Annotated in this window: 53 protein-coding genes, 1 tRNA gene, 1 other RNA gene and 5 pseudogenes (2 of these 60 only partly in view); 16 read left to right on the top strand and 44 right to left on the bottom strand. The window is 49.8% G+C overall.

The genetic code is table 11. The annotated features are described in order from the left end of the window. A protein-coding gene (locus OK023_RS04615; RefSeq protein WP_317695291.1) for an IS1182 family transposase crosses the window boundary here: on the bottom strand, positions 1 to 779 show its 5' portion. Its footprint begins 664 nt before the window's first position; the window shows 779 of its 1,443 coding nt (coding positions 1–779); its start codon is at positions 777 to 779; its stop codon lies off the left edge, out of view. Between the two features lie 314 nt (positions 780 to 1,093). Beyond that, the gene (locus OK023_RS04610; RefSeq protein WP_317695288.1) at positions 1,094 to 1,723 is read right to left on the bottom strand and encodes a hypothetical protein; all 630 of its coding nucleotides are present in this window, start codon (positions 1,721 to 1,723) and stop codon (positions 1,094 to 1,096) included. 242 nt (positions 1,724 to 1,965) lie between these two features. On the opposite strand from OK023_RS04610, the pseudogene OK023_RS04605 reads away from it, so the two are divergent. The 4 genes and pseudogenes from OK023_RS04605 (at position 1,966) to OK023_RS04590 (ending at position 4,811) form a co-directional block, all read left to right on the top strand. Continuing rightward, positions 1,966 to 3,407 (top strand): annotated as a pseudogene (locus tag OK023_RS04605) (IS1182 family transposase). Positions 3,408 to 4,082: 675 nt separating this feature from the next. After that, complete coding sequence (gene nadS, locus OK023_RS04600; RefSeq protein ID WP_317695285.1) at positions 4,083 to 4,328, top strand: NadS family protein; 246 nt, start codon at positions 4,083 to 4,085, stop codon at positions 4,326 to 4,328. A 59-nt stretch (positions 4,329 to 4,387) separates the two neighbouring features. Then, the gene (locus tag OK023_RS04595; protein WP_317695282.1) at positions 4,388 to 4,567 is read left to right on the top strand and encodes a hypothetical protein; all 180 of its coding nucleotides are present in this window, start codon (positions 4,388 to 4,390) and stop codon (positions 4,565 to 4,567) included. Between the two features lie 37 nt (positions 4,568 to 4,604). Continuing rightward, a complete protein-coding gene (locus OK023_RS04590) occupies positions 4,605 to 4,811 on the top strand; it encodes a type II toxin-antitoxin system Phd/YefM family antitoxin (protein ID WP_317695279.1) in 207 nt (68 codons plus the stop codon). Positions 4,812 to 5,066: 255 nt separating this feature from the next. Here the strand turns inward: OK023_RS04590 and OK023_RS04585 are convergent, their stop codons facing one another. Beyond that, a complete protein-coding gene (locus OK023_RS04585) occupies positions 5,067 to 5,387 on the bottom strand; it encodes a TA system toxin CbtA family protein (protein WP_317695277.1) in 321 nt (106 codons plus the stop codon). 20 nt (positions 5,388 to 5,407) lie between these two features. Further along, entirely contained in the window at positions 5,408 to 5,764 is a 357-nt protein-coding gene (locus OK023_RS04580; protein WP_045333559.1) for a type IV toxin-antitoxin system YeeU family antitoxin, read from the bottom strand. Positions 5,765 to 5,913: 149 nt separating this feature from the next. Here OK023_RS04580 and OK023_RS04575 point away from each other — a divergent pair. Next, a protein-coding gene (locus OK023_RS04575; protein WP_317692555.1) for an IS3 family transposase occupies positions 5,914 to 7,079 on the top strand; the annotation gives its coding sequence in 2 pieces (ribosomal slippage) (positions 5,914 to 6,178 and positions 6,178 to 7,079; 1,167 coding nt in all). 19 nt (positions 7,080 to 7,098) lie between these two features. On the opposite strand, the pseudogene OK023_RS04570 reads toward OK023_RS04575, so the two are convergent. The 7 genes and pseudogenes from OK023_RS04570 to xerD form a co-directional block, all read right to left on the bottom strand. Beyond that, positions 7,099 to 7,518, bottom strand: a pseudogene (locus OK023_RS04570) (tyrosine-type recombinase/integrase); the annotation flags it as partial. 164 nt (positions 7,519 to 7,682) lie between these two features. Then, a tRNA-Gly gene (locus tag OK023_RS04565) sits at positions 7,683 to 7,756 on the bottom strand. A gap of 176 nt (positions 7,757 to 7,932) precedes the next feature. Then, positions 7,933 to 9,450, bottom strand: a complete 1,518-nt coding sequence (gene lysS, locus OK023_RS04560) for a lysine--tRNA ligase (protein ID WP_317695259.1) — start codon at positions 9,448 to 9,450, stop codon at positions 7,933 to 7,935. A 9-nt stretch (positions 9,451 to 9,459) separates the two neighbouring features. Then, positions 9,460 to 10,558, bottom strand: a protein-coding gene (gene prfB / locus OK023_RS04555) for a peptide chain release factor 2 (protein WP_317695256.1) whose coding sequence is annotated in 2 segments (ribosomal slippage) — positions 9,460 to 10,482 and positions 10,484 to 10,558 — 1,098 coding nt in all. Because the reading frame shifts where the segments join, the coding sequence is not laid out codon by codon here. Positions 10,559 to 10,706: 148 nt separating this feature from the next. After that, the gene (recJ, locus tag OK023_RS04550; RefSeq protein WP_317695253.1) at positions 10,707 to 12,440 is read right to left on the bottom strand and encodes a single-stranded-DNA-specific exonuclease RecJ; all 1,734 of its coding nucleotides are present in this window, start codon (positions 12,438 to 12,440) and stop codon (positions 10,707 to 10,709) included. Positions 12,441 to 12,446: 6 nt separating this feature from the next. Beyond that, positions 12,447 to 13,160 (bottom strand): bifunctional protein-disulfide isomerase/oxidoreductase DsbC, encoded by a 714-nt coding sequence (dsbC, locus tag OK023_RS04545; protein WP_317695250.1) that lies wholly within the window; start codon positions 13,158 to 13,160, stop codon positions 12,447 to 12,449. Between the two features lie 27 nt (positions 13,161 to 13,187). After that, entirely contained in the window at positions 13,188 to 14,087 is a 900-nt protein-coding gene (xerD, locus tag OK023_RS04540; protein WP_317695248.1) for a site-specific tyrosine recombinase XerD, read from the bottom strand. Positions 14,088 to 14,194: 107 nt separating this feature from the next. Between xerD and fldB the strand changes: the two genes are divergently transcribed. Beyond that, positions 14,195 to 14,713, top strand: a complete 519-nt coding sequence (gene fldB / locus OK023_RS04535) for a flavodoxin FldB (RefSeq protein ID WP_317695246.1) — start codon at positions 14,195 to 14,197, stop codon at positions 14,711 to 14,713. Positions 14,714 to 15,021: 308 nt separating this feature from the next. Here the strand turns inward: fldB and OK023_RS04530 are convergent. The 3 genes and pseudogenes from OK023_RS04530 to sdhE form a co-directional block, all read right to left on the bottom strand. After that, positions 15,022 to 15,099: pseudogene (locus tag OK023_RS04530) on the bottom strand (two-component system response regulator CreB); the annotation flags it as partial. A 12-nt stretch (positions 15,100 to 15,111) separates the two neighbouring features. Continuing rightward, the gene (locus OK023_RS04525) at positions 15,112 to 15,534 is read right to left on the bottom strand and encodes a protein YgfX (RefSeq protein WP_317695244.1); all 423 of its coding nucleotides are present in this window, start codon (positions 15,532 to 15,534) and stop codon (positions 15,112 to 15,114) included. Beyond that, positions 15,515 to 15,781 carry an FAD assembly factor SdhE gene (sdhE, locus tag OK023_RS04520; RefSeq protein WP_317695241.1) on the bottom strand — a complete coding sequence of 89 codons (267 nt, stop codon included), beginning with the start codon at positions 15,779 to 15,781 and terminating at the stop codon, positions 15,515 to 15,517. Before sdhE ends, OK023_RS04525 begins: the two co-directional genes overlap by 20 nt. Before the next feature lie 333 nt (positions 15,782 to 16,114). On the opposite strand from sdhE, the gene ygfZ reads away from it, so the two are divergent. Beyond that, positions 16,115 to 17,107 carry a tRNA-modifying protein YgfZ gene (gene ygfZ, locus OK023_RS04515; RefSeq protein ID WP_317697491.1) on the top strand — a complete coding sequence of 331 codons (993 nt, stop codon included), beginning with the start codon at positions 16,115 to 16,117 and terminating at the stop codon, positions 17,105 to 17,107. Positions 17,108 to 17,418: 311 nt separating this feature from the next. Here ygfZ and trhA read toward each other — a convergent pair whose 3' ends face one another. After that, a complete protein-coding gene (trhA, locus tag OK023_RS04510; protein WP_317695238.1) occupies positions 17,419 to 18,093 on the bottom strand; it encodes a PAQR family membrane homeostasis protein TrhA in 675 nt (224 codons plus the stop codon). 171 nt (positions 18,094 to 18,264) lie between these two features. Here trhA and OK023_RS04505 point away from each other — a divergent pair, with 171 nt between their 5' ends. Beyond that, positions 18,265 to 18,873, top strand: coding sequence for an HD domain-containing protein (locus OK023_RS04505; RefSeq protein WP_317695235.1), 609 nt, complete (start codon positions 18,265 to 18,267; stop codon positions 18,871 to 18,873). Positions 18,874 to 18,879: 6 nt separating this feature from the next. On the opposite strand, the gene OK023_RS04500 is transcribed toward OK023_RS04505, so the two are convergent. The 7 genes and pseudogenes from OK023_RS04500 to pepP form a co-directional block, all read right to left on the bottom strand. Continuing rightward, positions 18,880 to 19,626 (bottom strand): SDR family oxidoreductase, encoded by a 747-nt coding sequence (locus OK023_RS04500; RefSeq protein WP_317695232.1) that lies wholly within the window; start codon positions 19,624 to 19,626, stop codon positions 18,880 to 18,882. A gap of 225 nt (positions 19,627 to 19,851) precedes the next feature. Next, positions 19,852 to 22,730 (bottom strand): annotated as a pseudogene (gene gcvP, locus OK023_RS04495) (aminomethyl-transferring glycine dehydrogenase). A gap of 155 nt (positions 22,731 to 22,885) precedes the next feature. Continuing rightward, the gene (gene gcvH / locus OK023_RS04490; protein WP_317695229.1) at positions 22,886 to 23,272 is read right to left on the bottom strand and encodes a glycine cleavage system protein GcvH; all 387 of its coding nucleotides are present in this window, start codon (positions 23,270 to 23,272) and stop codon (positions 22,886 to 22,888) included. Positions 23,273 to 23,302: 30 nt separating this feature from the next. Then, entirely contained in the window at positions 23,303 to 24,400 is a 1,098-nt protein-coding gene (gcvT, locus tag OK023_RS04485; protein ID WP_317695225.1) for a glycine cleavage system aminomethyltransferase GcvT, read from the bottom strand. Positions 24,401 to 24,913: 513 nt separating this feature from the next. Next, a complete protein-coding gene (gene ubiI, locus OK023_RS04480) occupies positions 24,914 to 26,116 on the bottom strand; it encodes an FAD-dependent 2-octaprenylphenol hydroxylase (RefSeq protein ID WP_317695223.1) in 1,203 nt (400 codons plus the stop codon). Between the two features lie 150 nt (positions 26,117 to 26,266). Further along, positions 26,267 to 27,445, bottom strand: a complete 1,179-nt coding sequence (gene ubiH, locus OK023_RS04475; protein ID WP_317695221.1) for a 2-octaprenyl-6-methoxyphenyl hydroxylase — start codon at positions 27,443 to 27,445, stop codon at positions 26,267 to 26,269. A gap of 1 nt (position 27,446) precedes the next feature. After that, positions 27,447 to 28,760, bottom strand: coding sequence for a Xaa-Pro aminopeptidase (gene pepP / locus OK023_RS04470; RefSeq protein ID WP_317695219.1), 1,314 nt, complete (start codon positions 28,758 to 28,760; stop codon positions 27,447 to 27,449). A 411-nt stretch (positions 28,761 to 29,171) separates the two neighbouring features. On the opposite strand from pepP, the pseudogene OK023_RS04465 reads away from it, so the two are divergent. Beyond that, positions 29,172 to 29,271, top strand: a pseudogene (locus OK023_RS04465) (IS5 family transposase); the annotation flags it as partial. A 477-nt stretch (positions 29,272 to 29,748) separates the two neighbouring features. Here OK023_RS04465 and OK023_RS04460 read toward each other — a convergent pair. The 3 genes from OK023_RS04460 to OK023_RS04450 all read right to left on the bottom strand — a co-directional run bounded on the left by OK023_RS04460 (position 29,749) and on the right by OK023_RS04450 (position 32,625). Beyond that, positions 29,749 to 30,090, bottom strand: coding sequence for a hypothetical protein (locus tag OK023_RS04460; RefSeq protein ID WP_317695216.1), 342 nt, complete (start codon positions 30,088 to 30,090; stop codon positions 29,749 to 29,751). Then, positions 30,087 to 31,430 carry a DNA/RNA non-specific endonuclease gene (locus OK023_RS04455; protein ID WP_317695213.1) on the bottom strand — a complete coding sequence of 448 codons (1,344 nt, stop codon included), beginning with the start codon at positions 31,428 to 31,430 and terminating at the stop codon, positions 30,087 to 30,089. The genes OK023_RS04460 and OK023_RS04455 overlap by 4 nt, the downstream gene beginning before the upstream one ends. A 616-nt stretch (positions 31,431 to 32,046) precedes the next feature. Further along, positions 32,047 to 32,625, bottom strand: a complete 579-nt coding sequence (locus OK023_RS04450; protein WP_317695211.1) for a YecA family protein — start codon at positions 32,623 to 32,625, stop codon at positions 32,047 to 32,049. 308 nt (positions 32,626 to 32,933) lie between these two features. Here OK023_RS04450 and zapA point away from each other — a divergent pair, with 308 nt between their 5' ends. From zapA to OK023_RS04435, 3 genes are all read left to right on the top strand, one after another. Then, positions 32,934 to 33,263, top strand: coding sequence for a cell division protein ZapA (zapA, locus tag OK023_RS04445; RefSeq protein ID WP_317695210.1), 330 nt, complete (start codon positions 32,934 to 32,936; stop codon positions 33,261 to 33,263). Between the two features lie 41 nt (positions 33,264 to 33,304). After that, positions 33,305 to 33,488, top strand: a non-coding RNA gene (ssrS, locus tag OK023_RS04440) — 6S RNA. A 54-nt stretch (positions 33,489 to 33,542) separates the two neighbouring features. Beyond that, positions 33,543 to 34,139 carry a 5-formyltetrahydrofolate cyclo-ligase gene (locus OK023_RS04435; protein WP_317695207.1) on the top strand — a complete coding sequence of 199 codons (597 nt, stop codon included), beginning with the start codon at positions 33,543 to 33,545 and terminating at the stop codon, positions 34,137 to 34,139. A gap of 35 nt (positions 34,140 to 34,174) precedes the next feature. On the opposite strand, the gene OK023_RS04430 is transcribed toward OK023_RS04435, so the two are convergent. The 4 genes from OK023_RS04430 to rpiA all read right to left on the bottom strand — a co-directional run bounded on the left by OK023_RS04430 (position 34,175) and on the right by rpiA (position 37,734). After that, positions 34,175 to 34,633: an RES family NAD+ phosphorylase gene (locus tag OK023_RS04430; RefSeq protein WP_317695205.1), complete on the bottom strand. Its 459-nt coding sequence runs from the start codon at positions 34,631 to 34,633 to the stop codon at positions 34,175 to 34,177. After that, on the bottom strand, positions 34,630 to 35,076 hold the full coding sequence (locus OK023_RS04425) for an antitoxin Xre/MbcA/ParS toxin-binding domain-containing protein (protein ID WP_317695203.1): 447 nt from the start codon (positions 35,074 to 35,076) through the stop codon (positions 34,630 to 34,632). Before OK023_RS04425 ends, OK023_RS04430 begins: the two co-directional genes overlap by 4 nt. Before the next feature lie 229 nt (positions 35,077 to 35,305). Next, positions 35,306 to 36,544 (bottom strand): phosphoglycerate dehydrogenase, encoded by a 1,239-nt coding sequence (gene serA / locus OK023_RS04420; protein ID WP_317695200.1) that lies wholly within the window; start codon positions 36,542 to 36,544, stop codon positions 35,306 to 35,308. 530 nt (positions 36,545 to 37,074) lie between these two features. Then, on the bottom strand, positions 37,075 to 37,734 hold the full coding sequence (rpiA, locus tag OK023_RS04415; protein WP_317695198.1) for a ribose-5-phosphate isomerase RpiA: 660 nt from the start codon (positions 37,732 to 37,734) through the stop codon (positions 37,075 to 37,077). A 309-nt stretch (positions 37,735 to 38,043) separates the two neighbouring features. On the opposite strand from rpiA, the gene OK023_RS04410 reads away from it, so the two are divergent. Then, positions 38,044 to 38,937, top strand: coding sequence for a LysR family transcriptional regulator ArgP (locus OK023_RS04410; RefSeq protein ID WP_317695196.1), 894 nt, complete (start codon positions 38,044 to 38,046; stop codon positions 38,935 to 38,937). 42 nt (positions 38,938 to 38,979) lie between these two features. Here the strand turns inward: OK023_RS04410 and OK023_RS04405 are convergent, their stop codons facing one another. Continuing rightward, entirely contained in the window at positions 38,980 to 39,711 is a 732-nt protein-coding gene (locus OK023_RS04405; protein ID WP_317695194.1) for an oxidative stress defense protein, read from the bottom strand. Positions 39,712 to 39,794: 83 nt separating this feature from the next. Continuing rightward, positions 39,795 to 40,412 (bottom strand): arginine exporter ArgO, encoded by a 618-nt coding sequence (argO, locus tag OK023_RS04400; RefSeq protein WP_317695192.1) that lies wholly within the window; start codon positions 40,410 to 40,412, stop codon positions 39,795 to 39,797. 164 nt (positions 40,413 to 40,576) lie between these two features. Between argO and OK023_RS04395 the strand changes: the two genes are divergently transcribed. Then, entirely contained in the window at positions 40,577 to 40,705 is a 129-nt protein-coding gene (locus OK023_RS04395) for a hypothetical protein (RefSeq protein ID WP_411569389.1), read from the top strand. A gap of 399 nt (positions 40,706 to 41,104) precedes the next feature. Here the strand turns inward: OK023_RS04395 and mscS are convergent, their stop codons facing one another. From mscS to epd, 4 genes are all read right to left on the bottom strand, one after another. Continuing rightward, positions 41,105 to 41,971, bottom strand: coding sequence for a small-conductance mechanosensitive channel MscS (mscS, locus tag OK023_RS04390; protein WP_317695190.1), 867 nt, complete (start codon positions 41,969 to 41,971; stop codon positions 41,105 to 41,107). A gap of 430 nt (positions 41,972 to 42,401) precedes the next feature. Continuing rightward, entirely contained in the window at positions 42,402 to 43,481 is a 1,080-nt protein-coding gene (gene fbaA / locus OK023_RS04385) for a class II fructose-bisphosphate aldolase (RefSeq protein ID WP_317695188.1), read from the bottom strand. Between the two features lie 162 nt (positions 43,482 to 43,643). Beyond that, positions 43,644 to 44,807, bottom strand: a complete 1,164-nt coding sequence (gene pgk / locus OK023_RS04380; RefSeq protein ID WP_317695187.1) for a phosphoglycerate kinase — start codon at positions 44,805 to 44,807, stop codon at positions 43,644 to 43,646. A gap of 68 nt (positions 44,808 to 44,875) precedes the next feature. Then, positions 44,876 to 45,892: an erythrose-4-phosphate dehydrogenase gene (gene epd, locus OK023_RS04375; RefSeq protein ID WP_317695184.1), complete on the bottom strand. Its 1,017-nt coding sequence runs from the start codon at positions 45,890 to 45,892 to the stop codon at positions 44,876 to 44,878. A 482-nt stretch (positions 45,893 to 46,374) separates the two neighbouring features. On the opposite strand from epd, the gene OK023_RS04370 reads away from it, so the two are divergent. After that, positions 46,375 to 46,662: a putative quinol monooxygenase gene (locus OK023_RS04370; RefSeq protein ID WP_317695182.1), complete on the top strand. Its 288-nt coding sequence runs from the start codon at positions 46,375 to 46,377 to the stop codon at positions 46,660 to 46,662. Between the two features lie 100 nt (positions 46,663 to 46,762). Here OK023_RS04370 and tkt read toward each other — a convergent pair whose 3' ends face one another. After that, positions 46,763 to 48,757 carry a transketolase gene (gene tkt, locus OK023_RS04365; RefSeq protein WP_317695180.1) on the bottom strand — a complete coding sequence of 665 codons (1,995 nt, stop codon included), beginning with the start codon at positions 48,755 to 48,757 and terminating at the stop codon, positions 46,763 to 46,765. A gap of 238 nt (positions 48,758 to 48,995) precedes the next feature. Between tkt and OK023_RS04360 the strand changes: the two genes are divergently transcribed. Beyond that, complete coding sequence (locus tag OK023_RS04360; RefSeq protein WP_317695178.1) at positions 48,996 to 49,748, top strand: M48 family metallopeptidase; 753 nt, start codon at positions 48,996 to 48,998, stop codon at positions 49,746 to 49,748. Between the two features lie 51 nt (positions 49,749 to 49,799). Here the strand turns inward: OK023_RS04360 and OK023_RS04355 are convergent, their stop codons facing one another. From OK023_RS04355 to OK023_RS04320, 8 genes are all read right to left on the bottom strand, one after another. After that, the gene (locus OK023_RS04355) at positions 49,800 to 51,437 is read right to left on the bottom strand and encodes a thiamine pyrophosphate-binding protein (RefSeq protein ID WP_317695174.1); all 1,638 of its coding nucleotides are present in this window, start codon (positions 51,435 to 51,437) and stop codon (positions 49,800 to 49,802) included. A 113-nt stretch (positions 51,438 to 51,550) separates the two neighbouring features. Continuing rightward, entirely contained in the window at positions 51,551 to 53,020 is a 1,470-nt protein-coding gene (locus OK023_RS04350) for an aldehyde dehydrogenase (protein WP_317695172.1), read from the bottom strand. 16 nt (positions 53,021 to 53,036) lie between these two features. Further along, positions 53,037 to 53,831, bottom strand: a complete 795-nt coding sequence (locus OK023_RS04345) for an aspartate dehydrogenase (protein ID WP_317695170.1) — start codon at positions 53,829 to 53,831, stop codon at positions 53,037 to 53,039. Positions 53,832 to 53,843: 12 nt separating this feature from the next. Continuing rightward, positions 53,844 to 54,638 (bottom strand): SDR family oxidoreductase, encoded by a 795-nt coding sequence (locus tag OK023_RS04340; RefSeq protein ID WP_317695168.1) that lies wholly within the window; start codon positions 54,636 to 54,638, stop codon positions 53,844 to 53,846. After that, a complete protein-coding gene (locus tag OK023_RS04335; RefSeq protein WP_317695166.1) occupies positions 54,635 to 55,453 on the bottom strand; it encodes an alpha/beta hydrolase in 819 nt (272 codons plus the stop codon). Before OK023_RS04335 ends, OK023_RS04340 begins: the two co-directional genes overlap by 4 nt. Then, positions 55,453 to 55,977: a cupin domain-containing protein gene (locus OK023_RS04330; protein ID WP_317695164.1), complete on the bottom strand. Its 525-nt coding sequence runs from the start codon at positions 55,975 to 55,977 to the stop codon at positions 55,453 to 55,455. Before OK023_RS04330 ends, OK023_RS04335 begins: the two co-directional genes overlap by 1 nt. 20 nt (positions 55,978 to 55,997) lie before the next feature. Next, entirely contained in the window at positions 55,998 to 57,260 is a 1,263-nt protein-coding gene (locus OK023_RS04325) for an MFS transporter (protein WP_411569388.1), read from the bottom strand. Between the two features lie 23 nt (positions 57,261 to 57,283). After that, positions 57,284 to 57,671, bottom strand: partial view of an NAD(P)/FAD-dependent oxidoreductase gene (locus OK023_RS04320; protein WP_317695161.1) — the final stretch only. Its footprint extends 824 nt past the window's final position; the window shows 388 of its 1,212 coding nt (coding positions 825–1,212); its start codon lies beyond the right edge, outside the window; the stop codon is at positions 57,284 to 57,286.

The raw sequence follows: 57,671 nt of genomic DNA, 5'->3' as shown, positions 1-57,671 counted from the left end.
ACAATCAGATGGTTCTTCGTATCCACAGCTGTTTGCACGTTGTAGCAAACTTGCCGATTCATGTTGTTTGTCTTCATCAACCGGGAATCAGGGTCAGTTAAAGACAGTTGCTTGTCTGGTTGTTGCCCGACAGCTTGTTGAATTTTCTGAAGCTCCCGTAAGCGCTTTTGCAGCCATGCCAGTTTAGTCGCTGTTAACTTTGTGCTGGCATCAGGCTCCGTATTCTTGTCGGCTTCATCCAGCTTATTTAAATAATGAGTGATGCTTTGCTCAACCCGCTCAATATGATCTTTGGCTTTCTGAGGTGTGAAGTTGTTCGGTTTACTGTTGACCGCCTTGAACTTGCTGCCGTCGATGGCAACAATCACATCGGTGAACATTTGCATCTGCTGACACAGCTCAATAAAGGCCCGGCAAGCATTCCTGATACCTTTACCGTTATTTTTTCTGAAATCGGCAATGGTTTTAAAGTCAGGCGTTAATCGCTCAAGTAACCACATCAGTTCAACGTTCCGATGGGCCTCTTTTTCTAACCTGCGGGAGGACTGAATGCGGTTCAGGTATCCATAAATGTACAGCTTCAGCATGGTTGCGGGGTGATATCCGGGCCGCCCAGTCTGCTTTGCATTAACTCTCTCGAAGCCAAGAGAATCCAGCTGTAATCCATCTACAAATATATCAACCACTCTGACAGGGTTATCTTCAGTGACAAAATCATCCAGCGCTTCAGGGAGCAAAGTCACTTGATGTCTGCCTTGACCTTTAATGTGTTGGGCCATATAAACTACCGTGAAGTTCATTTATATGCCTATAATTTTATTAGAAAAACAATATTACCTCACGGGTTTATCGAGAATGGTTGATCATATAAATTCATTGCTTAGACCAAAAAGTGATCAGAAGTTTTCACACAGCCTGAGCGAGAAGCGGACATATATCCATTAATATATCTATTAATATATATATTGCACATAGAATGACTGTGCATATGATGCACACTATGAATATTATTATACTCAACAAAAAAAGGATGGTAGAAGCAACTATATTCAGCAACTTCTATCATAAGTGGACTCAAAATTTCAGTTCCAGTTTAGTGCTTGGATTTATTGTATGTGCTTAATAAATCTTCAGCGAAGCACTCTACGATATTGACATATATATTATGGATTTGGAAAATATAATATTGAAACTCAAATACATTCGAGCTATCTTTCAAGAATTTGTATCTATAATCTATTATTTTCTTTTTATCTTCCGTTAAATTATCTTTGTGAACTATTGCTTTATCGGTCACAAACTTGACCCACTCCCTGAAGGAATAGTTACAAACAACTTCATCATTAAATTCCTTTCTATTAATGATCTCATCAATTTCAGTTACTGCATTTTTTTCATTTACTATTTTTAGGCAGTTTTGTAACGTATAATTTTTTGAGTTACCATTTTTTTCACAAAATAACCCACGACAATCAGAATAGATTGAATCTATTAAGGCATCCAGCAAAATGTCTGGAGATGTTGTTCCCAGACTGTTCAATTCGACTAACTTTTCCAGTTTTTCTATCAACTTAACAAATTCGGAAGAGAAGTTCACTGGAATATCTTGATGTGTAAGACACCATAAGCGGTGAGATATATTTGAACTTTTGTATTTTGCATAAAGTTCAATCAGTTCTTCCTTGGATAATTTAGTTAAATCTAAACTACTATTAGCAATCATATTTAATTCCTTTAATCCAAATTGTACTATTACAAACATTACCTACTATAAGTTATCTCTTTAATGAAAACATCAGTGATGTCAGCAATGTCCGCTCTTGGCACAGGCTGTGTGAAAACTGCTGATCACTTTTTGGTCTAAGCAGTGACTTAATATGATCAACCATTCTTGATAAACCCATGCGTCAGCCCACTTTATTTATTAAAATTAGAGGGATACGATTACATATTGCGGGTGCAGATATGACCCATCACATTAAAGGTCAGGGCAGACATCAGGTGACGTTGCTGCCTGAAGTGCTGGATGATTTTGTCACCGAGGATAACCCAGTCAGAGTTGTTGATGTATTTGTTGATGGATTACAGCTTGATGTACTTGGCTTCGAAAGCGTTAATCCCAAACAGACTGGGCGGCCAGGATACCACCCTGCAACCATGCTAAAGCTGTACATTTATGGATACCTGAACCGCATTCAGTCCTCCCGCAGGTTAGAAAAAGAAGCCCATCGGAACGTGGAACTGATGTGGTTGCTTGAACGATTAACACCTGATTTTAAAACCATTGCAGACTTCAGAAAAAACAATGGTAAAGGTATCAAAAACACCTGCCGAGCTTTTATTGACTTGTGTCGGCAGATGCAAATGTTCACCGATGTGATTGTTGCCATCGACGGCAGTAAATTCAAGGCGGTAAACAGCAAATCGAACAACTTCACCCCCAGAAAGCAAAAGGTCACATCGAAAGGGTTGAGCAAAGTATCGCTCTTTACCTGAATAAGCTTGATGAAGCTGACAAGACTGCTGAGCCTGAAATAATCACAGATTTAACAGCGACGAAACTGGCATGGTTGCAACAACGTTTAGAAGAGTTAAAGCAAATGCAGCAGGCCGTGGAACAGCATCCTGATAAACAATTGTCACTGACAGATCCTGATTCTCGGTTGATGAAGATAAACAATGTTAACCGTCAGGTTAGCTATAACGTTCAGACTGCCGTTGATGCCAAAAATCACCTGATTGTTGCACATGAAGTGACGAATACACCAGACCGTGGGCAGTTAACTGCTGTGACAAAATTAGCGCAAGATGCTGTTGGCAAAACGGATATTACAGTTCTAGCTGATAAAGGTTATTACAGCCGGAGTGATATTAAAGCCGCTCAGGATTTAGGTGCCGTAGCCTTAGTACCAAAAGGTGATACCTCTGGCGCAGACCGCAAAGGTCTTTTCAATCGATCATTGTTCAAATATGACCAAGAAAAAGACATTTATATTTGCCCTACGGGTAGCGAGCTTCAGAACAGGTTTACGGTAGTCGAAGATGGGTTAGAGCTGCAAATGTACTTTAACCATATTGCATGTCGCGATTGCAGCCAGCGGTCAAGGTGCACCACATCAAAACGCGATCCGAGACGTATAAGACGCTGGGTTCATGAAGCCGAAATGGAAGATATGCAGACCAGGCTTGATGCATCGCCACAAACAGCTGTCGTGCGAAAGCAAACGGTAGAGCACCCATTCGGAACAATTAAAATGTGGATGGGGGCAACCCACTTCCTGATGCGGCGATTTAAAAACGTCAGCACCGAAATCAGTCTGCATGTGCTGGCTTATAACCTGAAAAGAATGATGTCGATCTTGGGTAATGAAGAATTGGCCATTAAGCTGCGAGAGCAATACAACTAGCGGGTATAACCGCTTTAGCCCCTGATAACCACTCAATAGCCCTCGATACCAGGCTTCAAAAGCCTCGAACTGCCTCTATATCTAAATTACTCCGAATGCAGTCAATATCTGGAATATCTTGCGTTCCTGAACGGGGATAGTACTCAGATAATGCAAAAATCGAGTTTTCACACAGCCTGGGCACTTAGCCGCCCGTCAGGCTTTATCGTGGCCTAACACAATGCACCACCAGATCAAATCTCGGCTAATACACGTTAATCTGCTGGGGAAGTGTCAAATGGATACCAAAAACTAAACCCCATAGGTTGACACTTTTCGGCTCGCCCCTCCTCTGAAAAGTGTCAACCACGCTTTATCCCTTGTGGGATAAGTGTTTGACGAGTTTTTACCGCTATTGGATATACAGTTTTATACATACCAACTACCGGAATCCCCCGCTTTCTGCGCATAAAGTGTTAAGTTGCCGCCATGCTTAACACGTTTAATTTTCGGGTCTTACACCTTTACTCGAAACCCACGCCAATACTGAGATTAGCCAGTATTAATGGACTGATTTTTTCACGTTAGATGCTAAGGCTTTTCAAGCCTGGTGGACAAAAGTGTAAGATAGTCTGACTGATGCAGAGAAGGCTGAGTTGAAGAAGCTAACGAAATGACTAAAAGATGAGGTGTGAAATGAGTTTTTTTGACGACCTTAAAACCTCTCTGGAAGAGGCTGTTGATATTAAGAATGGTACCAAAGCTCCGGCAAAAGTGACTCGTTATGAAATTGCCGATGTACGTGCGATTAGAGAGCAACTCAACGTATCCCAAGGAGAAATGGCTAAGGCGCTGGGAACCAGCATTGACACGATTAAAAGTTGGGAAGCTAAACGGCGTAATCCAACCGGACTCGCGGCGAAAGTCTTGGCTACCATCTAGGCTAATCCTGAGTTTTTCAAGGCGCTGGCAGCACACTAAGTTTAGCTGGCTTGGTTTCTTTGCCCGTAATCAGTACTATCAGTACTATCAGTACTATCAGTACTATCAGTACTATCAGTACTATCAGTACTATCAGTACTATCAGTACTATCAGTACTATCAGTACTATCAGTACTATCAGTACTATCAGTACTATCAGTACTATCAGTACTATCAGTAATCGTATTGATAACAGCTAAGATATACCTTTCACATGTACATAATATTGTTGAAATTATGATTACTTACACGTCCACACAGGCTCAGGCCAATATTTCTGCAGACCTTGATGCTGCCATCAGTGGAGAGTTGGTAGAGATTACCCGTTGTGATGCCTCTGCCGTTGTAGTGATCGGTAAGGCTGAATTTGAGTCGTACCAAAAGATAAAGCTTGATGCCGAGTTAGTAGACCACAAGATAACGAGATTTCGCCTGAAGGCTTGATTTTACTGGGTTGAGTAGACGTTGGGATACTTAGGGAGAAGTGTTTTTGGAGCGGGTGAAGGGATTAGAACAAACTGTTCAATAACTTGAAAAATATAGAATTTTCAAGTTATATCTTAACTTATACCCCCAAAGATACCCCCAAAGCACAGAGGCTTTGAATTCAAGTAATTACCTTTGTCGATAAATCAGCAGGAAGCGAGATGATAGCAAATGGCAGGCATACTCGAAAGCAGCGATACCGTTAGCATCAGACTAATTACGATTCATTAAACCCAGATCGCGACGGGCCCTCATGATATCAATAATCGTGAGATATGGCGTTTGTTCTTGCCAGCTAAACCCTCTGCGATCGATACGAACCAGTTCGTACTTTTCCACTAGAAAGTTAATGGCATTAGCGAGAGTGATACCGGCATCGATATGTTCCTGTATGACGGTTTCATCACAGAAAGGTGTATCGTTTAGTGTCAGGCCATAATGCTGTTCCAGCAGACGACTAAGTAGCATTTGCCAGATAGTCACGGGCGACAGGCATGGCTCCGCCGCCCGCTTTGTTGTAGGTAGAAATTTCATTTTTTCTCTCGTGAAAGTAATTAACGTTGAGTGGGATAAATGGCGATGTATACGTAGCCACAACTACCAAGCGTATCGGCTTCGCAGGTGAGTCCGTTGTGATAGAGGGTGACACAGTGCTGATGGCGGGGGGAGAGTTCTCCGCTGGTGAGTGTCAGCTCCAGTTGTTTGAGAATCAACGGAAAGGCCTGATCCAGGTATAGCGCGTCATCGTCGCAGAAAGCACCGTTAAATCCGGCCCGATCAGCAAGAAAATGCAGGCGGTCGCCTTCTTGCACCAGCCGAGCGCCAAAACAGGGTGTGATCGTACTCTTTAGCCCCCAATGCTGGCAGGGGGGATTCTCCGGTATGGCACCGGATTCTGAGTGATAGTTCATTATTGTTCCTGATTAAAGTGAAGGATTAATTGAGAGTGACGCTTCGAAGAATGACATAGGGACCATTGCGGTCCTGATGTAGTGGATCAGTAATACCGGACACCTCAATAGCCTGTTAATTTAATGACAGCCAATTGAGGTAATTGATAATGACTCAACCTAAACAGACCAAACGCCGTTTTTCTCCTGAATTCAAACTGGAAGCTATTGAGCAGGTCGTTAAGTATCAGCGGTCAACCATCGAGGTTGCACGCGCTCTGGAGTTGGACCCCAGCCAATTGCGTAAATGGATACGCCAGCACAAAGAAGAAGTCAGCGGGGTGACGCCGGACAATCCTGCACTGACACCAGAGCAACGTGAAATCCAGTCGCTCAGAGCGCAGATTAAACGGCTAGAAATGGAAAAAGAAATACTAAAGCAGGCAGCCGTGTTGATGAGCGAGCTCCCCATCAAATCTTTGCGTTAATCACACGGCTGAAAACAAAATGGTCGGTGGTCGAATTGTGCCGCCTGCTCAAAGTAACGCGCAGTGTTTACTATGCCTCGCTGAATTCGCGGGTTGATGTAAAACGTCTGCAACTGCGTGCTCAGGTGCGGAAATTGCATCAACAGAGCCGGGGAGCAGCCGGCAGCAGAACACTGAGTCTGCTGATGCGTCAGTCGGGTTATAACGTGGGGCGCTGGCTGGCCCGCAGGCTGATGCAGGAATGTGGTCTGGCGAGTCGCCAACCCGGCAAGCCTCGTTACCGTGGTGAACGGGAGACGTCACTGGCATCGCCAGACTTACTGAAAAGGCAGTTTAAGCCGTCGGAGCCCAATCGTGTGTGGAGTGGAGATATCAGCTATATCAAAGTCAATGGTGGCTGGTGCTACCTGGCACTGGTGATTGACCTTTACTCCCGTCGGATAGTGGGCAGTGCCATATCGTCATCCCCGGATGCCGAGCTGGTGTGTCGAGCCCTGCGTAATGCACTGGAGACGCGACCAAAGGAAAAGAGGCTGCTGTTTCATTCGGATCAGGGAGGGCAGTACAGGAGTAAGAAATACAGGCAGTTACTGTGGAGGAACGGAGTGATGCAGAGTATGAGCCGCAGGGGTAACTGCCTGGATAACTCACCAATGGAAAGAGTGTTCCGAAGCCTGAAAAGTGAATGGCTGCCTGTCGGGGGTTATATGGATATCCATCATGCGGTACGAGATATCGGTGAATGGATACAAAGTTATTACAACACGGTACGCCCCCATCGGCACAATGGTGGATTACCGCCCTGTGAATACGAAGAGCAGTGGAAAAAGGCTACGAAGGTGTCCTGATTTTGTGATCCACTACATTGATTGGCCGGTGACCGATATAAGGGAACACATCCTTTTCGAAGGTTCTCAGCATCTCTTCGCGGTAGGAGACAGACCAGCGGTCATAGCGACGCTGATACCACTCCCGCGTGATAGCCTCAAAAGAGTTTTCTGCGTCTTGTTGACGACTAAGTTTCTCAATTTTTCGTTCAAGAGAAGGATCGTTACCTGCGGATAATGTCCTTTTAGCATCCTCACGCTTACTTCGGGCTTCAGCTAAAGAAACATCAGGGTAAACGCCAATAGCGAGCAGTTTCTCTTTACCTAGTGAACGGTATTTGAGACGCCAGTATCTTTTGCCGTTGGGATTAACCAGCAGGTAAAGACCACCACCATCAGCCAGTTTGTAGGGCTTCTCTTTGGGTTTTGCAGTTTCAACCTGACGAGCTGTCAGCTTCATTGGGGGTACCTCTCAGCAGGGGGTACAATTATACCCCCATCCATACCCCCACATTGAGCTTGACCCTGGGGGAGTACAATTGAGTTCAATAGACTAATAGAATGCTATAACTGCTGATTTATCAAGGAAAAGTTGAGTTTGGTAGACTTCAGGGGAGTTGAGTTTGGAGCGGGTGAAGGGAATCGAACCCTCGTATGCAGCTTGGGAAGCTGCCGTTCTACCATTGAACTACACCCGCTTAAATGTACGAGTGGCATTATAACCGGTTATACGCGTTGGGCAAGCGGAGAAAGCGGGTAACTGCTGATGTTTTAAGCGGTTAGCAGCAAAACTCTCCTACTCTTCGCATCACTCTCCGCACCATGCAAAAACCGGCGCAGTTACCTGCACCGGATTTGATTGTATCAGATCATATTACTTGGTCGGACGCATTGCTGGGAACAGGATCACATCACGGATGGTGTGGCTGTTAGTCAACAGCATCACCATACGGTCGATACCAATGCCCAAACCCGCTGTCGGTGGCAAACCGTGCTCCAATGCCGTGACGTAATCTTCATCATAGAACATCGCTTCGTCGTCGCCCGCATCTTTGGCAGCCACCTGGTCAGCAAAGCGCTGAGCCTGGTCTTCTGCATCGTTCAGCTCGGAGAAACCGTTGCCAATTTCACGGCCACCGATGAAAAACTCGAAGCGATCGGTGATTTCCGGGTTCACGTCGTTACGGCGTGCCAGCGGGGAAACCTCTGCCGGATATTCGGTGATGAAGGTTGGCTGGATCAGATGGCTTTCCGCAGTCTCTTCGAAGATCTCGGTCACTACGCGCCCAAGACCCCAACTCTTCTCGACCTTGATGCCGATAGATTCGGCAATCGCTACCGCTTTTGCCATATCGTTCAGATCGTCCAGGTTGGTTTCCGGACGATACTTTTTGATCGCTTCTTTCATGGTCAGCTTTTCAAACGGCTTACCGAAGTCGAACTCTTCATCACCATAGGGCACCTTGGTGTTACCCAACACGTCCTGCGCCAACGTGCGGAACAGCGATTCAGTCAGTTCGATCAGATCTTTGTAATCTGCATACGCCATATAGAGTTCCATCATGGTGAACTCTGGGTTATGGCGTGGGGAGACCCCTTCGTTCCGGAAATTACGGTTGATTTCAAACACGCGTTCAAAGCCCCCCACCACCAAACGTTTCAGGTACAATTCAGGAGCAATACGCAGATACATGTCGATATCCAGCGCATTATGGTGAGTCACGAACGGCCGTGCGGAAGCACCACCAGGAATGACTTGCATCATCGGGGTTTCGACTTCCATAAAGCCCCTATCCACCATGAAGTTACGGATCGCTGCCATCACCTGAGAACGCACCTTGAAGGTCTTGCGGGATTCTTCGTTGGCGATCAGATCAAGATAGCGCTGGCGGTAACGCGTTTCCTGATCGGCCAGGCCGTGGAACTTATCTGGCAATGGACGCAGCGCCTTGGTCAACAGACGCAGTTCGGTACAGTGAACAGACAGCTCGCCGGTCTTGGTCTTAAACAGTTTGCCACGCGCACCGAGGATATCGCCCAGGTCCCATTTCTTGAACTGTTCGTTGTAGATACCTTCAGGCAGATCGTCGCGTGCAACGTAAAGCTGAATGCGACCGCCCACATCTTGCAGTGTCACAAAAGAGGCCTTACCCATGATGCGGCGGGTCATCATGCGGCCAGCCACGGTCACTTCTATACCCAGAGATTCCAGTTCTTCGTTTTCTTTGCTGTCGTATTCTACATGCAGCTTGTCGGACGTTGTGTCACGACGAAAATCATTTGGGAACGCAATGCCGTGCTCACGCAGTGTGGCCAGTTTTTCACGGCGTGACTGCAGCTCGTTGTTGAGATCCAACGCCGGTTCGGCGCCTTGTGCTTGTTGCTCAGACATTTCTGTTCCTCATAACCCGGCTTTCAAACTTGCCTCAATGAATTTATCCAGGTCGCCATCCAGTACGGCCTGCGTATTACGTGTTTCTACGTTAGTGCGCAAATCTTTGATGCGGGAATCATCCAATACATAAGAACGGATCTGGCTCCCCCAGCCAATGTCAGACTTGTTGTCTTCCAGTATTTGCTTATCAGCATTTTTCTTTTGCATCTCATATTCATACAGCTTGGCACGCAGCTGTTTGAATGCTTGATCTTTGTTCTTATGCTGAGAACGATCGTTCTGGCACTGCACCACGATATTGGTTGGCAAGTGGGTAATACGCACTGCCGATTCGGTTTTGTTTACGTGCTGCCCCCCCGCCCCTGAAGCGCGGTAAACGTCGATGCGCAGATCGGCAGGGTTGATATCAATATCAATATCGTCATCCACTTCAGGGTAGATGAATACGGAACTAAAAGAGGTATGGCGGCGGCCACCTGAATCGAATGGGCTTTTGCGTACCAGACGATGTACACCGGTTTCTGTGCGTAACCAGCCGAATGCGTAGTCGCCGATAATTTTGATCGTGGCCGATTTCAAACCTGCAACGTCACCGTCAGACTCTTCGATCACTTCCGTTTTGAACCCCTTCGACTCGGCCCAACGCAGGTACATACGCAGCAACATACTGGCCCAGTCCTGTGCTTCGGTGCCGCCGGAACCGGCCTGGATGTCCAGGTAGCAGTCCGCACTGTCGTATTCGCCAGAGAACATACGGCGGAACTCCAGTTGATCCAGCTTGACGCTCAGTTGATCAAGCTCAACCACTGCTTCATTAAAGGTTTCTTCGTCTTCCGCTTCAACAGCCAGTTCCAACAGGCCTGCGACGTCTTCACAGCCCTGTTCCAGTTGGTCGATGGTTTCAACAATGGCTTCCAGCGCAGAGCGCTCTTTGCCTAGTGCTTGTGCGCGTTCAGGTTCATTCCAAACGTCCGGCTGTTCAAGCTCGGCGTTGACTTCTTCTAGGCGTTCTTTCTTGGCATCGTAGTCAAAGATACCCCCTAAGAACGGCAGTCCGTTCGGACAGATCCTGAATACGGTTTTTTACCGGATTAATTTCAAACATGATTTTTAGCGTTCTTACGTTGATGTCGTCGATGGCGAAATGCCACTTGAACCGGCAATTCTAACGGATCTAGTGGCCAGTTTATAGCAAGTTGCTCAGATTTTATGGGGGTAACCATCAGCGCCCCTAAAGGGGCGCCACAGGCTGATTAACGCGGCCAGAGGTACTGGATCAGCAACTGTACATTGCGGTTACCACGAAACTCGTTCACATCGAGCTTGTAGGCCAGTTCCACCTCTTTGATGCTGTTATCCGGCCATTGGGTAGTATCGATGTTAAAGGCAATACCATCCAGCGCTGGACCACCGCTGAGCGGTTCCACCATCAGCTTCAGGTGCTTTTCACCGACCAAACGTTGCTGAAGAATGCGGAAGTTGCCGTCGAAAATGGGTTCAGGAAATGCCTGCCCCCACGGCCCACCTTCGCGCAACAATTCGGCGGTATCCAGCGTCAGCTCCTGCATCATCAGTTCGCCATCGGACCACACCACACCTTCCAACATCGCTGGATCGAGCCATTCCCCTACCAGCTCAGCAAAGCGCTGGCGGAACTCCTCGAATTTGGCTTCTTCCAGCGACAAACCCGCCGCCATAGCATGGCCGCCGAACTTTATCATCAACCCTGGATGCAGGGTATCCAGCCGTTCCAATGCATCACGCATGTGCAACCCAGCAACCGAGCGGCCTGAACCTTTCAAAATACCGTCTCCCGCAGGAGCAAAGGCGATCACCGGGCGATGAAAACGTTCTTTGATCCGTGAAGCAAGTATCCCCACAACCCCTTGGTGCCATTCTGGATGATATAGAGCCAAACCATAAGGCAGCTGTTCACTGCTCCGCTCTAACCGATCGCATAATTCCAGAGCCTCAACCTGCATGCCCTGCTCAATTTCCCGCCGGGTAAGGTTAAGTGCGTCAAGATCGTTAGCAAGCATTCGCGCCTGGGTAATGTCGTCGCACAATAACAACGCCACACCGATCGACATATCATCCAGCCGCCCAGCCGCATTCAGCCTTGGGCCAAGCGCAAAGCCGAGATCGTTGGCGGCAAGTTGGCGTGCATCACGATTTGCCACTTCCAGCAAAGCGCGGATACCAGGTCGGCATTTGCCCGCTCGGATACGATTTAGTCCTTGGTATACCAGAATACGGTTATTGGTATCCAGTGGCACGACATCTGCAACCGTTCCCAACGCCACCAGATCCAGTAGTTCTGCCAAATTAGGCATCGCCAACGCACGCTGTTCAAACCAACCACAGTCACGCAGCTTTGCGCGCAGCGCCAGCATCAGATAAAACGCGACACCTACCCCCGCCAGAGCTTTCGAGGGAAAATCGCAGCCACGCAGATTAGGGTTAATGATTGCTTCCGCCGCTGGCAAGGTTTCGCCGGGCAGATGGTGGTCAGTCACCAACACCTGCATCCCTTTGATATGCGCCAGATCGACGCCTGCATGGGAAGAGATGCCGTTATCAACCGTGACAATCAGCTCAGCACCGCGTGCCGCGACCTGTTCAACCACTTCAGGGCTAAGACCATAACCATCTTCAAAACGGTTAGGCACCAGATAATCAACGTCTTTGCCGCCCATACTGCGCAGCGCCAATACCGTCAGTGCAGTACTGGTGGCACCGTCGGCATCAAAATCCCCCACCACCATGATACGACGGCGTTCGCTCAACGCCTGTTGCAGTATCGCTACGGCTGAATCAATGCCATCCAGTTGATGCCAGGGCAGCATCCCCTTGACGCTACGCTCCAGCTCATGTTCTTCCTTAACGCCACGCAACGCGTAAATGCGGCGCAGCAACGGTGGCAGACTGGCTGGCAAAGGGTTAGGTTCTGCCGCCTCACGGCGGCGTAATTGGGTTTTGATACTCACTGTGGTTTATTTCGTTGTCGCTGAGGCTGAATGAGCGTCAAGCATCGCGGCCATTTCTTTCGGTGGCTGATAGCCAGGGATCATCATGCCATTCTTCAGTACGATTGCCGGGGTCCCCTGGACGCCAAACTGTATTCCCAGCTTATATTGCTTAGCAATATCTGTTTTGCAGGTAGCAGGAGAAATCGGATCGCCTTTCATACCAGCATCAAAAGCTTTTGCTTTGTCGGCAGTACACCAGATGGACTGCATGTCTTTCCCCGTCTGAGAATTCACCCCCTGACGCGGAAACGCCAGATAACGTACGGTGATCCCCAGATCGTTATACTCTTGCATCTGCTCATGTAGTTTGCGGCAATAACCGCAGGTGATATCGGTAAACACGGTGATCACATGTTTTTCTTTCGCTGCCTTGTAGACGATCATCTGATCCTGCAACGCTTCCAACTGCGTCATCAACAGTTGATTGGTCAGATTGATCGGCTCATTACCACTCACGTCATACATCGGACCTTGCAGAACATGTTTACCATCTTCTGTCACGTACAGCACACCGCCTTCGGTCAATACGGTTTTTAAACCCGCAACGGCAGAAGGTTGTACATCAGCCTGCTCAATACCCAGGCTGCCGAGTGCTTTATGAATTGCTGTATCATCAGCATTAGCTGCACCAGTAACAGAAGTCACCAGCAGAGAGAGCAGCATTAAACCTTTTTTCATTCTTCCAGTCCTTACAATCCCGAAGCGTTAAGCTCGCGGGTGATGCTGTTGATGTAGCTGTTTCAATCTTTCAGTCGCTACATGTGTATAAATTTGTGTGGTCGAGAGGTCACTATGCCCTAATAACATCTGTACGACACGAAGATCGGCACCATGGTTCAGTAAATGGGTCGCAAAGGCATGACGCAACACATGCGGAGACAGGCGTTCACTGTCAATGCCGGCAAGGATCGCATAGTGTTTGATTCGATGCCAGAACGTCTGCCGAGTCATCTGCTGGCTCCGGTTGCTGGGAAATAACACATCCAGCGTCTGGCCGTTCAGCATCCACGGCCTGCCATGCTCCAGATAATTTTCGATCCAGTAGACCGCTTCTTCACCCAATGGAACCAACCGCTCTTTATTCCCTTTGCCAATCACCCGCACCACTCCCTGACGCAGGTTGACATCGCTAATGCTTAGGCCAACCAGTTCCGATACCCGTAAGCCTGTTGCATACAGTACTTCAAGCATAGCCTTGTCCCGGAGTTCCAGCGGCTGATCGACACAAGGTGCCTGCAACAAAGCTTCAACCTGTGCCTCACTGAGATCTTTTGGCAGACGTTGCGGTAATTTGGGCGAGGCTAACAAGGCTGTCGGATCGTCCATCCGCAGCTTTTCACGGTTAAGATATTGAAACAAACGACGCATCGCACTCAGCAAACGGGCTGAACTGGTCGCTTTATATCCTCCCTCCACCCGCTCAGCGAGGAAAGATTGCAAATCCAACGCCTCGGCCTCTAATATGCTGCTATCGTTATGTGCCAACCAGCCCGCCAACGCCTGCAAGTCAAGCCGATAAGAAGCCAACGTATTTTCGGCCAGATTGCGCTCAAGCCACAGCGCATCCAGGAATTGCTCAATCAGCTCACTATCTTGCTGTTGCACGTGGTCCTCTCTTTGTTACATTCATGCACCTGGCATTATGCCTGAAGCCAATACAAATCGAGTATACTCGTTGTCATTGTATCTACGGCAACATGAACGGTTTGAAGATGAAGATTGGTCTGTTTTACGGTTCCAGCACTTGCTACACCGAGATAGCTGCAGAAAAAATCCGTGAGATCCTGGGTGAAGACCTTGTCGACTTGCACAATTTGAAAGACATCTCCCCTAAGCTGATGGAAGATTATTCCGTTTTGATCCTCGGCATCCCAACCTGGGACTTTGGTGAGTTGCAAGAAGACTGGGAGGCCGTGTGGCCACAACTGACCGAACTGAATCTAAAAGGAAAGGTTGTTGCTCTCTACGGTTTGGGTGATCAACTGGGCTATGGCGAATGGTTCCTGGATGCGCTCGGTATGCTGCATGCACATCTCGCCCCTCTTGGGGTTCAGTTTATCGGTTTTTGGCCAACAGAAGGCTTTGAATTCACCAGCCCGAAACCACTCAGCGCCGACGGCAAGCACTTTGTTGGCCTGGCGCTGGATGAGGTAAACCAGTACGAAATGAGTGATGAGCGGTTGCAACAGTGGTGTGAACAAATCCTATTAGAAATAGAGCCGCTGCTGTAATGCCTTTGGGCGCGTACTGGCGCCCAAAAGCGTTTTTAATTCCACAGTCTGAATCGATTATCTCCGTTACTTGCTGGCGTAGTACAGGTTTCCACTTCGTCGACAACGTTTCCTTTTAAGCGGGCCGAATCGGTCACCAGATACCAGTCCCGTTTGCGCGTCAACACCATAATCTCCGCCAGAACAGCAAACAACACGCCCCGAAATGGGCACCAATTGGCCGCTGGTTGAGTTTAGCGATAGCCTGAGCCAGTTAGCCTTGTGACACATCACCGTGTTGTCGATCCAGCCGAGCGATCTGCACCAGTAAGTCGGCGGCAAAGTTCAAAACCATTGATATCAGGGAGGTCGACGTCAAGGATGACTAATGCTGGTACACTCTGTGAGTAGCGGTTTCATCACCCGTCACCATCGTCAGCGGATTGTGGATATAACAACCGTTGGCGCAGATGGCGCCAATCTTCATTGCCTAAAGCATCTGAAGCCAGCCAGAGCCTGCAACGTTTTTTACCATTCACCTGCTGAAGTGACAACAGGACCCCAAACCTCGGCATCCAGGGGTTTTTCAACATTAACCATTCCCGGCCACGCCACTCAACCCGCCGCTCTCCGAGTAATTTCAACAGCCCTTGTCTTGATGAGATATTTTTCTGACTGCGTATACATTCAAAAACGACCAATATCATCAGCACCAACCAGATTGGAGCATAGACGTCTGGCCAGGGTGAAAGCAGGATCAGAAGGATAAGTGCGCCATGAACCAGCAGAGAAAATAGCTGGGTTCGCCAGGATACACGGATATCACATCGCCACTGGGCCACGGGCTTTATTTCGCGTTTGGATCAAGGACACCATTTTTTGCAGTTCTTTATCCTGCGGGGAACCGTGATTCATCAGCCAATTGAACAAATCAGGGTCGTCGCATTCCAGCAAACGGATGAATACGTTTTTTTCCTCATCACTCAGGGTGTCATATTCATGCTCGAAAAACGGCATGATCGAAATATCCAATTCGCGCATTCCTCGGCGACACGCCCAGTGAATACGAGCTTTATTGTTAATATTCATAATATTATGAACAACCTCTTTTCTACATGGTGAGCCTGAACAAGAGTGAAACAGGCTTTATGTATGGCAACACGCGCGTGATATCATTCTACCCGCAAACGGTTTGGCAGAGAAACGCGGCCCTTGCAACTTGCAAGACGACGAGTAGAGCGCTTTTACCGTGAACGTATAGAGTAACAATTTGCTCTGCCTACCGGGAAGGGCGTTCGCTTAACAACGGGTAAAATGTCAAAAAAAACGGTGTAAAGCTATTAACTGCTTGCAAAGCCGGCAGCCTCTTTTACCATGGCGTGACTTCCTACAGGTAAGCTAAACATGCAGCAGGAACTGACTATGGCGTTTACTATTCCTTTTTCACCCCATCAACCTTCCGCTTCCTCTCATCTGCCACTGACGCTGATCTCACTGGAAGATTGGGCCTTGGTTCGACTAAATGGGCCTGACACGATGAAATATCTTCAGGGTCAGGTGACGGCGGATATCGATAAACTGGCAGTCAATCAGCACGTACTCTGCGCACATTGTGATGCAAAGGGCAAAATGTGGAGCAATATGCGTTTATTCCACTGTGACGAAGGTATTGCCTATTTTGAGCGTCGCAGCGTTTTGGAAAGCCAATTGGCTGAAATCAAAAAGTATGCCGTTTTCTCCAAGGTCACTATTGCTGCCGACAATGAGGCGGTGCTTCTGGGTGTTGCTGGCCTCCAGGCCCGCACAGCATTAGCGGGTGTTTTTAGTACCTTGCCCGATGCTGAACATCAAGTGGTACAAGAAGGTGATACCACTCTGCTGCATTACGCTTTGCCAGCGGAACGTTTTGTGCTGATCACCAATGCAGAAACAGCGAGTCTTATCACCGCTAAGCTAAATGAACAGGCAGAATTAAACGACAGCCGCCAATGGTTAGCGCTGGATATTGAGGCCGGTTACCCGATTATTGACGCAGTAAACAGCGCACAATTGCTCCCGCAGGCTACCAATTTGCAGGCATTAGCAGGAATTAGCTTTAGTAAAGGCTGTTACACCGGGCAAGAAATGGTGGCTCGGGCCAAGTTCCGTGGTGCTAACAAGCGTGCTATGTACTGGCTGGAAGGTAAAGCCAGTCGTGAGCCACAGGCTGGTGAGGATCTGGAATTGAAGCTAGGGGAAAACTGGCGCCGTACCGGCACGGTACTCGCCGCCGTCACTCTAGCCGACGGAACGCTTTGGGTACAAGCGGTGATGAATAACGATCTAGAAGCTGACAGTGTGCTACGCGTGCGTGACGACAACAGCAGCCAGCTCGCCATAAAGCACCTGCCTTATTCCCTGACCGAAGAAAAGTAACTCAGTGAACCGCAGGTACAGCACCTGCGGTTTTCATTTAGGCTGTGTCCCTTAACTGTACGCGAGCGCCGCTGGCGGTCATTTGCGCGCAGAGCAAGGCGTGAGCCGCGAGGTTAGGTGGACCCAGTAAGCGGCGAACAACGCAGCAATGCACGCCAATGGCGTCAGCCCGTAGGCGCGCGCCTATTCCACAGTGTATGTCGGGCTTAGGAATAGGAAACTTGCTGGATGCCCGAAAAAAGCGCCTACTTTTACCCCAAAAGAACTACTTCCGCAATATTAAGGGGACATAATGCGAAGGTCAGGAAATATCAGACATAGAAATAAATCGCCATAAAATGGCATACGCTACCTCCGAGCACAAAACCGTGCCAGATAGCATGGCCGAAACGAAACCGCTTCGAGGCGAAAAAAATCACGCCAAGCGTGTACACGATGCCACCAACCGCCAGCAGAGTTACTCCACCAACCGCTAACCGCGTCGCCAATTGATAGATGACTATCAGCGACAGCCAGCCCATAGTCAGATAGGTGACGAGCGACAGCACTTCAAAACGATGTGCAAACGCCAGTTTGAAGATCACCCCGAACAGTGCCAACCCCCAAATCACAACCATCAACCCTCTCGCCAATGGCGAATCCAACCCGACCAGCAGGAAAGGAGTGTAGGTTCCGGCAATCAGCAGGTAAATCGCACAGTGGTCAAATTTTTTCAGCCAGTGTTTGGCTCGTTGATGTGGAATGGCGTGATACAAAGTGGAAGCCAAAAATAACAGGATCATGCTACCACCATACAAGCTGTAACTGGTGATGGCCGTAACCCCCGCTCCGGAGTGCACAGCCTGGACCAGTAACAGGACCAGGCCGACAATACCAAACACCAGTCCAATACCGTGGCTGATACTGTTGGCAATCTCTTCTGCCCATGGGTAAACCGCTGTTGGCATGCTGTCAGCATGGGTTTTTATTTGTTCCCTTTCTCTCATAACGGATAAATCCCCAACCAGTCATGGTTACTTGTGATTATAGCTTGTTGAGATTAACTGAGAATAATTCCAGTGTACACGTGTACTCTCAAATAAAGTTTTGAGTGTCTACAACACAACTAGGCTACAATCGGTGGTTTTTTGCCAATCTGTCATGTTGAGGTTTGTATCATGTCATCAGCTCTACCCGTCTTAGATTTTGGCTCAATGACTCAAGTTATCCGGTTCCTGATGGAAATCGATAAATTGAAAAGCGTTCAGCGCCGTACCAAGATAATAGGCACTCAGCGCCAGGAAAACTCAGCCGAGCACAGTTGGCACTTTGCCATTACTGCAATGAGCTTGGCTCCTTATGCCAGTGAGGAAGTGGATATTCAGCGTGTGATCCAGATGGCACTACTGCACGATATCGTCGAAATTGATACCGGTGACGTTTTTGTTTACGATCTGGCAGCACGTGCGGCAATCCACGATCAGGAAGTGGCCGCGGCCAAAAGATTATTCGGCCTATTGCCTGAGCCCCAACGCGAATATTTCACTGCTCTATGGCAAGAATATGAAGATGGTGAAAGCGCCGACGCCAAATTTGCATTGATTCTGGATCGCAGTATGCCAATGCTGATGAACCTGCATAATGAAGGCCAGAGCTGGGTAGAGAACAACGTCAGCCTGGAACAAGTGCTGGCACGCAATGGTATGATTGCAGATATCCATCCAGAATTGTGGCTGCACCTACTCAGACATTTGCAGGATGCCCAGCGCAAAGGCTGGCTGAAATAATTTGTGTCAACGCCCACCGGCAGCGTCGATAAAACTGCCGGTCACATAGGAAGCCGCGTCAGAAAGCAGCCAGACGATAATCTGTGCGATCTCTTCCGGTTGGCCACCACGCTGCATCGGTAACGTCGCTTTTACCCGATCCACGCGGCCCGGTTCCCCGCCACTGGCATGCATGTCAGTGTAGATCAAACCGGGTCTCACGCCATTCACCCTTATGCCCTGCGCGGCCACTTCCAGTGCCAGGCCAGTAGTTAGCGTATCAATAGCCCCTTTTGATGCCGCGTAGTCGATGTATTCTCCCGGTGCTCCAAGACGTGCCGCTGCGGAAGAAACGTTAACGATCGCGCCCCCCTGCCCACCATAGCGCAATGCCATACGTTTTACCGCTTCACGGCAGCACAGAAAATAGCCCGTGACGTTGGTCGCAAACACGTTATTGATGCGCTCGGCAGTAAGCTGCTCAATATTCGTCTGCTGAAATAAAATACCCGCGTTATTAACCAGTGCATCTATCGGGCCAAGCGTGATATCCAGAGCAGCAAACAGCGCCACCACTTCAGCTTCTACTGCAATATTTGCGCGCAAAGCTTGTGCTTTTCCCCCTTGCTCATGAATTAGCGCCACTACCTGCTCTGCAGCAGCCTTATCTTGCAGATAATTAACGCCAATCGAATAACCTTGCTGGGCAAGTAATAAAGCGGTTGCACGGCCAATACCCCGGCTGGCACCGGTGACTAAAGCAACTTTTTGCATGCGATCCCTCACTGAGTCAAAGCAACGGTAATAATAAAGGGGCATCGCTTTAGGCGGTGCCCCTCGAAGTTAGATCTAGCGAATGAGGTTATTCAGACTGCTGACAAAGCTCGTTATTAGTGAGAGCGTGCCGAAGGGGTCGTAACGGCGTAAGCCGCCGGAGTGCCCCTCGGTGAGCTATGCCCGTGTATCTCGGGCTCAGAGGCGACTTTGTCATCAACCTCGTTATTCGTAATCGCTCATCGGTACGCAAGAGCAGAACAGATTACGATCGCCGTAGACATCATCCAAACGTTTCACGCTCGGCCAGTATTTATTCTCACGCACTCCAGCCGCTGGGAACACCGCGACTTCGCGGCTGTATGGATGTTGCCAGTCTCCCACTAGCTCGGCCTGGGTATGTGGCGCATTGACCAATGGGTTATCCTCTAAAGGCCACTCACCTTTCTGCACAAAGGCAATCTCATTACGGATAGCCAGCATTGCATCGATAAAACGATCCAGTTCCGCTTTACTTTCCGATTCAGTCGGTTCAACCATCAACGTGCCAGCCACCGGGAACGACATGGTCGGCGCATGGAAGCCGTAATCGATCAAGCGCTTGGCAATGTCCATTTCACTGATACCGCACTCCTCTTTCAGAGGTCGAATGTCCAGAATACACTCGTGGGCCACACGGTGATCGCGGCCGGTGTACAGCACCGGGTAAGCTTCTTTCAGACGGGTAGCAATGTAGTTGGCATTGAGGATCGCCACTTGGCTGGCCAGCTTCAAACCTTCTGCCCCCATCATGCGGATATACATCCAACTGATCGGCAGAATTGAAGCGCTACCAAACGGGGCAGCAGAAACAGCGCCCTGCTGGGTGGTGACGCCATCAATCTGCACGACACTGTGGCCCGGTACGAACGGTGCCAAATGGGCTTTTACCCCAATTGGCCCCATACCTGGCCCACCGCCACCGTGCGGAATACAGAACGTTTTATGCAGGTTAAGGTGTGAAACATCCGCACCAATATAACCCGGCGTGGTGATCCCCACCTGTGCATTCATATTGGCACCGTCAAGGTAAACCTGACCGCCGAATTGGTGCACAATCTGACATACTTCGCGAATGGTTTCCTCATACACGCCGTGAGTTGACGGATAGGTAACCATAATGCAGGAGAGTTCATCACCTGCCTGCTCGGCCTTTTCCCGCAGATCGTGCAGATCGATGTTACCATTCTTGTCGCAAGCCACTACTACTACGCTCATTCCCGCCATCTGAGCGGAAGCCGGGTTAGTACCATGTGCCGAACTGGGTATCAGGCAGATATGACGGCCAGCTTCGTTGCGGCTTTCGTGATAACGGCGGATCGCCAGCAAACCAGCATACTCACCCTGCGCACCGGAGTTTGGCTGCATGCATACCGCATCGTAACCCGTCAGTTGCACCAGCCATTGGGAGAGCTGGCTAATCATATGCTGATACCCTGCGCCTGTTCAGGTGGACAGAACGGATGTAGCTCCGAGAATTCAGGCCAGGTAATCGGGATCATTTCCGCCGCAGCATTCAACTTCATTGTGCATGACCCCAGCGGGATCATCGCCTGATTCAACGCCAGATCTTTGCGCTCTAAACGATGCATATAACGCATCATCTCGGTTTCGCTGTGGTAACGGTTGAACACCGGATGCGTGAGGATGGGATCTTTTCGCTTCATCGCTACCGGAATCGACTGGCTTTCTTTGCTTACCGCTGCATCCAATAATTCGATATCCAGTCCATGATTATCGCCAACCAGCACGTCAAACAACGTCTGCACATCTTCACGTGCGGTGGCTTCATCCAGGGTTATCCCCACGGCACCATGAATATCCGTGCGCAAGTTGATACCAAAGCTCAGTGCACGCTCCAGTACCGCCGCTTTGTCTTTCACTTCAACGGTCAAGGTATCAAACCAGGTTTTGTGACGCAGATGCAGGCCCGCTTTCTGCAAGCCTGCCGCCAGAATATCGGTCAGGCGATGAATACGCCCGGCGATACGCTGTAGGCCCTGTGGGCCATGGTACACCGCATAGAGGCTGGCAATATTGGCCAACAGTACCTGCGAGGTACAGATATTTGAATTAGCCTTTTCGCGGCGGATGTGTTGCTCACGGGTTTGCATCGCCATGCGTAGCGCAGTGTTACCGGCAGCGTCACGGGAAACACCGATAATACGGCCTGGCATCGAGCGTTTAAATTCATCACGGCAAGCAAAAAACGCGGCGTGTGGGCCACCGTACCCCATGGGCACACCAAAACGTTGAGCGGAACCGAACACCACATCAGCACCCTGCTTGCCCGGAGCTTCCAACAATACCAACGCCATGATGTCGGCCGCCACGCTGCTGATAATCTTACGCGTTTTTAACTCGGCCAACAGGGCGCTGTAGTCGTGCAATTCACCCGTGGTACCAACCTGTTGCAGCAACACACCGAACACGCCTTGCAGTTCCAGCACTTTTGCGGGTTTATCGACGATCACCTCAAAACCAAAGGTTTCCGCACGAGTGCGTACCACGTCCAAGGTTTGTGGGTGAACATCATCAGCCACAAAGAAACGGTTGGCATCTTTCAGCTTGCTGGCACGTTTGGCCAGCGCCATCGCTTCGGCTGCGGCAGTGGCTTCATCCAGCAATGAGGCGGAAGCCAGATCCAATCCGGTCAAGTCAAGCGTTACGGTCTGGAAGTTAAGCAGGGCTTCAAGGCGCCCCTGTGAGACTTCCGGTTGATAAGGGGTATAGGCGGTATACCAGCCCGGATTTTCCAACATATTGCGCAGGATCACCGGTGGTGTCAGTACTGCGCTGTAGCCCATGCCAATATAGGATTTATAGCGCTGGTTTTGCGCAGCAATTGCCTTCAATTCAGCCAATGCCTGATATTCCGTTGCGGCACTCCCGACCGGTGGTGGCCCCGGTAATTGGATATCAGCGGGAACAATCTGTTGGATCAGCGCGCTAAGCGAACGAGCGCCCACCGCTTCCAGCATGTGTTGCTGTTGCTGTACAGAAGAGCCGATGTGACGTTCAATAAACGCTTCGCTGTGTTCAAGTTGGCTGAGTGTCTGGGTCATTGCTACACATTCCTGAAAGCTTGCAGGGTTCGGGATATACCCGCCGCCCTTCTTACTGCAACAGCACTGGCCGCCTGCAGCTTGAAGTTACTTCGGGTATAAAACCTAAACTGAAAAATACCCCACAGTGGGATCACTCATGGGGGATGTACTGATTATTCCTCAATGGAGGCCAAGTAGGCATCGGCATCAAGCAGGTCTTCAAATTCAGCCTCATTAGAAGCCTTAATACGGAATAGCCAACCTTCACTGTAGGGATCGCTGTTAACCAGCTCAGGAGAACTGACCAGAGCATCGTTAACCGCAATGATTTCACCGCTGATTGGCGCATAGATATCCGATGCTGCCTTTACTGATTCCGCTACCGCACAATCATCACCAGCAGCAACCACAGCACCAACCTCAGGCAAATCGACAAATACCATATCGCCCAGCAGTTCCTGCGCGTGCTCAGTGATGCCTACAACATATTCACTATTTCCCTCGTCACACACCCATTCATGGGATGCCGCATACTTCAGTTCTGTTGGCACATTACTCATTGACCTGCTACTCCTCTGAATAAATAAAAACTAATTGATCAGTGATTTACCGGCACGCACAAAACCTGGTTTGGTGACCAAAACTGGCATTTCACGGTTACGTATCTGGACGATAGCCTGTTCACCAATACCCGCTGGAACGCGTGCCAATGCAATGCTGAAACCCAGAGTCGGAGAAAAAGAACCGCTGGTAATCACCCCAACCTGTCGTTGGCCATTGACATCAGTAAAATATACTGGCAGTTCATTGCGTAATACGCCCTTTTCCTTCATGACCAAACCCACAAGTTGTTGCGTCCCCTTTTCGCGTTGTAGTTCCAACGCCTCACGGCCAATAAAATTACGTTCCTGCGGCTCCCACGCAATAGTCCAGCCCATATTGGCAGCCAGTGGAGAAATCCCCTCGTCCATTTCCTGGCCGTAAAGGTTCATTCCTGCCTCCAAACGTAATGTATCACGCGCACCCAACCCTGCGGGTTTCACACCTGCACTCAGTAGTTTATGCCAAAAATCAACCACCTGCTTTTTCGGCAGCGCTATTTCATAACCGGCTTCACCGGTGTAACCCGTGGTTGCAATAAAGAGATCGCCAGTCTGTACACCAAAGAAAGGTTTCATACCTTCCACAGCCTGTTTCTGTTCGGGGGTAAAAAGAGTGGCGACACGCTCTTTAGCATGAGGCCCTTGCACCGCGAGCAGCGCCAAATCGTCACGCACTGTCAATTCGATGCCGTATGGTGCAGCATGTTGCGTGATCCAAATCAGATCCTTCTCACGGGTAGCAGAGTTCACCACCAGGCGAAAAGCCTCTTCCGTAAAAAAATAAACAATCAAATCATCGATCACACCACCGGACGCATTCAACATGCTGCTATACAGTGCTTTTCCAGGTTGGGTGAGTTTGGCGACATCATTCGCCAACAGATAGCGAAGGAACTCGCGGGTACGGGTACCGCACAAATCCACAATGGTCATATGGGAGACATCGAACATACCGGCATCCTGACGCACCGCATGATGTTCATCTATCTGGGAGCCGTAATGTAGCGGCATCATCCAGCCATGAAAATCGACCATGCGTGCACCGCACGCCGCATGTTGGTCGTACAGTGGGGTTTGCTTTGCCATTTTATCCCTCTTTTCACTCAAGTAGCCGAATACAGGGCGTTGCTACGCAATAAGACAATGCAACTTGCCAGCCTGACTACGTGGTTCACCCTGACCGTTCAACACAAATTGCCGCGCCAATTGTTAGTGAAAAACGCAGTTCATCGTTACGACGCAAACGTTACCTTTCCCCTGACGTTATCACCGAACAGCCCGGTTAACCATAAGTTAAACTATGTTCAATATCTTTCACTATGGGTAAATTACCGCGCAAGTGTGTAGAGTTTTTCACTGAAAAACTGCGTCTTAAGGCACAAAGTTAACAATTGATGGGCTAAAAAATGAAGTTATATAACAAATGGCTAATAACAAAGAGAACTTTCGTTTTTGACAACCGATTATGACATTAGGAAAAGTAATAAACAAAACGAACTGGAATTAGAATTTCTCAAATGAAAGGAGTTAGCGCAAGCGATTTGAACCGCCTTCGCCCTGGCACGAGGGGAACCTCATCAATAAGGTTCCCCTCGTGGCTTATCGCAACCAATCCGGCAAATCGTTCAGCCCCATAGCCTGACGGATCAGTTTCGGTTTTACACCTGGTAAGCTGTCAGCCAGCCTTAAGCCAACATCACGCAGCAGCTTCTTCGCCGGATTATGGCCTGCAAACAGTTCGCGGAAACCTTGCATACTGGCCAGCATCACCGCGGCACCATGCTTACGACGGCGCTCATAGCGGCGCAGATACAAATGTTGGCCGATGTCCTTGCCCTGACGTTGGAGGCGTTTGAGTTCAGATATCAACTCAGCTGCATCCATAAAGCCCAGATTTGCCCCTTGGCCTGCCAGCGGATGCACAGTATGCGCGGCATCCCCCACCAACGCTAAACGGTGGGCAGCAAAGCTGCGGGCATAGCGGCCAGTGAGTGGAAAAGTCAACCTGTTGCTCTCAAGCTGGCAGTGACCCAAACGCATGTCGAAAACCATTGCCAACTCACGATTAAAGGCTTCGGGTTCAAGCTGTTTAAGTCGTTCAGCTTCTTCAGGTGCCAACGACCAGACAATTGAGCTTAAATACGGATCGTTAAACGGTAAGAATGCCAGTATTCCTTCACCATGGAAAACCTGGCGAGCCGTGGCTTGATGAGGCTCTTCAGTGCGGATAGTTGCCACCAGTGCGCTATGGCGATAGTCCCAGAAGGTCAACGGAATATCCGCATGCTGACGCAACCAAGAGTTGGCTCCGTCGGCTCCAACCACCAATCGGGCAGTCAACATGCGGCCATCTTCCAGGGTGAGGAAGGCCTCATTCTCCCCCCAAGCTACCTGTTTCAGCGCCGCTGGCGCAAGCAGCGTCGCGTCGCCCAACGTTTGTGCCTTTTTCCACAATGCCTGCTGGATCACTTCGTTTTCGATAATGTGCCCAAGATGACTGAAACCACATTCATCACCACGAAATGAAATCTTGCCGAAGCTATCGCGCTCCCAGACTTCCATCGCGTTATAAGCGCTAGCACGCAGGCTAAGGATGTGCCCCCAAACGCCTATCTGTTGCAACAATCGTTCACTTGCAGCATTAATGGCAGAAACGCGTAACGCTGGTTGTTCCTGTAACGGTAAAATTTCCGGCTGCCGGTGTTCAAGCACTGCCACACGCAGACCGCTCCCCTGCAAACCACAGGCCAGCGTCAATCCCACCATACCGCCTCCGGCGATAATCACATCAAATGACTGCATGCTGCTTCGGTTCCTCACATTCTACGGATGCCCTGTTCTGCAAGCAGACAGGAAGGATCAGGCGGTATTCATTTTAATGCTACTAGGCGCAGCCCTTGATTGCCTGCGGTATAAACACGCCTCCAAAGGCCTGTCAATGAGACTAAAGGTCTAGCGCTCAACCCAGCCCAATGTGCGCTTGGCAAAAGCATCGCGAACGGCTGGCAACTGTTCCATTGCCATTAGCCCCAGGTTACGCCCAGCAACCAGCGGGGCATAGCCGTTGGCAAACAGCCGGATCAAACCGTCAGTTACACCGACCGTTGCTTGCTGGTCTTGTTGACGCCGTTGCTGATAACGACTCAACAGCGGGTAAGTTCCTAAGTCAATACCGGCCTGTGCGGCTTTCGCCAGAATTTCTGCCAGCGACATGACATCACGCAACCCGAGGTTGAACCCCTGTCCTGCGATAGGATGCAGCGTTTGAGCGGCATTGCCAACCAATGCAAGACGGTGGCTGGCATGCTGGTTAGCCTTCAACAAGCTGAGCGGATAGCTGTGACGCTTACCTACCTTCAGAATTTTACCCAGTCGCCAGCCAAATGCTTGCTGCAGTTGGCTGAGAAAAAGTTGGTCGTTCCAACCATCTATCTGTTCACGATCTTCACGTGCATGACACCAAACCAGAGAGCTACGACCATGAGACATCGGCAACAGCGCCAGTGGACCGTGGTGGGTAAAACGTTCGAATGCTCGTCCCTGCGGTGCTTGCGCAGTGGTAACGTTGGCAATAGTAGCAAAATGGGCGTAATCGCTCTGTTGCCACTTGATATTACAGGCCTGCGCTAGTGCCGAACGTGAACCGTCGGCAGCCACCAGCAGTTGCCCTCGCAAATAATGCCCATTATCCAGTTGCACATCTGCATGGTTAGCTGTTCGCAAAACGTTGAGCACTTTGGCAGGGCAATGCAGCCTTATCCCAGGCGCTTTCTCCAGCAAAGCAAACAGGCGCTGACCGGCATCAAACAGTTCGATGACCTGCCCCAACGCTTCCACCTGATAATCCTGCGCATGCAGATTCACAAAACCCGCATGGCCACGATCGCTAACATGAACGTGAGTGATCGCTGTTGCGCAGTCACGCAATGCAGGCCAGACACCAATACGCGCTAATTGTTGGCAGGTTCCGTGCGCCAAAGCAATAGCCCGGCCATCATAACCGGGATGCGTACCATCGTTTGGCTGAGCAGCCTCAACAAGGTCAACGACCACCTTTCCCTGAGTCAGAGATGAGATCGCCAACGCCAGCGTTGCACCAGCCATTCCGCCGCCAACAATGATTACGCTCATATTATCTGGCCGCTGCCATCAAAGCTTCAATTGCGTCCGCATCCTTCACGACGCTGGCGGTCAAGTTTTCATTGCCATCTTGAGTGATCAGAATGTCATCTTCGATGCGAATGCCAATACCACGATATTCTGCAGGCACGTCAGCATCAGGCTGAATATACAAACCCGGCTCTACCGTTAAAACCATACCCGGTTCCAAGACGCGATCGCGGTTCGGTGTGCCATAGTGACCGACGTCATGCACATCTAACCCCAGCCAGTGGCTCAAACCATGCATAAAGAACGGACGGTGTGCCTGCTCAGCAAACAGTTGCTCTACATCTCCCTTCAGCACGCCCAGTTCAACCAGACCCGAGATCATGACTCGTACTATCTGATCGTTGACTTCGCGGATGCTAACGCCCGGTTTAAACATCTCTAGCGCTTTGTTTATCGAAGCTAACACAATGTCGTACACCGCGCGTTGGGGTTTAGTGAATTTACCGTTCACCGGAAAAGTACGAGTGATATCACCGGCATAGCCGAGGTATTCGCATCCAGCATCAATCAGAACCAAATCACCGTCACGCATTTGACACTCATTTTCGGTGTAATGCAGTATGCAGCTGTTTTCACCACTACCGACGATCGTATTGTAAGAGGGGTACCGTGCGCCTTGGCGCATAAATTCGTGCAGGATTTCGCCTTCCAACTGGTATTCGAACATGCCGGGGCGGCATTTTTCCATCGCACGAGTATGAGCCAGCGCACTGATCTCGCCAGCCCGGCGCATTGCAGCGACTTCTTCTGCGGATTTGAACAGACGCATCTCATGTAGCCATGGGCGATAATCCGTCATCGTTGCAGGCGCTGCCAGATTCTGGCGGAAACCTTTGCGCAATTTATCAACCGCACCAAACAGGATTTCATCGGCATAGGCATATTGCCCTTGCGCGTGATACACCACATCAAGGCCATTAAGTAACAGATGCAATTGGTCGTTGATTTCATTAAAGGCCAGTGCGCGATCTATCCCCAATTTAGCCGGGGCAGCATCTTGCCCAAGACGGCGACCAAACCAAATCTCTGCCATGAGGTCGCGAACACGGTTAAACAGTACGCTATGGTTATGGGTTTCATCACTTTTAACCAGGATCAGCACCGCTTCCGGTTCATTGAATCCAGTCAGATACCAGAAATCGCTGTTCTGACGGTATGGGTATTCAGAATCCGCACTGCGTGTCGCTTCTGGTGCTGCGAAAATAACTGCCGCACTGGCCGGCGCCATCTTCGCCAGCAACGCCTGACGGCGGTTGTGAAATTCCTGCTGGGTCAATAGATTATCCTCATTGATTTTAATGACTTTTTTAAATGAATTTATTAAAACCTTAACGTTAACCTACATTTTTACAACCATCTGATTTTAATGACTTTCATTATCTCAGCTATCTTAGCCACTACCTGTGGATACGTATAGCTTACCCTCACTCATTTGAGGTTGCTACTGCTACAAAGCCTAGATACCGTTGAGCATTAATTTTAACCCGCTTAGTCGCATCAATAGCAACACCTCACTATCAAAACACCCACTGCATTGCTCAGCTCACTATCTTGTGCTTTTGTTGCGTTACAGACCGCTGTTTAGCGGCGATTGTGGCATCACCAATCGCTGAGCACCTTAACATTCGGGCTCTGAAAGCTGCTGCAGGTGCTAAAAAAACACCCCGATGGACTCAGCTATCATGGGATGGGTCGTTCTCGAGGCGGCTTTGGTACCAAAATCCATCTGGCGACAGACAGTACAGGATTACCGCTAAGTTTTTGCCTGAGTGGCGGATCAGCCCACAAGAGTAGCTACACAGAAACACTGCTGAACCGAGTTGGGATTATGCGAAAAAATGGGCATCTGAAATCGCGGCCTAAAGCGGTGCTGACTTATAAAGGGCACTCGAACCAGATATTGCGTTATCAACTGAAAATTAAAGGGATAAAAGCCAAAAGCTTGATACTCGATTGTACAAAAAACGTAACGTCGTTAAACGCAGCTTCCCTTCCCCAAGCTTAAATAACATCAGCGTATCGCTACCCGCTCGGAAAAACAGTCAGAAATGACCTGAGTATGTTGAAATTGGGTGCTATCCGGCTATTTTAAAAGCGATCGTCAAATTAAGGGCCCCCCTAATATGCCATAAGGCAGATGAGTTTGAATCTAGAATAGTGTGTCCCGCTGTTCAAGCTCAACAAGTAAGATGGTGCAGCGAGAACACCTATTTAGAGATATGACGAGTATATAATCTCATCAGAAAGCTGTTTTCAGTAACTGATTAGCTTTCTTGGCTACCATACTCAAACTCAATATTGAGTTTCATTCTTTCTAAGTCGAGAGTTATTTCACAACGCCCCCATACAGGCTGACCATTTGTCAGACCCTGCTCCAAATAATACTCTCGGAGCTCCACAATTAATGGAGTAAGGTCACTTACGGCACCATCATAGGGATCAAACCAATCGCTGGCATTGTCCGAGTCAATATAATCAAACTCATACTCTCCCCCATCACCTTCAGGGAACGGCTTTGCTCGCACAATGACTTTAATTGAATCATCAGGTGCCATATTTAAAAGAATTTGACTGATATCTTGATAAATTTTCTGTTCGTCTCTCATGGTTCTCCTCCAGGCATATTTTTAAAACCGGTTATGACAGGTCGTTCATTACCTATTGTGTGTTTTATTTCAAAGCTGCTGGGCCTGCCACTATCGCCAGTGTAAATAGGATTGATTTTTACTTTGACAGGTTTGCCATCTTCCAATGCCTTGGCCCAGCTGTTTTCCAACTTTTTCCATGCTCCCTTGTTCAGATTCGCATCCATCGGTACAAGATTAAGCTTTTCACCCGGCCCATCAAAGATACTCGCGAGCAAATGACCACCTTCATCAGTGGCCTCACCACTTTTTCCAGCCTTGCGTTGCTGATAAGTGTTACGGTCTTTAGTCATTGGCGTGAGATCGGCCTCAACCATTTTCACTCGACCAAGCTCATCCGTGTGATAGACTTTATTCCCATCAACCTTATAGACTGTGTTGGCCTCGGGCTTGTTCAAAGGTTTGCTCCATCCCCCTTTTTCGCCGGATTTTATTTCTACCACTTTTAACTCTTTCGCAGAAATATGCTTCAATTTATCAAGTTGTTTTAGCGTTCCCAAACCTTTGGTACCGCCCAGCTCCGCCAATGCAGACACTCCTAGCATTCCGACTGCACCGGCAAATCCGTTACGGTCATAAGACTCTGTCACCGCAGCTTTCATATTGTCATAAACAGCGTTAGCAATCACTTGAGGGGGATGTTCCGTCAAAGTGTTCAACCCTTCCAGGGTCTCTGTAAAACTATCCGCAATACGTTGACGAGCAGCCTCAGTTGTGGCTTTGTCATGTGTGTAAGGCGTTGCTTCCCATAAAGTTTTGAACGACTGCAACTTTGGAGCCAATACCCGCCCCGCTTCATCAGCAGCGCGAGATAGCGCAGAGCGTTCGGGCATCGTGTTCGTGGCGCTTTGTAGCCGTCTTACTTGAGTCGGGCGTGGTTTCCCACCTTTTACTCGATAGTCTCGCTTCCAGACAGATTGGTCGTATTGAGCAATAATCTTTTTTGCACCATCAAAACGAAAAGCCAGCAAGTCTGTACAAATCAGCTTACCCTTATCGTTGATATAAAAGAGGTTAGCAGGCCCATAAATGTCACTCAGCATGACCACTTCACCCAAAAACACCATTCTTTCCAGCTTCTCTTTTTCGTGTCTTCCGCTAGATGCTGTGCGGTGACTCGCCATCCTTCTTTCACGCATATTGATGATATAGCCGCTGCTATTATAGTCATCGTCAAACACATACTCACTACAAATCCGTGACCAAGCCTTATGCGCACTGACGATACGTTCAAACTCTTCAGGGGGAAGATTATCGCTTGATAGATGGTACAGGTAGATACCAGGCAAACTGAAGCTCATTTCAATTCCTTCTGAAATAGACCATGACGTCGGCCTGGAACATGTAGTGAGGGTAGCTGTGAGTTGTAATACTATCCTTGAGATTCATTGTTATCCCACTGTTACGGAACGGTTAAAAATCCCGATAACACTAGCACACTCAAAATATCAATCAAATCATAAAACATCGTTGGGTATACCAAGTGAATAACAGGCCAACTTCAGTAAATCTATCCCACCAATCATTCACTTAAGCCCTGCGTTTTTTTACCGTATCAACACCAAATTATTTTGACGGCACACGCCTATATTTTGTAGCCGATGCTGCCGTTTTAACCACATAGTGAAAAAGAGGGAAATGACTTCCAATGCCCGCAATTGAACAAAAAAACAGCATGTGAGCAGGTCAGTCAAAGCCCCTTGATGGCACACAAGCACCGCAGATAAGGGGCAAGACCTCATTAAGTAAAGCGCTCTATACACGTCATAGGTCAAGCAACTCGAATTATTTTGTGTATCTTGGTGATACGGCTGTACGATTACCTTCTCCTGAAATCGATTTTCTCCTTCCTGATTAAAATATCAATCAGGTTGACGTTTCTCTGCGTATGCTTACTAAGCAACGCCACTATTCGGGTTAATGCAAAGTCGGCTTTCTGTTTTCCACTGCGGTCGGCTTATGTCGCGTGAATTCGGTATGGCAAAGCAATGCGGCAACGCGTACGTATTCTATGACTTCTTCGAGTGACTGAGCTAACTCTTCCTGATCTTCGTCTTCGTCGTATCCCAGCTGGGCGATATTACGCAAATCATCAATAGCCTCACCCACTTCATCTTTTACCTGTGCCAATTTCGGCTGCATCATACCAAGCCCAAGCAGGAAGTGGTTTACCCAACCCGCTAGCGCATCCGCACGGTCAAACACGCTAGCAGTTTCGCCCTCTGGCATCATCAGCTGGAACATGAATTCATCATCCTCCAACGCATCTCGTGTAATTTCATGCAACTGCTGCAGCGGCTGGCTTAACGACTGTGGGAAAGCGATCCCTTCATTGGTCAGTTCATGTACCAACGTCTGCCAGCTGGCGTCGCGGTTACCGCCGCACAACAGGCCACTAATTAACCCGTGCATCTCTGCAGCGGTTAATGCTACCGCTTGCTGGTTAAGGGCAACGGTCAAAGATTGGTAACTTGGAAATGTATTCTGTATAGACATGCGCATTCGTCATCGTTGGCAGGATAAGTTCGTGTTATGCTACCACCAAGCTCCGTCGGTATACCAGTTGAGTGAAACAACTCAGTGGTCAGTTGTCATCGGAGTATCTCACTCTCTCTACCTGATAGAATCGTGGTAACTACGGATTTTTAAACCCTTTTTTGTCTGGTAATGTTCGGTGCAATAGATTACAACCTGGTACTGAAAAAGTGTTGAATCTTGGTGCTGAGGTATATATAGTTGCGCCCGCTTTGGTGGCCCAGCAATGGTAGACCGGTGCTGGCGCGAAATTTAGGCAGGAAGGTGGCATGTCTGCACAACCGGTAGATATTCAAATTTTTGGCCGTTCGTTAAGAGTCAATTGTCCGCCAGAACAACAAGATGCGTTGAACATGGCAGCAGAAGACCTCAATCAGCGGTTGCAAGATCTTAAAGTTCGCACTAGAGTCACAAATACAGAGCAACTCGTTTTTATCGCGGCATTGAATGTTTGCCACGAACTTGCTCAGGAACGTTTGAAAACCCGTGATTATGCAGCCAATATGGAACAACGGATTCGTATGCTGCAACAGACCATTGAACAGGCATTGCTTGAACAAGGTCGCATCGCTGAACGTCAGGATGCACATTTCGAATAACTGAAGTTGCTGAGGTTGAAGGGTTCAGCAATGAGTAAAAGATTTCTCTGAGATGTTTGCCAGCGGGCCAGTCCCCTGAGCCGATATTTAATACCAACAGAATGTGATGTTCCGTGACCGGTGTGCATGCTCGGCCCGCCCGAGAAGCCTTAAGGTTGTGACAGCGCGTTCACCTTGAACCATGGGTTCAAGGGTTACAGCCTGCGACGGCATCTCGGAGATCCCCTTCACTCTGCAGTTTCAATGTGTTAACTGTTTACAGTAGGCAAACTTGCCACCATGTCCTTACGGCCCCAATTCAGTCAGCAACGCCAACTGATCCGCCATGAAGTCCGCCAGCGGCGAAACAGCTTAACCCCCGAACAGCAACGTAACTTTGCTTTACAACTCGCCAAACGTGTTTCACACCACCCGCACATTCTCGCTGCCCAAAATGTTGCGGCGTTTCTTTCTTTTGACGGCGAACTGGATACCGGCCCACTTATTGAACAATTATGGTTATTGGGTAAACAGGTTTATCTTCCCGTTTTACACCCATTCAACGCGGGTAACCTGTTGTTTCTGCATTACACGGCAAAAACAGGTTTGATTTACAATCGCTTTAAAATTCTAGAACCTGCGCTTGATGTACGCAGCGTACTCCCCTTATCACAATTAGATGTGCTGCTGGCCCCCTTGGTCGCCTTTGACTCACAAGGACAACGGTTAGGTATGGGAGGGGGATTTTACGATCGTACCTTGCAAAACTGGCAGTCTGGAGGGCCTTATCCGATAGGGCTTGCACATGATTGCCAGCAGGTCACTCGTTTACCCGTAGAACAATGGGATATTGCGTTACCACAAATTATCACTCCCTCAAAAACCTGGTCTTGGTAGGACCGCTACCCTCGATTGATTGCAATCGACGAGTACTACTTCAACCTTGGGTCGAATATATGTGGCATCGCCTGCACGCTGCTAAGGTATGCAGTGAAATCAGTATGTTGAGGATTAATCAGTATATTGTTTTCCATCGGTACTACCGACGAGGGAACTAACAAGCCAACCGATGAACCTGAGTCTAACCATTCAGAACCTATATCCATCGTTTCTTGAGGCGCAGTCAGTTGTTGCCAGTTAGTGGGCAATGCGGTGGGTTCTAGAGCGATGATATCCGTATCGGACACTTCAATGCTGAGCAAAGTGTAGTGTTGTAGCAGGGCTGAATCATCGAAATGAACCAGACATTCTAAGGTGGCCAATGAAACCGACGTTGCCAAATAAATCATGGCGTTTCCTTTGTGGTTCCAGCGCCCTCCGTGCCGTTGAGCACCATAACCGGACCATGCGGTGTCCAAATATTTGGTTTTCACAATGCGAAAACCGATCATGAAAAAACGCCATGCTCGAGTCTGCCGATGAGATCGAGAACTTCGACCGCACCACTTTCTGTGTTTAGCAGGTTCTCAGGGGTCTCATTACCCAATCCACGTACTGGCTTACGCATCCAACTTACCGCTTTTTCACGATCGCCTTCGAACAGATCGACTGCGGCATCAGCAACACGTATCAGACGTGCAATCTTTTCGCTCTCATCCGGGTTTAATATGCCTGTCCCCGCCTTCCTTCGACTCAAGGTCTTAGCATTGATGCCGGTTATTCTGAGTATGTCTGCTTTAGGGAAACCCGCCCAATGGTGTATAGTTTCAATGACTGATACTGGTAACCCCTCTCGCAGGCGCAGTATTAATTCCGGCCCGCGGCTTGCTGGAAACCCCGCTGAACGCCACAATTGGTTGCTGACGGGCTTTTTAGACGGACTGAATGTGCGCATAACCCTTCCCCTCTAATTTCTCATTTGTCTTTTCTCAGTGTAGACATTTGTCCATTTTGATGCAACGTGGGTACTTACCCTGACGTGGATGAGCATGAATTTCAAAGCTGTTTAGCTGGATGATACTGCGGAATATAAGAGGGTCAGGCGCTTTGGTGGCATGCTCCGGTAATTCACGGTCAGTTCAAGGCTGGATTGCTCCAGCCTTGGGTTTTATAAACGTGGTAAATCAGAATAGCAGACGTGCGCGGATGGTGCCTTCAATCGCTTTCATGCGTTGTAAAGCAGCTTCAGCACGTTCGGTCTCAGCTTCGATGTCGATAACCACGTAGCCAATATCTGAACTGGTCTGCAGATATTGAGCCGCAATGTTTACCCCTTCTTCAGCGAAAATCTGGTTAATCTGCGTCAGAATACCAGGGCGGTTTTCATGAATGTGCAGCAAACGGCTGGAGTTTGGACCATGCGCAGGTAACGATACCTCAGGGAAGTTGACTGCAGATAATGTTGAGCCATTATCGGAGTATTTCGCCAGTTTTCCGGCTACTTCAGCACCGATGTTCTCCTGTGCTTCCTGGGTAGAACCACCGATATGCGGCGTCAACAACACGTTATCGAATTCACATAGCGGAGAATCAAAGGGATCGTTGTTGGTTGCAGGCTCTTCCGGGAAGACGTCGATCGCCGCACCGGCCAGATGATTGCTGGCCAAGGCATCACACAATGCGGGGATATCCACCACGGTACCACGAGAAGCATTGATCAGAATCGAGCCCGGTTTCATCAATGCTAATTCTTCCACACCTATCATATTCTTGGTCGATAGCGTTTCAGGCACGTGCAGAGTGACAACATCACTCATATTAAGCAGATCCGACAGGTGGCGCACCTGTTGGGCATTCCCCAAAGGCAACTTGTTCTCGATATCATAAAAGAACACTTTCATACCCAGACCTTCAGCCAGAATACCGAGCTGAGTACCGATATGGCCGTAACCGATGATCCCCAGTTTCTTACCGCGTGCTTCATAGGATCCTACCGCCAGTTTTTGCCATTCGCCACGGTGCGCTTTGGCGTTAGCCAATGGTATGCCGCGCAGCATGAGTAGCAATTCCCCCAGGACCATTTCGGCAACGGAGCGAGTATTGGAGAACGGGGCGTTAAACACTGGGATGCCGCGTTTGGTCGCTGCTTTTAAATCAACCTGGTTAGTACCAATACAGAAACAACCCACTGCCACCAGTTTCTCAGCAGCAGCGAAAACCTCTTCTGACAAATGCGTGCGTGATCGGATACCAACGAAATGCGCATCGCGGATCGATGCCTTAAGCGATTCGGTGTCTAACGCACCTTTGTGATATTCAATATTGGTATACCCGGCGGCACGCAGGTTATCTACCGTACTCTGATGAACCCCTTCAACCAATAGAAACTTAATCCTGTCTTTATCCAATGATACTTTTGCCATTTACCCGACCCTATATTCAGACTTCAGAAGTGGCTGTTTTCCCCATCACCTTTCACGTTACGACGTGTTTATCCGCAATGTGAATTCAACAGCACGTTGTCCAACATAACAAAAATAACGCCCCCGGCAATACAAACGATTGCTTCTCCTTAAGCACAAGACCCAGCGTTACCCGTCATTTTTAGAGGAAAATTCCATTGGGATAAAGTTCAGTAGAAGCTTAATCAATAAAATTACCAGCATGTGATATATATCACCAAAATCGAGGCGTTTAAGAAAAAGTGCTTTAGGCCCAAAAGCCATAGGCTTCAGCCACTTAACACTACGTTCCCTTATGGGGATAACGTTTTGTCAATGCTAAGGAAAGCAATATTATCCTGGCTGTCGGAAAGGGCATAAACATTGTCTGTAACGTTTTATACCCGTCACCAACAAGAATATTGGCTGTGTTGCTCCTCCCATCCGTGAGCCTCGTCCCTGCCAACAGGGTTGCCGCCTACCTGTAGCCTGAGCGAACTTGGATGCAGGTCTTATTTAACCACTTTTTTAACACCGTCTGGTGTCCCTACCAACGCAACGTCAGCGCCACGGTTGGCAAACAGCCCAACGGTGACCACACCGGCAATCCCGTTGATCTTGTCTTCCAGTGCCACTGCATCAAGAATGTTCAGATTGTGAACATCAAGGATCACATTGCCATTATCGGTCAGCACGTTCTGGCGATATTCTGGCAAACCGCCCAGTTTGACCAATTCACGCGCTACGTAGGAACGAGCCATTGGGATCACTTCCACCGGCAGTGGGAATTTACCCAGAACCTCAACCTGCTTACTGGAATCAACGATGCAGATAAACTGGCGAGCAATCGCTGCAATGATTTTTTCGCGTGTCAGAGCTGCGCCACCGCCTTTGATCATTTGCATATGGCCATTGATCTCGTCAGCACCATCGACATAGATATCCAAAGAATCGACTTCATTGCTATCAAAAACATGGATACCCAAGCTTTTAAGTTTGGCTGTTGATGCGTCTGAGCTTGATACCGCTCCTTCGATTTGGTGCTTGATAGAGCCCAGCGCGTCAATAAAATGTGCAGCTGTGGAACCTGTACCTACCCCTACGATAGTGCCGGGTTTCACGTATTCCAATGCTGCCCAACCTACGGCTTTTTTCAGTTCATCCTGAGTCATGATATGTTCACTGCCTTTATACATATACAAAAACGTGCCCGTATTATAGGGCAAATTATCGTTTGAACCTTAGACTAAAACACGCTTGTTCAAGCTTAAGCACGTTTCTCACCTTCCTATTGAGATTTCGAGTCGTGAACAGAGGATAATTACCTTTTTATTCATATGATTAATGTGAATAGCGATAAAACAATCATTATCAACATGCCGTGAAAGATAAAACAAAAGATGGCAATATTTTTCAACCGGGAAACGGCAATAATGTGGCATATTGCCTAAATCATTTTATTCATTAGGGATATCTCTGCGATGAAACGCCCAGACTATAGAACGCTGCAAGCGCTGGACGCGGTGATCCGTGAGCGAGGCTTTGAACGCGCGGCACAAAAACTTTGTATCACCCAATCAGCAGTATCCCAGCGCATCAAACAGTTGGAAAACCTGTTCGGTCAACCTTTGCTGGTACGCACTGTGCCGCCGCGTCCGACCGAACAAGGCCAGAAACTGTTGGCATTACTGCACCAGGTAGAACTACTTGAAGAAGAGTGGTTAGGCAACGACAATGGTATTGATACGCCACTATTGCTTTCGCTGGCAGTCAATGCTGACAGTCTGGCAACCTGGCTGCTACCGGCGCTGAAACCTGTTCTGGCAGACTCTCCCATCCGTCTGAACTTACAGGTGGAAGATGAAACCCGAACTCAGGAACGTCTGCGCCGGGGTGAAGTTGTTGGAGCAGTCAGTATCCAACCTCAGCCACTGCCGAGTTGTCTAGTCGATAAACTGGGCGCATTGGACTATTTATTCGTTGCTTCAAAACCTTTTGCCGAACGCTATTTTCATCAGGGCGTTACACGCTCAGCCTTGTTGAAGGCACCAGCGGTAGCCTTCGATCACCTCGACGATATGCATCAGGCGTTTCTACAACAAAACTTCGATCTTTCACCCGGCAGTGTTCCATGCCACATCGTCAACTCATCAGAGGCGTTTGTTCAGCTAGCACGACAAGGTACAACCTGCTGTATGATCCCACATCTGCAAATAGAGAAGGAGCTGGCATCCGGTGACCTGATCGATCTGACCCCCGGTCTGTTCCAGCGGCGCATGCTGTACTGGCACCGTTTTGCGCCCGAGAGCCGCATGATGCGAAAAGTCACTGATGCGCTGTTGTCGCATGGGCACCAAGTGTTAAGACAAGACTAATCTCCAAATTTGGGCGCACTAGGGCGCCCTGATATGAGACTATTAAGGCGCGGCGTTAGGCCGTAACTCAAACACTACATCGACCTGATCATCGAAGTGGATGCTTTGTTGCTCGTAAGTTTGAGCAGCGTCGGCTTCCGGCGCAGCAGAGGCCACTTTAAACATACGTGCGACCGGCATTGGCTGAGGGTTGGAAACCTGATAACGGACGCTGTAGACCGAACCAAGTTTAGCGTTGAAACCTTTTGCTAGCGAGGCGGCTTGCTGGGTGGCGTTTTCAATCGCTTTCTGGCGCGCTTGCGCACGATAAACGTCTGGATTTGCCACGCCGAGTTCGACTGCGCGGATCTCATTAAGGCCAGATTTTAAGGCCTCGTCCAACAGTGCATTCAGCTTATCCAACTGACGCACTGTTACCTCAACCTGGCGGACTGCACGATAGCCCTTCAGCACAGACTCACCGGTTTTCAGGTAGTCATATTCTGTTTGGGTGCGCAGATTTGCCGCATTGATATCTTTCTTCTCAATGCCGTTTTTTTGCAAGAAATTGGCATATTGCGCTATGCGCTCATCAACCTGTTTTTTTGCCTGCGCTGCATCTTTCGATGAAACGCTGACTTCAATCGCTAACTGGGCCATATCTGGTATGGCATCCACGCTAGCCGTGCCGGAGGTCACCACGTGTGGTCCTTCCGGTAATTCTGCCGCCTGCAGCGTCAAGGGTAACGACCCTAACCCAATCATAGTGACAAGAGCCAATGTGTTTAGTTTCACGGTATCTCCTTGAGTGACTGGTTATATAGCCTATGAAGCTAACACATAAGGAAACGCTTTAAATTCGGATTCGTGAAAAATCTTTATAGATTGACACCATGCCAGGCTAATTGCAGCGCAATTGTCCACATCACCACACCAACCAGTACGTTAATAATACGTTGTGCCGTCGGAGTTTTCAGCCATGGGGCCAGCCAGGAAGCTAATAGCGCCAAAGCAAAAAACCAGATAATTGAAGCACTGAACGCCCCAAGGGCAAACCACGAACGGATTTCTGGTGCCAACTGTCCCCCCAAACTACCGAGTATCACGACGGTATCAAGATAGACATGTGGATTCAGCCAAGTTACTGCAAGCATGGTGACAATAATCCGCCAACGGCTTTGCCTCATCACTAGCGCCGCTGCCATTGTCCGATGTTTATTATAAGCGCTACGAAAAGCCCCCCACCCATACCACAGCAAGAAAACCACTCCCCCCCATGTCACCAGCGTTAACAGCAACGCAGAACGGCCTAGTAAAGCACTGCCACCAAAAATACCGATACAAATTAATAAAATGTCACTCAGCGCACACAACGATGCGGTCATCAAATGGTATTGACGGTGGACCCCCTGATTCATCACAAATACGTTTTGTGGGCCAAGGGGTAAGATCATTGCGGCACTCAAGGCAAAGCCTTGTAAATAAACGGATAACATGGTGTTCTCTTTGTGTGAAAGTGCTGAAACAGCAGCAAGTATGGTTCAACTCGCGCATCATACGAAGATAACATTATTAGTTGAAATTGATATTTCTAATAGAGCATTAAAAATATTGATGATTAATCATAACGACAAGTCACAGCTCATGAGGTTGGGATCAAGTGGTTAAATGCACCCAAGAAGAAGCAGAGAAAATCAAAGTCACCATCAACAGCACGTTAATCTATCCTCCAAAAGCGGAGCGAGAAGCTGCCTTTGCTGCTGCCGAGCCGTTAACTCCTCTTGTTTAAGTCCCTTGTCGCTGATAGTCAAGCAAGGCCCTCTTTTTTAGACCGAGTTTAATACACAATGCCTTCGGCTATGTAAAACCAGGGTTAGGGTAATTGCTGTAAACCTATCAACGAAGTGCAGCTTAATGAAACAACGGTGAGCAAAAATCATAGGACACCGGGTAGAGAAACGCCGTATAGATTATGATACGCCATAGCGCAGTAAAAAGAGTCAGCGGCCGTCTGATATGCCAGAGGCCGCTGTGCAAAAGGCTAGCTCTTAGCTCCCTGCACGGAGAAGTTCAACCTGTCACTGAAAAATGCAAGATGTTGAGCTACTGAAATAAACACCAGGTTCCCTGCCTTAGCATCTGAACAAAAAACAGCTTTCTTAGAAGAACATCTGATTGCAAGGCTCAATTATTCAGCCTGCTCAGCCGATTTCGCCACATGACGAACATGAACATCCATCTGCGGGTAAGGGATACCGATATTATGAACATCTAGCTGGCGTTTAAAGTTTTCCATCAGGTCAAAATAGACGTTCCAGTATTCAGCATTAGTAGTCCAAGAACGGGTTACAAAATTCAGTGAGGAAGGTGCCATTTCATTCAGGCGTACGGTTACTCCCTTGTCGTGCATGATCCGTTGATCTGCTGCGATCACATCGCCCAGCACTTTCTTGACCAGATCAATATCGGCATCATAAGCAACACCAACCTGAATATCCACGCGACGGTTAGGTTCACGAGAATAGTTGATAATGTTGCCCGAAATAATTTTACCATTGGGTACTACAATGGTTTTGTTATCTGCGGTACGCAACGTGGTGGAAAAAATTTGTACCTGATCGACCGTTCCGGCAACGCCCCCCAAATCGACATACTCACCTGCACGTAGTGGCCGGAAAGCGACCAGCAACACGCCAGCAGCAAAGTTGGACAACGAACCTTGTAACGCCAAGCCCACAGCCAAACCTGCAGCACCCAGTACGGCAATTACCGAGGTTGTCTGTACTCCAAGACGCCCAAGCACCGCGATAAAGGTAAATGCCAGAATGCTATAACGTGCCATCGCCGCCAGAAAATCAGCAACGGTCGCATCAATATCACGCAGTTTCATTACGCGATTAAGCGCATTACCGACAAAACGAGCAATGACCGAACCGATAATTAAAATAACGATCGCGGCAACAACATTTACCGCATATTGGATCAACATATCCTGATGGTTTATCACCCAGTTACTGGCTTCATTAATACTTTCTACTACGTTGAGATCTTTCATTCTGACTTCCTACTTTAAATCCCTCTAAAGGGAAAATGGGCAAAATATGCTGATGAAACAGCGGCAGTATGCAAACCGCTGTTTAAGGGTAACCAACATTTGGTAAGGCCGCCAACTGCTAAAAGCTAAAAAAACAATAATTCAGACAACAGAGCAGAAATACGGTCCCATAGCGGTAAAATCGAGTTATTTCTACAGCCCTTGACGTCACAGAGCGATGAATCAAGCACCATGTTCCTGCACTGCGTTGGTTCCTAGTAAAACGTTATAGGTGATTAAAATTATTTAAAATCAGATTGTTGGTATTTATCTTTCGTTCAATTGTCGTTACTGCCAATTCGTAGGTATCAACATCTACCGATGCTGTTACTCAGAGAAATAAAAAGGCCCCAAAAGGGGCCTGAAAACAGAAATACAGGAGAAAGAAAGATTACAGAACGTCTATGGCGTTCAGTTCTTTAAAGGCCAATTCCAGACGGGTAATCATAGAAGTCTGGGCAGCACGCAGCCATACTCGTGGATCGTAGTATTTCTTGTTTGGCTTATCAGTGCCTTCCGGGTTGCCCAGTTGGCCCTGCAGGTAGCCTTCGTTCTTTTTGTAGTAATTCAGAATCCCATCCCAAGTTGCCCATTGGGTGTCGGTATCGATGTTCATTTTGACTACACCGTAACTAACCGCTTCTTTGATTTCAGCAGCACTGGAACCTGAACCACCGTGGAACACAAAGTTCAGCGCATTGTGCGGCAGGTTATGTTTCTTGGAAACATAGTCCTGAGAATCACGCAGAATAGTTGGGGTCAGTTTAACGTTACCAGGCTTGTACACACCATGCACGTTTCCGAAAGAAGCGGCTATAGTGAAACGCGGGCTGATAGCGTTCAGTTTTTCGTAAGCGTAATCAACATCCTGCGGCTGAGTATACAGCGCAGAAGCGTCCATGTGGCTGTTGTCCACACCATCTTCTTCACCACCAGTACAGCCCAGCTCGATTTCCAGTGTCATACCGATTTTCGCCATGCGAGTCAGATATTTGCTACAAATCTCGATATTTTCTTCCAGTGACTCCTCAGACAAATCAATCATGTGTGAAGAGAACAGTGGCTTACCGGTTGCTGCAAAATGTTTCTCTCCTGCATCCAGCAAACCATCCAGCCATGGCAGCAATTTCTTCGCACAGTGGTCAGTGTGCAGGATCACAGGCACACCATAATGTTCAGCCATCTGATGAACGTGGTGTGCACCAGAGATTGCACCCAAGATAGCAGCACCTTGCGGAAGGTCAGTTTTGATACCTTTACCTGCAATAAACGCAGCACCACCGTTAGAGAACTGAACGATAACCGGAGCACGCACCTTGGCAGCCGTTTCCAGCACAGCGTTGATGGAATCTGTACCCACGCAGTTTACTGCTGGCAGAGCAAAGTTGTTCTCTTTAGCGATTGCGAATACTTTCTGAACGTCATCACCAGTGATGACCCCCGGTTTTACGAAATCGAAAATTTTAGACATGTAGATTTATCCTGTTTCGTTGGCCGAATATACCCATCGCCTTCCAGAATGCCGCGTGAAAACTGGCGGGTAACGATGGATGAATATTGGTTTTCCCCATGCAGCATTAGGCAACAAGGGATAAACAAACGGGCGGCTTTCGCCCCCCGCCCGTTGTCTGAATTACTTCTTGGCACGCTCTTCCAGCATCACGACTGCTGGCAGTTGCTTCCCTTCGACAAACTCCAGGAACGCACCACCACCGGTTGAGATATAGGAGATCTTGTCAGCAATACCGAACAGATCGATGGCTGCCAGCGTGTCGCCACCGCCTGCAATAGAGAAGGCGTCACTATCAGCGATAGCACGGGCAACAATTTCAGTCCCCTTACGGAAATTAGGGAACTCGAATACGCCAACCGGGCCATTCCATAGGATGGTTTTGGCGTCTTTCAGGATCTTGGCCAAACGCTCGGCAGAAGCATCACCCAGATCCAAAATTTGTTCGTTGTCTTTGATTTCATTGGCTGGTTTCAGCGTTGCGGTAGCGGTTTCAGAGAACTCGGTAGCGACACGAACATCGGTTGGAACCGGAATATCACAGGTTTCGAGCAACTTTTTCGCTTCAGGGATCAGATCGGCTTCGTACAGGGATTTACCTACGTTATTGCCTTGAGCCGCCACGAAGGTGTTGGCAATCCCCCCCCCCACAATCAACTGGTCAGCAATCTTGGAGAGAGAATCCAGAACGGTCAGTTTGGTAGAAACTTTAGAGCCGCCCACGATCGCCACCATCGGACGAGCAGGTTTACCCAGTGCTTTACCCAATGCTTCCAGTTCGGCAGACAACAGCGGACCCGCACAGGCAACGGGTGCAAACTTACCCACACCGTGGGTAGAAGCCTGCGCACGGTGTGCAGTACCAAAAGCGTCCATCACATACACGTCACACAACGCCGCATATTTCTTAGACAGCGTTTCGTCATCTTTTTTCTCGCCTTTGTTGAAGCGGACGTTTTCCAAAACAACCAGTTCACCTTCTGCGACCTCAACACCATCCAGATAGTCCTTCGCCAGACGTACCGGGGACTTCATATGCTCTTTCAGGTAGTTAACCACTGGCAACAGAGAATATTCTTCATTGTACTCGCCTTCGGTAGGGCGGCCCAGATGGGACGTTACCATAACGCGGGCACCTTGCTTTAACGCGGCTTCGATAGTCGGCAGGGAAGCACGGATACGTGCATCGGAAGTCACTTTACCGTCTTTTACTGGAACGTTCAGATCGGAACGGATCAGAACACGTTTACCTGCCAGATCCAGATCGGTCATCTTAATTACAGACATGGTGAACCCTCTTTGTTGATTCTCTATAAAGTTGCCTGGAAGGCGCATCAATACAAGACCGATGCCGCCTAAAAACCGCTTGCGGCCATTGCCTTTGTTGTATCCAACATCCTGTTGGCAAAGCCCCATTCGTTATCGCACCAGACCAGGGTCTTTATCAGGTGCTGTCCACTAACCCGGGTTTGCGTTCCATCGACGATGGCGCTATGCGGGTCATGGTTAAAATCTATCGAGACTAATGGTAGTTCCGTGTAGTCAACTATACCATGAAATGATCCCAGTGCGGCCTTTTGCAATAGCTGGTTAACCTGTGACACCAACACGTTGGCGCTCACGCTGACGCTGAGATCGATAGCAGTCACATTGATGGTCGGTACACGCACAGAAATTGCTTCAAAACGATCGCAGAACTGTGGAAAGATACGTGTAATACCGGCCGCCAGTTTGGTATCAACAGGAATAATCGACTGGCTCGCCGCACGAGTACGCCGTAAATCCTGGTGATAAGCATCAATCACTGGTTGATCGTTCATTGAGGAGTGGATGGTCGTCACCGTGCCAAATTCAATACCGAAAGCATCATCAAGCAGCTTGATAATCGGAATAATACAGTTGGTGGTACAGGACGCATTCGACACAATTCGGTGTTCCCCCCTCAGTGTCTGGTGATTGACACCAAACACGATGGTAGCATCCAAATCGTTGCCACCCGGGTGAGCAAATAGCACCTTTTTGGCACCCGCAGCCAGATGGGCTTCACCATCAGCTCTGCTTCCATAAACACCGCTGCAGTCCAACACCACGTCCACCCCCAGCTCATCCCACGGTAAGTGTTCTAATGCGGGCTGGTGCAGTAGCCGTATGTTGTCATCACCCACGGAGAGAACATCCCCTTCCTGATGAACATTCCATGCAAAACGGCCATGACTTGAGTCGTACTTAAGCAGGTGTGCCATCCCATTAGCATTTGCCAGTTCGTTGATGGCGACAACGGAAATTTCGGTGTGTCGTCCCGATTCATACAATGCGCGTAAAACGCTACGGCCGATGCGGCCAAAACCGTTTATCGCTATGCGGATTACCATGTTACTTCCCTGACAGTGGGCCTTCCCTACCGGTGATGTTCCACCTCAAGGAGACACGGAGTGGTTATCATTACCCACACAGAGTACTTTAGCCAACCGCCTGCTGTGAATCGTCGTTTTGTATTATTGCTCAAACCCTGTGGCTCATCGAGACCACTCGCTCAAGGCGTTCAGTTGTGTGCAACGCAAACTGAAACGCTTCAGCCGAGCATAAACCAAAGTATTGCCAAAAGGAACAGATGCGACAAAGAGCCTGTCAAGTCAGCGTTATTTTGCAAAAATAAAATGATCTAGCGCACGTTTTGATTCCCTTTTCCAATAGCAGAAGGCACTCAAAGTGCTTGCTGCCAACAATAAGCTCCCCATAATGGAATCAGCATTCTCAGGATAAATCGCTTACCAAAACCCAGTGACCAGGCTGAAGGAATGGGGAACCACACTGCGATTTGAAAGATAACCAGGATACATAACAAGGAGCTAAAATGAGTGAAGTCAAAGTAGTTGCCCTGATCAAAGCCATCCCAGCACACCATGCCGCGGTAGATAAAGCCGTGCGCGCAATGGTTGCACCAAGCCGTTCTGAACCAGGCTGCATACAATACGACCTACACGAAGAGCAGGGGCACCCGGGTAGCTTTGTGTTTATCGAACGCTGGGCTTCTGAACAAGCGCTGAAAGAGCATATGGCAATGCCTTACCACGATGCACTCTTGGCCGAACTGGAAGGAAAGCTGGTCAGTCTGGAGGTGAAAAAACTGATTCAGTTGTAACCAGATAGGATAAGGGGCGAAAATATTCGCCCCTTAGGTCCCTTAATCGTCCGCGAACACAGCTGTCAATTAAGAGGTACCGCCCAATAACCGTTGATGGTTATTTCAGCAACGCTTTGGCCTTGGCCACCACGTTATCAGCAGTAAAACCAAACTCTTTGAACAGCTGTTCTGCAGGTGCAGACTCACCGAAAGTCGTCATACCCACAATGGCACCGTTCAAGCCGACATACTTGTACCAGTAATCTGCAATACCGGCTTCTACTGCCACACGAGCCGTCACGGCAGCAGGCAATACAGACTCACGGTAGGCAGCGTCCTGCTTGTCGAACGCATCAGTAGACGGCATAGAAACTACACGAACTTTACGCCCTTCAGCGCTCAGTTTGTCGGCCGCTTCCACGGTAATCCCCACTTCTGATCCGGTAGCAATCAGGATAACTTCAGGCATACCCACGCAATCTTTCAGCACATAACCACCGCGATAAGCGTTTGCCAACTGTTCAGCGGTACGCGGTTGCTGAGTCAGGTTCTGACGGGAGAACACCAACGTAGTCGGGCCATCGTTGCGCTCAATGCCATATTGCCAGGCGATAGCAGACTCCACCTGGTCACAAGGGCGCCAGGTACTCATGTTCGGCGTCACACGTAGGCTTGCCAACTGCTCTACCGGTTGGTGCGTCGGGCCATCTTCACCCAAACCGATAGAATCGTGGGTGTAAACAAACAGGTTGCGGATTTTCATCAGCGCAGCCATACGCACCGCATTACGGGCATATTCCACAAACATCAGGAAGGTGGCGGAGTAAGGCAGGAAACCACCGTGCAACGCGATACCATTGGTGATAGCGGTCATGCCGAACTCACGCACACCGTAGTGAATATAGTTGCCTGCCTGGTCATCGCCTAGAGATTTGGAACCAGACCACATCGTCAGGTTGCTCGGTGCCAGGTCGGCAGAGCCACCGAGGAATTCCGGCAGGATTTTTCCGAAGGCTTCCAACGTGTTTTGAGACGCTTTACGGCTGGCGATATTGGCCGGGTTAGCCTGTAATTGCTCAACGAATTTCTTGGCTTCAGCTTGCCAGTTAGCAGGCAATTCACCGTTAATACGGCGTTTGAACTCGGCAGCCAATTCTGGGAAAGCTTTGGTGTAGGCGGCCAGTTTTTCGTTCCAGGCGGCTTCTTTGGCTTTACCCGCCTCTTTAGCATCCCACTGCGCGTAAATGTCTTGTGGGATTTCAAACGCGGCGTATTTCCAGCCCAAAGCTTCACGGGTGGCAGCCACTTCCGCTACCCCCAATGGTGCACCATGCGAGTCATGGGTACCGGCCTTGTGCGGTGAGCCAAAACCAATCACGGTCTTGCACATCAACAGAGAAGGCTTGTCAGTCACTTTGTGCGCTTCTTCGATCGCAGCCTTGATGGACTCGCTGTTGTGCCCATCAACGCCACGTACCACGTGCCAGCCATAAGCTTCGAAACGTTTGGCGGTATCATCGGTAAACCAGCCTTCAACGTGACCATCGATAGAGATGCCGTTGTCATCGTAGAATGCCGTCAGTTTGCCCAACTTCATGGTACCCGCCAGCGAACAGGCTTCGTGGGAAATACCTTCCATCATGCAACCATCCCCCATAAAGGCATAGGTGTGATGGTCGACAATTTCGTGCCCTGGGCGGTTGAACTGTGCCGCCAGAGTACGTTCGGCAATGGCAAAGCCGATAGCGTTGGCGATCCCCTGACCCAGTGGGCCTGTGGTGGTTTCTACACCGGGGGTATAACCATATTCCGGATGCCCCGGGGTTTTAGAGTGCAGCTGGCGGAAGTTCTCCAGCTCACTCATCGGCAGGTCGTAGCCAGTAAGGTGCAACAGGCTGTAGATCAACATAGAGCCATGACCGTTAGACAAGACGAAGCGGTCGCGGTCAGCCCAGTGTGGGTTGGTAGGGTTGTGGTTGAGGTAATCACGCCACAGGACTTCGGCGATATCGGCCATGCCCATAGGGGCACCCGGATGGCCAGAATTGGCTTTTTGTACGGCATCCATGCTAAGTGCACGAATAGCGTTGGCAAGCTCTTTACGAGAGGACATGTTTTACTCCAGGTCGGATTAATAAAGCAGTCAAGTTTTCTATTTTCTCAGACTCAGCATTAAAACGGCAATCCCTAATGCCAAATGCGAGCAAGTTCACAACTTGTTAGCACGTTCGGTCACTTTTCAGAATAACTTCGATTTCGCCAAGACGTGGCTTACACTATCATGCAAACCGACGTTAACGTCGACATTCCATATCATAAAAGAATTTTGAATATCACAGGATGATAGCTTTATGAAGTTACGTACCTCTTTAATGGCATTAGGTATTTCTGCTCTATTGAGTGGTTGCCAAACCCTTAACACCGATGCACTAATGCAGTCAGGGGCACAGGCATTCCAGGCGGCAACACTGAGCAACGACGACGTCAAAGCACTGAGTGATAAATCCTGCGTAGAGATGGACAGTAATTCACAAATCGCACCGGCAAACAGCATCTATGTGCAGCGGCTGAACAAGATCGCCGCAGCATTGGGCGACAATATCGATGGTACCCCGGCAAACTACAAGGTTTACCTGACAAACGACGTCAATGCATGGGCGATGGCCAACGGCTGTATTCGCGTTTACAGCGGCCTGATGGACATAATGAACGACAACGAGGTGGAAGGCGTACTGGGGCATGAAATGGGTCACGTCGCATTGGGCCACACCCGTAAAGCAATGCAGGTGGCTTATGGCACCGTTGCATTGAGAACTGCGGTCTCTTCAGCCGGAGGGATCGTGGGTTCACTCTCTCAGTCACAATTGGCTGATATGGGAGAAAAACTGGTCAATGCTCAGTTCTCGCAGAAGCAAGAACGTGAAGCAGACGATTTTTCGTTCGACCTGCTGAGAAAACGCGGCCTGGACCCTAACGGTCTAATAACCAGCTTCGAAAAATTGAGCAAATTGGAAGCCGGTCGCAAAAGCAGCATGTTTGACAACCACCCGGCTTCCGAGGAACGTGCACAACATATCCGTGAACGTATCGCGGCAGGCAAATAAAAGATCGAAGGGGCGCAACATACTGCGCCCCCTTGTTCACTGCAACGACACTCAATACAACTTCTGTGGTGGCCCGGCAAAGGTCAACGGCCCGACACTCTTCATATCCACTTCCACTACCGAAGGCCCCGGATAGTTGATCGCCTCTGCCAATACCCCGTTAAACTGCGCCGCATCACTGACTTTCCAGGCTTTCATCCCCATAGCCTCTGCGACCAGACAGAATGCTGGTGCATGTAATTCGTTATAGTATTGACGCCCACCGAAATACTTGTCCTGAATACCACGCATCACCCCATAACCACCGTCATTCATGATCAGCAACGTGATATTGGCCTGTTCTTGTGCCATGGTAGCCAGTTCCCCCAACCCCAACGCCAGACCACCATCGCCAACCAAACCAACAACTTTACGCTGTGGATTGGCAATCGCAGTCCCGATCGCCATTGGCAGCCCCATGCCGATCGCCCCAGCCAGAGAGTGAATATTGCACAAAGGCGATGTTGCGCGGAATAGACGGCTACCCCAGACGCTGCCAGAAACCGTAATATCCCGCACCAACAAACCATCATGCGGTAACACAGCGGCGATGGCATCGTTGAGTTTGGCATACTCACCAGACTGTTGGCGCAAGGCAGTTTCGGCCTGCTGTACCGCGCGAGCAATCTCAGCATCCCATTCAGCATTCACTTTCTCGCCCGGTGTCAAACGTGCTGCCAACGCCTTGAGCAATGCCGCGCAGTCACCGTTAACCTGTTCATCCGCCAAATAGTTACGGTTGGCGGCAGCGAGATCGATATCAATCTGTACCAAAGGACGCGGCAGTGGCAGTGTCCAGGTACGTGTCTCGTTGCTGCGCAAGCGAGAGCCGGCCACCAACGTCAGATCGCATCGCGTGAGGATCGTCTCAACGCTGGGTGAATTGTGAAAAGCACGTAGGCTGCGTGGATGACTGTCTGGCAAGATCCCGCGCCCATGGGTACTCGAGATAACCACGACGCCTGCATCAGCCAACTGCCTTACCGCCTCACCGCAGGCCAGCGCCCCCCCCCCTACCCATAGTAATGGCCGCTTGGCACGTTTCAAATGTTGATACAGGCGTTCAACCGTCTCTACGTCCACTGCAGGCAGCGTGGGGGGAGGTATTGCTTGCCCGACAACGCTGGCTGCCACCAAACTACCCTGAATATCAATCGGGATCTCCACCGCGACAGGCCCACAGGGCACCGTCTGTGCGTCCTGAATAGCACGCTGGATCACCGCTACCGCCTGCTCTGGTGAGTTCACCCGATAAGCCCGTTTAGAGCAGGCCCGCAGGAAGCCCAACTGATCTTTGGTTTCATGAATAAATCCGGCATCAGCATCCAGATAGGCTTTCTCGACCTGTCCGGTAATATGCAGCAGCGGCGTATTGGCATTCAGTGCTTCAATCATCGCCCCTACCGCATTTCCCGCTCCGGCACCGGTACTGGTCAGCGCAACGCCCAAGCCAGAAAAACGTCCGTGTGCGTCGGCCATGGTAACGGCACCCGCCTCACCACGCGCCGGTACAAAACGGATTGCCCCTCGTTGCCCAACCGCATCAGCAATCGGCAGATTATGGATCGAGATAATGCCGTACATCGCCGACACATCATACTGTTCCAGAGTTCGGGCTATCGCCTCGCCAACCGTTATTTTTTCGCTCATCGTCTGCCTTCTTAAAGTGTCTTATTTTGTGGGAAGCATTAGGCTGTATCCTTTAACGGCACATGGTATTGTCACAGGGCCGGAACCATTTGCGTGCAGTTAAGCAACATAACCTAGTCACTCCAGCAGTTGGGCTGATTAGTGAGTGACAGGTACAAACTCTTTTGCTGCATATAGGCCTGAATACCATGCAAGCCCTTTTCGCGACCTAATCCACTTTGTTTAAATCCGCCAAACGGCGTAGAAATAGAGAAAGTCTTATAGGTATTGATCCACACGGTGCCGGTTTCCAGCCGCTCTGCCAGCGCCATCGCTCGGGTAAAATCGCGAGTCCAGATACCAGCGGCCAAGCCATAAACCGAATCGTTGGCCTGTTCGACCAACTGTTGTTCATCATCAAACGGCAGAACCACCAGCACCGGGCCAAAGATCTCCTCCTGGCAGGTACGGGCTCGGTTATTCAACCCTTCAATAATGGTTGGCAGGTAGTAGCTGCCCTGCGCCAGTTGTGGTTCAGCGGGGGGTTCTCCCCCTATCAGCACTCGTCCACCTTCCTGCTGCGCCAGCGCCACATAATCTGCCACGCTCTGACGATGTTTGTGGCTAATCAGAGGGCCAAGGTGGACGCCGGGTTCCAACGGATTGCCAATGCGTAATCCCGCGGTCAGTTCACACAGTCTGGCCAACAACGATTGATACAGTGAACGGTGAACAAACAGCCGTGAACCCGCAATACAGGCCTGTCCGGCCGAGCTGAAGATGCCATAGCAGATACCCCGCGCAGCCTGCTCCAGATCGGCATCCTCTAACACAATGGTGGGCGATTTCCCTCCCAACTCCAGCGAGGTAGGGATCAGCTTTTCCGCGGCGATATGTGCCAAATGACGCCCGGTAGAAGTGCCCCCGGTAAAGGAAATCTTTTTCACTAACGGATGACGCACCAGCGCTTCACCGATCACCGACCCCTTGCCCGGTAATACACTGAGTAAACCAGCGGGCAATCCCGCCTGCTCAAACAGCTCAGCCAGTTTAAGCGCCATCAGCGGTGTGGCCTCCGCCGGTTTAAGCACTACGGCATTGCCTGCCGCCAGCGCCGGGGCCACTTTTTGCATTTCACTGGCAATCGGTGAGTTCCACGGCGTAATAGCCGCAATAACGCCCAACGGTTGATACTGACTCAACGTCATCACTTCGCGACTGCGCTGAGTAGGCAGCTCACCTTCCAGTACTTCGCAGGCTGCGGCAAAATAGCGCGCGGTAGCCGCGGCGCTCATCACCAATCCGCGGGTTTCCGCCAGCGGTTTGCCGTTGTCACGCGTTTGCAATTGTGCTAGTGACTCAACCTGTTCAGTAATCAAATCACTGACGCGATGCAGGATCGCCGCACGTTGGTGCGGAACCAACCCGCGCCATGCCTGGGACCGCCAGGCTTTCTCTGCCGCCGCAACGGCGTCATCCACGTCCTGAACGCTGGCTGCCCGCAAGCACGCATTCACGCTGCCATCAGCGGGGAAAACAGAACGCATCTCTTCCCCACGCCCTTCACACCAGCGGCCGGCAAGAAAAATCTTTAACTTTTCCATGCTTTGCTCCTGCCCTTCAGGCAATAAAACCACCGTTAACCAAACTGCGGCAAACTTGTACCGCACTCAGCGCAGCCAGCGTTGACGTTTTCGGGTTACTCGCCAGTGGATTACCACAGAGTTCAAACTGGAATTCACCAAACTGACCGTACACCTGCAAACGATGGGTATTACGTTGGGTATGAGGATCGACCTGTAAGCGAACCCGCGTGGCATCCATTCCCAAGCCGTAGAGCGCAATAGTTGCAGCTACATTGGCATTCGCTGGGAACATACGCGCTGCCTCCCGCGCTGAACCTTCAAAGAACACTTTCGCTTCACTGACGGTATCCAGATCGATCAGCTTTTCCGCTAGACTACCGCGCCAACTGGCAGGGCTTTTGCTGGATTGGTAGGTCACACTTTCCAATCCGCCTTCTCGTGCCGACGCCAAGCCATCCATGCCTGCAACTGCACCAGACAACACAATCAACTCACCGTGGTAACCTGTACAGGCCTGCTGTAGCCGCAGTTGCAACTCGGCATCCGCCAGTGCACCAGTAGAAATCACCGCTAATCGCCAACCGCGTTTGAGAACCGCCTCACCAAACTCCGCAATAGCCTGTTGGCTGGCACATTCCAATACCAGGTCTGGTTCCCCGCTACATTGGTCTGGATGGGTCAATGTCTGTATCCGACCGGCAAAGGTTTGGTTGATCTCGGCATGATACTTTTCACGTGCCAAGATCCAGCCGGCCTCTACACCTTCGGGCAGTCGCGCCAGCACCTCTTTCGCCATCGCGCCGTAACCCATCATCATGATCTTCTTCATTTGTTGATCCTTTCAGAGATGCCGGTTGAAACCACCGGAAACGTCCAGCGCTGCCCCGGTAGTGAAAGAGGCCATGGGCGAGGCGAGAAACAGCAATGCTCGTGCCGGTTCTTGTGGTTTACCCAAGCGCCCCATCGGTATGCCACGCCGTTCGGCGATAGCCGCTGTCCACTGTTCCCAACTTTGCTGTTGGTCCTGACGCTCGGCAAAACGCCGCCGCCATTGGCCCGACTCCACCATGCCCAGCAGAATAGAGTTGACGCGGATCCCCTTGCTAACCAACGTGTTAGACAGCGTCAGCGTCATGTTGAGCAAGGCGGCACGCGCCGCGGAAGTGGCGATCATGTGCTCTTCTGGTTGCAATGCCAGTAGCGAGTTTACGCAGGTGATAGAAGCAATTTCAGAACGTTCCAGCAGAGGTAAAAATGCCTGGACGGGGTTGATCACACCAAACAGTTTGAGCTCGGCCTCATGTAACCAGGCGTCACGCGGCGTTTGCTCAAAATGTGCTACAAAACCCTGGCCAGCGTTGTTGATCAGCATGTCTACCGCGCCAAAACGGCCCTTGACCTGCTCGGCAAACCGAGCAACCTGTTCGGCATCGAGCACGTCACAGGGCAGTGCCAGGATCTCAGCCTGCGGAAACTCCTCACGCAGACTAGCTTCTGCGCTGGCAAGTTTGTCCTGATTGCGCCCGCAGAAAGCCACTTTCGCCCCTTCAGTCAACAGCAGACGCAACGTTTCAAAACCGATCCCCGAGGAGCCCCCGGTGACCACCGCCACCCGCTGCTCAATCTGAAAATTCATGGTTGGATTTCTCCCGTAACATCCTGCAAATAACGGTTAAACACGGCGGGTGCATCGAGGTAGCTGGCATGCCCGGCAGACTCGATCACACGCATCGTTGCGCCCTGTTGTTGTGCCAGTGTTTCAGCCCCCTGCGGCGGTGTAATGCGATCATCGCTACCACACCACACCTGTAATGGCCCCCGATAACTCGCCAGGTAATGACTAATATCATCATTGGCCAACATCCAAGCAGCGCTGAGAAAGCCAAGCGGATTGAGTTGCTGCATTCCACTGCGTACCCAGGCTATATCCTGTTGATCCGCCCCCTCGCGCAGCAACGCCGCCGCACGCTGTTCGCCATATCCTTGCGGGCCCAGCGTTTCGATCATTTGTTTACGTTGGTCATAGACCTGTTGGCGTTTTTCTGGCGTTGCCATGGCGTAGCCCTGTGCCGGATCAGCCAACACCAACCCACTCAATCCCGCTGGATACGCAGCCGCATAGGCACTGCCGATCAATGCCCCCAGCGAATGCCCAACAATCAGCGGCTGCTCCAATTCCAGTTCAGCGATCAGCGCCGCCAGCGCATTGGCATAAGCGGAGGCTTTTGACTCAGCTAGGGGCAACGCCGCACTACCGCCATAGCCGGGTGCATCCCAGGCTATCAGACGATGCCCATTTACCAGGGCACGATCGCTAAACTGCTTCACCCAAGAGGCCGAACCGGAACTGATGCCATGCAGCAGTATCACTGCACGGCCGTACCCGGCTTCGCGCCAACCAAGCCAAAAGCCACTACACTCTTCCTGCTGGCGTTCCGGTAAGGCGTTCATCAGTAACGTTTCACCTTTGAAAGTGGATGATCCGCTGGGTAGGTCGGGGTTTCTGGTTTGGAGGTGCCGAGCATCACGCACATCAGCGCCTCTTCTTCACCATGATTAAACAGACCACGATAAATCCCTGCAGGCACAGAGATCAGATCACGCTCTTTCAGGATAGTTTCGTAATACTCTTCACCATCCTGGATCATCAGCGTGATGCTGCCTCTAAGCATGAAGAACACTTCTTCCACATCGTCATGCAGGTGCAGTGGCCCTTCACATTTGGACGGCAGTACCATGGTAGAGAAGGTAAAATGTTCCGCTGGTACGGTATTGGTATCGTTGACCACGCCGGTCGCCCCGGTGCCGATATAACGCATCTGCGCACGGCGGTATTTCGGATCGTAATCAGCCTGGAACTTCAGCGCATTCCAGTCATATTTACGGCCTTCAAAACGGGCGATACGTGACTCTACCCACTTCTCCATCGATAGCCCCTGCGGCTTGATACCCACTTTATTCTCAACCTGTGACATGTTGTTTCTCCTTCGTTGCATCAATACTTCTTCAGTAACGGCAGCAAAATGGCACAACCGACAAAGGCCACGACCACCAGAAACAGCAAACCGTTATCCATGTTGCCAGTGGCAGCAATCAGCGCTCCCATCAGCACCGGTGCTAAAGCACCGGCAAAATTGCCCAGTCCGTTAAAAATGCCGCCAGCAGTCGCGCTCACCCGGCGACTGGTCGCTTTGGCCAACAGAGCAAAGATATTTGGCGCTCCGGCTCCCCACATAAAGGTGCTGAAAGACATAGCAGCAATGACGCTATACGTACCTTGCAAGTGCAACACGATCCCTAGCCCAATCCCAGCACCACATAGCGAGATAAAGCAGGCCAGCGCACGGCGATCCAGCTTGTCCGATAGCCAGGCACCAACCACTTCCCCAAGTAACATGGCAATAAAAGGCAGTGATGAGAGATAACCCGCATGTTCAAGGTGAATGCCTTTGCCTTTAATCAGATAACTGGGCAACCAGCCATTCATCCCCCACAGGTAGGTCAGAAACGCGACATTGAACAGGCAAATCATCCAGAAATGGGGGGTGCGGAACAGCGCATGGCGCAATTGCCTCCGTTCGGCCACCATCGGTTGCGTGACGGCGCTTTTTTCCGCACGGGCCACATTCAAGTGGCGTAAGCCGAATGTCACTAACAGCATCACCGGCAACGTCAGAAATGCCATAAAGAAGAAAGTGGTTTGCCAGTCAAAACGGCTAAGGATGAAGAGTGTCACTGGAAAACCCAGCGCCGCGCCTATCGGTGTTCCCAGTAACCACATCATGGTGGCACGGGCCTGTAGACGCTGGGGGAAAGCATGGCGGACGATCGCATAAGCTATCGCTATCAGCGGGCCTTCGGCGACGCCTAGCAGAATGCGCAGGGTCATCATGGTGTGATAAGAGCGAGCTAATCCCATCAGTACCATCAGTCCCCCCCACACTACCATCATGCCGATCAACACGTTGACCGGGTTCAGCCGATCGCCAATGCCACTCAACAGCATGGAAGAGAAGCCGTATGAGAACAGAAAAGCACTCATCAAAAGCCCGAGCCGGGTGGGATCAAAACCGATACCCATCGCCTCCTGGAATGCACTGTCAGAAAACAGTGCTGCAATGCTGATTTTGTCGAAAAATGCCAGTAATACGCAGGCAAACAGGGCGATTGGCACCGACCATCGCACGCGGGTTGGCTGATTTTCAGCAACAGCACTCCCCGCCCGAATGCTTTGGGCGTCCATATCTTGCGTAGTCATAAAACGCTCCCTCAGGTCGGGCGTTACTTAAGCGCCATCAGAGAAAACTCCACATCCGCCAGTTGCTGCGGATCCAGCACCCGACCGCTGGTTAGCCAGCGTTTGCCGAGTTTGATGGTGCGCGCATCGTTAAACGCCACCATCTGTACCAGTTGTCGATCGGCATTCAGGGTAAAGAACAGTTGTGACTGCGGCGTGCGGCGCACTATCTGAAGTTCGCCTCCAACAGGCACACCGAGGATCTGAATATTGGTGTCGTATTGATCCGACCACAGCCAGGGTAGATCGTCGTAGGGGGCAGCAAATGCATCAAGCATCGCGCAGGCGGTACTAATGGCCTGATTCTGTGCATAGGCCCAAGATTGCAAACACAAACCAAGCGTAGGGTGTAGTGCAACGTCTCCAGCAGCA

The organism is Serratia sp. UGAL515B_01 (assembly GCF_033095805.1).
Classification (GTDB): Bacteria; Pseudomonadota; Gammaproteobacteria; order Enterobacterales; family Enterobacteriaceae; genus Chania.
Note: the sequence above shows the minus strand (reverse complement) of the source record. Positions and strands in the feature narration are given on the sequence as shown.

Excerpts from the sequence above, each read along its gene's own strand:
- OK023_RS04360 (WP_317695178.1), top strand. The coding sequence starts at position 48,996 with ATGAAGTTACGTACCTCTTTAATGGCATTAGGTATTTCTGCTCTATTG.
- rpiA (WP_317695198.1), bottom strand. The coding sequence starts at position 37,734 with ATGACTCAGGATGAACTGAAAAAAGCCGTAGGTTGGGCAGCATTGGAA.
- ubiI (WP_317695223.1), bottom strand. The coding sequence starts at position 26,116 with ATGCAGTCATTTGATGTGATTATCGCCGGAGGCGGTATGGTGGGATTG.
- OK023_RS04500 (WP_317695232.1), bottom strand. The coding sequence starts at position 19,626 with ATGCAAAAAGTTGCTTTAGTCACCGGTGCCAGCCGGGGTATTGGCCGT.
- argO (WP_317695192.1), bottom strand. The coding sequence starts at position 40,412 with ATGTTATCCGTTTATTTACAAGGCTTTGCCTTGAGTGCCGCAATGATC.
- OK023_RS04355 (WP_317695174.1), bottom strand. The coding sequence starts at position 51,437 with ATGAGCGAAAAAATAACGGTTGGCGAGGCGATAGCCCGAACTCTGGAA.
- epd (WP_317695184.1), bottom strand. The coding sequence starts at position 45,892 with ATGGTAATCCGCATAGCGATAAACGGTTTTGGCCGCATCGGCCGTAGC.
- OK023_RS04340 (WP_317695168.1), bottom strand. The coding sequence starts at position 54,638 with ATGAATTTTCAGATTGAGCAGCGGGTGGCGGTGGTCACCGGGGGCTCC.
- OK023_RS04335 (WP_317695166.1), bottom strand. The coding sequence starts at position 55,453 with ATGAACGCCTTACCGGAACGCCAGCAGGAAGAGTGTAGTGGCTTTTGG.
- OK023_RS04610 (WP_317695288.1), bottom strand. The coding sequence starts at position 1,723 with ATGATTGCTAATAGTAGTTTAGATTTAACTAAATTATCCAAGGAAGAA.
- gcvH (WP_317695229.1), bottom strand. The coding sequence starts at position 23,272 with ATGAGTAATGTGCCAACAGAACTGAAGTATGCGGCATCCCATGAATGG.
- sdhE (WP_317695241.1), bottom strand. The coding sequence starts at position 15,781 with ATGAATATTAACAATAAAGCTCGTATTCACTGGGCGTGTCGCCGAGGA.
- OK023_RS04345 (WP_317695170.1), bottom strand. The coding sequence starts at position 53,831 with ATGAAGAAGATCATGATGATGGGTTACGGCGCGATGGCGAAAGAGGTG.
- OK023_RS04580 (WP_045333559.1), bottom strand. The coding sequence starts at position 5,764 with ATGAACTATCACTCAGAATCCGGTGCCATACCGGAGAATCCCCCCTGC.
- OK023_RS04410 (WP_317695196.1), top strand. The coding sequence starts at position 38,044 with ATGAAACGCCCAGACTATAGAACGCTGCAAGCGCTGGACGCGGTGATC.
- tkt (WP_317695180.1), bottom strand. The coding sequence starts at position 48,757 with ATGTCCTCTCGTAAAGAGCTTGCCAACGCTATTCGTGCACTTAGCATG.
- OK023_RS04325 (WP_411569388.1), bottom strand. The coding sequence starts at position 57,260 with ATGACTACGCAAGATATGGACGCCCAAAGCATTCGGGCGGGGAGTGCT.
- gcvT (WP_317695225.1), bottom strand. The coding sequence starts at position 24,400 with ATGGCAAAGCAAACCCCACTGTACGACCAACATGCGGCGTGCGGTGCA.
- pgk (WP_317695187.1), bottom strand. The coding sequence starts at position 44,807 with ATGTCTGTAATTAAGATGACCGATCTGGATCTGGCAGGTAAACGTGTT.
- OK023_RS04460 (WP_317695216.1), bottom strand. The coding sequence starts at position 30,090 with ATGAGAGACGAACAGAAAATTTATCAAGATATCAGTCAAATTCTTTTA.
- OK023_RS04330 (WP_317695164.1), bottom strand. The coding sequence starts at position 55,977 with ATGTCACAGGTTGAGAATAAAGTGGGTATCAAGCCGCAGGGGCTATCG.
- OK023_RS04430 (WP_317695205.1), bottom strand. The coding sequence starts at position 34,633 with ATGATCGGTTTTCGCATTGTGAAAACCAAATATTTGGACACCGCATGG.
- OK023_RS04455 (WP_317695213.1), bottom strand. The coding sequence starts at position 31,430 with ATGAGCTTCAGTTTGCCTGGTATCTACCTGTACCATCTATCAAGCGAT.
- dsbC (WP_317695250.1), bottom strand. The coding sequence starts at position 13,160 with ATGAAAAAAGGTTTAATGCTGCTCTCTCTGCTGGTGACTTCTGTTACT.
- nadS (WP_317695285.1), top strand. The coding sequence starts at position 4,083 with ATGAGTTTTTTTGACGACCTTAAAACCTCTCTGGAAGAGGCTGTTGAT.
- lysS (WP_317695259.1), bottom strand. The coding sequence starts at position 9,450 with ATGTCTGAGCAACAAGCACAAGGCGCCGAACCGGCGTTGGATCTCAAC.
- OK023_RS04350 (WP_317695172.1), bottom strand. The coding sequence starts at position 53,020 with ATGGAAAAGTTAAAGATTTTTCTTGCCGGCCGCTGGTGTGAAGGGCGT.
- OK023_RS04370 (WP_317695182.1), top strand. The coding sequence starts at position 46,375 with ATGAGTGAAGTCAAAGTAGTTGCCCTGATCAAAGCCATCCCAGCACAC.
- OK023_RS04435 (WP_317695207.1), top strand. The coding sequence starts at position 33,543 with ATGTCCTTACGGCCCCAATTCAGTCAGCAACGCCAACTGATCCGCCAT.
- ubiH (WP_317695221.1), bottom strand. The coding sequence starts at position 27,445 with ATGAGCGTAATCATTGTTGGCGGCGGAATGGCTGGTGCAACGCTGGCG.
- OK023_RS04425 (WP_317695203.1), bottom strand. The coding sequence starts at position 35,076 with ATGCGCACATTCAGTCCGTCTAAAAAGCCCGTCAGCAACCAATTGTGG.
- serA (WP_317695200.1), bottom strand. The coding sequence starts at position 36,544 with ATGGCAAAAGTATCATTGGATAAAGACAGGATTAAGTTTCTATTGGTT.
- OK023_RS04590 (WP_317695279.1), top strand. The coding sequence starts at position 4,605 with ATGATTACTTACACGTCCACACAGGCTCAGGCCAATATTTCTGCAGAC.
- ygfZ (WP_317697491.1), top strand. The coding sequence starts at position 16,115 with ATGGCGTTTACTATTCCTTTTTCACCCCATCAACCTTCCGCTTCCTCT.
- OK023_RS04505 (WP_317695235.1), top strand. The coding sequence starts at position 18,265 with ATGTCATCAGCTCTACCCGTCTTAGATTTTGGCTCAATGACTCAAGTT.
- zapA (WP_317695210.1), top strand. The coding sequence starts at position 32,934 with ATGTCTGCACAACCGGTAGATATTCAAATTTTTGGCCGTTCGTTAAGA.
- OK023_RS04585 (WP_317695277.1), bottom strand. The coding sequence starts at position 5,387 with ATGAAATTTCTACCTACAACAAAGCGGGCGGCGGAGCCATGCCTGTCG.
- mscS (WP_317695190.1), bottom strand. The coding sequence starts at position 41,971 with ATGAAAGATCTCAACGTAGTAGAAAGTATTAATGAAGCCAGTAACTGG.
- OK023_RS04450 (WP_317695211.1), bottom strand. The coding sequence starts at position 32,625 with ATGTCTATACAGAATACATTTCCAAGTTACCAATCTTTGACCGTTGCC.
- fbaA (WP_317695188.1), bottom strand. The coding sequence starts at position 43,481 with ATGTCTAAAATTTTCGATTTCGTAAAACCGGGGGTCATCACTGGTGAT.
- fldB (WP_317695246.1), top strand. The coding sequence starts at position 14,195 with ATGAAGATTGGTCTGTTTTACGGTTCCAGCACTTGCTACACCGAGATA.
- trhA (WP_317695238.1), bottom strand. The coding sequence starts at position 18,093 with ATGAGAGAAAGGGAACAAATAAAAACCCATGCTGACAGCATGCCAACA.